General features: G+C 61.3%; 49 protein-coding genes, 6 tRNA genes and 3 rRNA genes (2 of these 58 cut by a window edge). 10 read left to right on the top strand and 48 right to left on the bottom strand.

The window, feature by feature from the left end; translation table 11 throughout:
* The 29 genes from rplD to tyrS all read right to left on the bottom strand — a co-directional run.
* A protein-coding gene (rplD, locus tag KF707C_RS02840; RefSeq protein ID WP_003448725.1) for a 50S ribosomal protein L4 crosses the window boundary here: on the bottom strand, positions 1-308 show its 5' portion. The gene continues 295 nt to the left of window position 1, outside the view; only the first 308 of its 603 coding nucleotides appear in the window; it begins with the start codon at positions 306-308; the stop codon falls past the left edge of the window.
* A 14-nt stretch (positions 309-322) separates the two neighbouring features.
* Entirely contained in the window at positions 323-958 is a 636-nt protein-coding gene (gene rplC, locus KF707C_RS02835; protein ID WP_003448721.1) for a 50S ribosomal protein L3, read from the bottom strand.
* 88 nt (positions 959-1046) lie between these two features.
* Positions 1047-1358, bottom strand: coding sequence for a 30S ribosomal protein S10 (gene rpsJ / locus KF707C_RS02830; protein WP_003243886.1), 312 nt, complete (start codon positions 1356-1358; stop codon positions 1047-1049).
* 156 nt (positions 1359-1514) lie between these two features.
* The gene (gene tuf / locus KF707C_RS02825; protein ID WP_096368001.1) at positions 1515-2708 is read right to left on the bottom strand and encodes an elongation factor Tu; all 1194 of its coding nucleotides are present in this window, start codon (positions 2706-2708) and stop codon (positions 1515-1517) included.
* A gap of 30 nt (positions 2709-2738) precedes the next feature.
* Positions 2739-4868, bottom strand: a complete 2130-nt coding sequence (gene fusA, locus KF707C_RS02820; protein ID WP_003448711.1) for an elongation factor G — start codon at positions 4866-4868, stop codon at positions 2739-2741.
* A gap of 18 nt (positions 4869-4886) precedes the next feature.
* Positions 4887-5357, bottom strand: a complete 471-nt coding sequence (gene rpsG, locus KF707C_RS02815) for a 30S ribosomal protein S7 (RefSeq protein WP_003448710.1) — start codon at positions 5355-5357, stop codon at positions 4887-4889.
* A 109-nt stretch (positions 5358-5466) separates the two neighbouring features.
* A complete protein-coding gene (gene rpsL / locus KF707C_RS02810; protein WP_003448708.1) occupies positions 5467-5838 on the bottom strand; it encodes a 30S ribosomal protein S12 in 372 nt (123 codons plus the stop codon).
* A 162-nt stretch (positions 5839-6000) separates the two neighbouring features.
* Positions 6001-10200: a DNA-directed RNA polymerase subunit beta' gene (gene rpoC / locus KF707C_RS02805; protein WP_003448706.1), complete on the bottom strand. Its 4200-nt coding sequence runs from the start codon at positions 10198-10200 to the stop codon at positions 6001-6003.
* Positions 10201-10266: 66 nt separating this feature from the next.
* Entirely contained in the window at positions 10267-14340 is a 4074-nt protein-coding gene (rpoB, locus tag KF707C_RS02800; protein WP_003448705.1) for a DNA-directed RNA polymerase subunit beta, read from the bottom strand.
* A 222-nt stretch (positions 14341-14562) separates the two neighbouring features.
* On the bottom strand, positions 14563-14931 hold the full coding sequence (gene rplL / locus KF707C_RS02795; RefSeq protein ID WP_003448702.1) for a 50S ribosomal protein L7/L12: 369 nt from the start codon (positions 14929-14931) through the stop codon (positions 14563-14565).
* A gap of 81 nt (positions 14932-15012) precedes the next feature.
* The gene (gene rplJ / locus KF707C_RS02790; protein WP_003448701.1) at positions 15013-15513 is read right to left on the bottom strand and encodes a 50S ribosomal protein L10; all 501 of its coding nucleotides are present in this window, start codon (positions 15511-15513) and stop codon (positions 15013-15015) included.
* A gap of 210 nt (positions 15514-15723) precedes the next feature.
* Positions 15724-16419 (bottom strand): 50S ribosomal protein L1, encoded by a 696-nt coding sequence (gene rplA / locus KF707C_RS02785; RefSeq protein WP_003448699.1) that lies wholly within the window; start codon positions 16417-16419, stop codon positions 15724-15726.
* Positions 16419-16850: a 50S ribosomal protein L11 gene (rplK, locus tag KF707C_RS02780; protein WP_003448698.1), complete on the bottom strand. Its 432-nt coding sequence runs from the start codon at positions 16848-16850 to the stop codon at positions 16419-16421. Before rplK ends, rplA begins: the two co-directional genes overlap by 1 nt.
* Positions 16851-16965: 115 nt before the next feature.
* A complete protein-coding gene (gene nusG, locus KF707C_RS02775; protein ID WP_036991121.1) occupies positions 16966-17499 on the bottom strand; it encodes a transcription termination/antitermination protein NusG in 534 nt (177 codons plus the stop codon).
* Between the two features lie 10 nt (positions 17500-17509).
* Entirely contained in the window at positions 17510-17878 is a 369-nt protein-coding gene (gene secE, locus KF707C_RS02770) for a preprotein translocase subunit SecE (protein ID WP_003448696.1), read from the bottom strand.
* Positions 17879-17925: 47 nt separating this feature from the next.
* A tRNA-Trp gene (locus tag KF707C_RS02765) sits at positions 17926-18001 on the bottom strand.
* 53 nt (positions 18002-18054) lie between these two features.
* Complete coding sequence (gene tuf, locus KF707C_RS02760) at positions 18055-19248, bottom strand: elongation factor Tu (protein WP_096368001.1); 1194 nt, start codon at positions 19246-19248, stop codon at positions 18055-18057.
* Between the two features lie 85 nt (positions 19249-19333).
* Positions 19334-19409: transfer RNA gene (locus tag KF707C_RS02755), tRNA-Thr, on the bottom strand.
* A gap of 26 nt (positions 19410-19435) precedes the next feature.
* Positions 19436-19509 (bottom strand) — tRNA-Gly (locus tag KF707C_RS02750).
* 25 nt (positions 19510-19534) lie between these two features.
* Positions 19535-19619 (bottom strand) — tRNA-Tyr (locus KF707C_RS02745).
* A 139-nt stretch (positions 19620-19758) separates the two neighbouring features.
* Positions 19759-20436: an SPOR domain-containing protein gene (locus KF707C_RS02740; protein ID WP_081608024.1), complete on the bottom strand. Its 678-nt coding sequence runs from the start codon at positions 20434-20436 to the stop codon at positions 19759-19761.
* Between the two features lie 9 nt (positions 20437-20445).
* Positions 20446-21195 (bottom strand): pantothenate kinase, encoded by a 750-nt coding sequence (locus KF707C_RS02735; protein ID WP_036991202.1) that lies wholly within the window; start codon positions 21193-21195, stop codon positions 20446-20448.
* The gene (gene birA, locus KF707C_RS02730; RefSeq protein WP_036991204.1) at positions 21185-22138 is read right to left on the bottom strand and encodes a bifunctional biotin--[acetyl-CoA-carboxylase] ligase/biotin operon repressor BirA; all 954 of its coding nucleotides are present in this window, start codon (positions 22136-22138) and stop codon (positions 21185-21187) included. The genes KF707C_RS02735 and birA overlap by 11 nt, the downstream gene beginning before the upstream one ends.
* A 185-nt stretch (positions 22139-22323) precedes the next feature.
* Positions 22324-22439, bottom strand: a 5S ribosomal RNA gene (rrf, locus tag KF707C_RS02725).
* A gap of 139 nt (positions 22440-22578) precedes the next feature.
* A 23S ribosomal RNA gene (locus tag KF707C_RS02720) occupies positions 22579-25469 on the bottom strand.
* 230 nt (positions 25470-25699) lie between these two features.
* Positions 25700-25775, bottom strand: a tRNA-Ala gene (locus KF707C_RS02715).
* 32 nt (positions 25776-25807) lie between these two features.
* Positions 25808-25884: transfer RNA gene (locus KF707C_RS02710), tRNA-Ile, on the bottom strand.
* Positions 25885-25949: 65 nt separating this feature from the next.
* Positions 25950-27486, bottom strand: a 16S ribosomal RNA gene (locus KF707C_RS02705).
* Together the 16S, 23S and 5S rRNA genes with 2 tRNA genes alongside form the textbook arrangement of a ribosomal RNA operon.
* Before the next feature lie 461 nt (positions 27487-27947).
* A complete protein-coding gene (gene tyrS / locus KF707C_RS02700) occupies positions 27948-29147 on the bottom strand; it encodes a tyrosine--tRNA ligase (protein ID WP_003450675.1) in 1200 nt (399 codons plus the stop codon).
* Between the two features lie 184 nt (positions 29148-29331).
* On the opposite strand from tyrS, the gene KF707C_RS02695 reads away from it, so the two are divergent.
* Together KF707C_RS02695 and KF707C_RS02690 are read left to right on the top strand one after the other, a co-directional pair.
* Positions 29332-30768, top strand: a complete 1437-nt coding sequence (locus KF707C_RS02695) for a peptidoglycan DD-metalloendopeptidase family protein (RefSeq protein ID WP_003450677.1) — start codon at positions 29332-29334, stop codon at positions 30766-30768.
* Positions 30769-30772: 4 nt separating this feature from the next.
* Complete coding sequence (locus tag KF707C_RS02690; RefSeq protein WP_003450679.1) at positions 30773-31864, top strand: anhydro-N-acetylmuramic acid kinase; 1092 nt, start codon at positions 30773-30775, stop codon at positions 31862-31864.
* Positions 31865-31927: 63 nt separating this feature from the next.
* Here the strand turns inward: KF707C_RS02690 and erpA are convergent, their stop codons facing one another.
* On the bottom strand, positions 31928-32278 hold the full coding sequence (gene erpA / locus KF707C_RS02685; RefSeq protein ID WP_003450681.1) for an iron-sulfur cluster insertion protein ErpA: 351 nt from the start codon (positions 32276-32278) through the stop codon (positions 31928-31930).
* Positions 32279-32411: 133 nt separating this feature from the next.
* Positions 32412-33446 carry an N-acetyl-gamma-glutamyl-phosphate reductase gene (argC, locus tag KF707C_RS02680; RefSeq protein WP_003450683.1) on the bottom strand — a complete coding sequence of 345 codons (1035 nt, stop codon included), beginning with the start codon at positions 33444-33446 and terminating at the stop codon, positions 32412-32414.
* A 133-nt stretch (positions 33447-33579) separates the two neighbouring features.
* On the opposite strand from argC, the gene hemJ reads away from it, so the two are divergent.
* From hemJ to KF707C_RS02660, 4 genes are all read left to right on the top strand, one after another.
* Positions 33580-34005 carry a protoporphyrinogen oxidase HemJ gene (gene hemJ, locus KF707C_RS02675; RefSeq protein WP_003450685.1) on the top strand — a complete coding sequence of 142 codons (426 nt, stop codon included), beginning with the start codon at positions 33580-33582 and terminating at the stop codon, positions 34003-34005.
* Positions 34006-34025: 20 nt separating this feature from the next.
* Positions 34026-34988: an NAD(P)H-dependent flavin oxidoreductase gene (locus tag KF707C_RS02670; protein WP_003450686.1), complete on the top strand. Its 963-nt coding sequence runs from the start codon at positions 34026-34028 to the stop codon at positions 34986-34988.
* A gap of 158 nt (positions 34989-35146) precedes the next feature.
* A complete protein-coding gene (locus KF707C_RS02665) occupies positions 35147-36181 on the top strand; it encodes a DUF805 domain-containing protein (protein WP_003450688.1) in 1035 nt (344 codons plus the stop codon).
* 55 nt (positions 36182-36236) lie between these two features.
* On the top strand, positions 36237-37025 hold the full coding sequence (locus tag KF707C_RS02660; RefSeq protein WP_003450689.1) for an SDR family NAD(P)-dependent oxidoreductase: 789 nt from the start codon (positions 36237-36239) through the stop codon (positions 37023-37025).
* Between the two features lie 5 nt (positions 37026-37030).
* Here the strand turns inward: KF707C_RS02660 and KF707C_RS02655 are convergent, their stop codons facing one another.
* Complete coding sequence (locus tag KF707C_RS02655; protein ID WP_003450691.1) at positions 37031-38512, bottom strand: AAA family ATPase; 1482 nt, start codon at positions 38510-38512, stop codon at positions 37031-37033.
* 90 nt (positions 38513-38602) lie between these two features.
* Here KF707C_RS02655 and KF707C_RS02650 point away from each other — a divergent pair, with 90 nt between their 5' ends.
* Positions 38603-38941, top strand: coding sequence for a histidine triad nucleotide-binding protein (locus KF707C_RS02650; RefSeq protein ID WP_003450693.1), 339 nt, complete (start codon positions 38603-38605; stop codon positions 38939-38941).
* 90 nt (positions 38942-39031) lie between these two features.
* Positions 39032-39679 (top strand): 2-polyprenyl-3-methyl-6-methoxy-1,4-benzoquinone monooxygenase, encoded by a 648-nt coding sequence (gene coq7, locus KF707C_RS02645; RefSeq protein ID WP_003450695.1) that lies wholly within the window; start codon positions 39032-39034, stop codon positions 39677-39679.
* A 98-nt stretch (positions 39680-39777) separates the two neighbouring features.
* Here the strand turns inward: coq7 and speD are convergent, their stop codons facing one another.
* On the bottom strand, positions 39778-40572 hold the full coding sequence (gene speD / locus KF707C_RS02640) for an adenosylmethionine decarboxylase (RefSeq protein ID WP_003450697.1): 795 nt from the start codon (positions 40570-40572) through the stop codon (positions 39778-39780).
* A 246-nt stretch (positions 40573-40818) separates the two neighbouring features.
* Positions 40819-41244 carry an OsmC family protein gene (locus KF707C_RS02635; protein WP_036992411.1) on the bottom strand — a complete coding sequence of 142 codons (426 nt, stop codon included), beginning with the start codon at positions 41242-41244 and terminating at the stop codon, positions 40819-40821.
* Positions 41245-41470: 226 nt separating this feature from the next.
* Between KF707C_RS02635 and crp the strand changes: the two genes are divergently transcribed.
* Positions 41471-42115, top strand: a complete 645-nt coding sequence (crp, locus tag KF707C_RS02630) for a cAMP-activated global transcriptional regulator CRP (RefSeq protein WP_003450701.1) — start codon at positions 41471-41473, stop codon at positions 42113-42115.
* A 96-nt stretch (positions 42116-42211) separates the two neighbouring features.
* Here the strand turns inward: crp and trpC are convergent, their stop codons facing one another.
* The 12 genes from trpC to KF707C_RS02570 form a co-directional block, all read right to left on the bottom strand.
* A complete protein-coding gene (gene trpC, locus KF707C_RS02625) occupies positions 42212-43048 on the bottom strand; it encodes an indole-3-glycerol phosphate synthase TrpC (RefSeq protein WP_003450703.1) in 837 nt (278 codons plus the stop codon).
* Positions 43045-44094 (bottom strand): anthranilate phosphoribosyltransferase, encoded by a 1050-nt coding sequence (gene trpD / locus KF707C_RS02620; protein ID WP_003450705.1) that lies wholly within the window; start codon positions 44092-44094, stop codon positions 43045-43047. The genes trpC and trpD overlap by 4 nt, the downstream gene beginning before the upstream one ends.
* A gap of 1 nt (position 44095) precedes the next feature.
* Positions 44096-44689 carry an aminodeoxychorismate/anthranilate synthase component II gene (locus KF707C_RS02615; RefSeq protein WP_003450707.1) on the bottom strand — a complete coding sequence of 198 codons (594 nt, stop codon included), beginning with the start codon at positions 44687-44689 and terminating at the stop codon, positions 44096-44098.
* 10 nt (positions 44690-44699) lie between these two features.
* Entirely contained in the window at positions 44700-46187 is a 1488-nt protein-coding gene (gene trpE / locus KF707C_RS02610) for an anthranilate synthase component I (RefSeq protein WP_036992413.1), read from the bottom strand.
* 91 nt (positions 46188-46278) lie between these two features.
* Positions 46279-47118 carry a phosphoglycolate phosphatase gene (locus tag KF707C_RS02605; protein WP_003450711.1) on the bottom strand — a complete coding sequence of 280 codons (840 nt, stop codon included), beginning with the start codon at positions 47116-47118 and terminating at the stop codon, positions 46279-46281.
* Between the two features lies 1 nt (position 47119).
* Positions 47120-47788: a ribulose-phosphate 3-epimerase gene (gene rpe, locus KF707C_RS02600; RefSeq protein WP_003450713.1), complete on the bottom strand. Its 669-nt coding sequence runs from the start codon at positions 47786-47788 to the stop codon at positions 47120-47122.
* 139 nt (positions 47789-47927) lie between these two features.
* Positions 47928-48755 (bottom strand): ABC transporter permease, encoded by an 828-nt coding sequence (locus KF707C_RS02595; RefSeq protein ID WP_003450717.1) that lies wholly within the window; start codon positions 48753-48755, stop codon positions 47928-47930.
* 93 nt (positions 48756-48848) lie between these two features.
* Entirely contained in the window at positions 48849-50096 is a 1248-nt protein-coding gene (locus tag KF707C_RS02590; protein WP_003450719.1) for an ABC transporter permease, read from the bottom strand.
* A gap of 113 nt (positions 50097-50209) precedes the next feature.
* Entirely contained in the window at positions 50210-51241 is a 1032-nt protein-coding gene (locus tag KF707C_RS02585; RefSeq protein WP_003450721.1) for an ABC transporter substrate-binding protein, read from the bottom strand.
* A 49-nt stretch (positions 51242-51290) separates the two neighbouring features.
* Positions 51291-52400 (bottom strand): ABC transporter ATP-binding protein, encoded by a 1110-nt coding sequence (locus KF707C_RS02580; RefSeq protein ID WP_003450723.1) that lies wholly within the window; start codon positions 52398-52400, stop codon positions 51291-51293.
* 151 nt (positions 52401-52551) lie between these two features.
* On the bottom strand, positions 52552-53181 hold the full coding sequence (locus tag KF707C_RS02575) for a response regulator (RefSeq protein ID WP_003450725.1): 630 nt from the start codon (positions 53179-53181) through the stop codon (positions 52552-52554).
* A complete protein-coding gene (locus tag KF707C_RS02570; protein ID WP_036992389.1) occupies positions 53178-55568 on the bottom strand; it encodes a PAS domain-containing sensor histidine kinase in 2391 nt (796 codons plus the stop codon). Before KF707C_RS02570 ends, KF707C_RS02575 begins: the two co-directional genes overlap by 4 nt.
* Positions 55569-55703: 135 nt before the next feature.
* Here KF707C_RS02570 and KF707C_RS02565 point away from each other — a divergent pair, with 135 nt between their 5' ends.
* Complete coding sequence (locus KF707C_RS02565; protein ID WP_003450729.1) at positions 55704-56708, top strand: alpha/beta hydrolase family protein; 1005 nt, start codon at positions 55704-55706, stop codon at positions 56706-56708.
* On the opposite strand, the gene KF707C_RS02560 is transcribed toward KF707C_RS02565, so the two are convergent.
* Positions 56705-57472, bottom strand: coding sequence for a TerB family tellurite resistance protein (locus KF707C_RS02560; protein ID WP_003450731.1), 768 nt, complete (start codon positions 57470-57472; stop codon positions 56705-56707). The genes KF707C_RS02565 and KF707C_RS02560 overlap by 4 nt on opposite strands.
* Positions 57473-57671 carry the end of an N-acetylmuramate alpha-1-phosphate uridylyltransferase MurU gene (gene murU, locus KF707C_RS02555; RefSeq protein WP_003450733.1) on the bottom strand. The gene runs 473 nt beyond the window's last position, so only the last 199 of its 672 coding nucleotides appear in the window; the start codon falls outside the window, past its right edge; the stop codon is at positions 57473-57475.

Raw genomic sequence — 57671 nt, 5'->3', positions numbered from 1 at the left:
GCAGCGCGGTACATCTTCTTGTTGAGCTTCTGGGAGTGATCCTGGGGCTTGGCTGCGAAGGTGGTACCACCGGAGCGCCAGATGGGGCTGCGGATGGTACCAGCACGAGCACGACCAGTGCCCTTCTGACGCCACGGCTTCTTGCCACCACCGGAAACTTCGGAACGGGTCTTCTGCGCGCGAGTGCCCTGACGGCCACCGGCCATGTAGGCAACAACAGCCTGGTGAACCAGGGTCTCGTTGAACTCACCGCCAAAGGTACGCTCACTGACTTCGATAGCCTGAGCGCCATTTACATTCAATTGCATCTCAGCTTCCCCTCTTAACCGCGAGCCTTGGCAGCCGGACGCACGAGCACGTCACCACCAGTAGCGCCAGGAACAGCACCCTTGACCAGCAGCAGGTTGCGCTCTGCATCGACACGCACTACTTCCAGGGACTGAACGGTTACACGCTCGGCACCGAGGTGGCCGGACATTTTCTTGCCCTTGAAGACACGACCAGGAGTCTGGCACTGGCCGATGGAGCCCGGTACGCGGTGGGAAACGGAGTTGCCGTGGGTGTTATCTTGACCACGGAAGTTCCAGCGCTTGATGGTACCGGCAAAGCCTTTACCCTTGGACTGACCGGTAACATCTACCAGCTGGCCCGCCTGGAACAGCTCAGCAGTCAGTTGATCGCCAGCCTGGAACTCACCCTCTTCGAGGCGAAACTCCCAGACACCGCGACCAGCAGCCACGTTAGCCTTGGCGAAGTGACCGGCTTGCGCCTTGGTCACGCGAGAGGCGCGACGCTCGCCAACAGTTACCTGCACGGCACGATAGCCATCGCTCTCTTCGTTCTTGAACTGGGTCACACGATTCGGCTCGATCTCAATGACCGTAACCGGAATGGAGACACCTTCTTCGGTGAAAATGCGGGTCATGCCGCACTTACGACCGACTACACCAATAGTCATGTTGTAAAACCTCATGAGTGTACGGGGCTTTCACCCGCTATGGCCGCCCATTTCAGAGCGTTACACGACTAAAAAACCCGGGGGTTCGTTAGCCGAGGCTGATCTGCACTTCCACGCCTGCCGCAAGGTCGAGCTTCATCAGCGCATCGACGGTCTTATCCGTCGGCTGGACGATGTCCAGAACACGCTTATGAGTGCGGATCTCGTACTGATCGCGCGCGTCTTTATTGACGTGCGGAGAGATCAGAACGGTGTACCGCTCCTTACGAGTAGGCAGAGGAATAGGACCACGCACCTGAGCACCAGTACGTTTCGCGGTTTCCACGATTTCCTGGGTGGATTGATCGATCAGGCGATGGTCAAAAGCCTTCAACCGAATACGGATTTGTTGGTTTTGCATTTTGACCTCAGACTCTATCTCTGCTTGCCCCCAACGGGCGGACTACGCCCGTTAAAAGGAGGCGTGATTGTACGGATGCCCCAGAAGGGTGTCAACTTTTGATCAACCAAAAGAAAAGGGGCCCAAAGGGCCCCTTTTCTCAACGCAGATTTTCGATCACTCGAAGATCTTGGCGACCACGCCAGCGCCAACGGTACGACCACCTTCGCGGATAGCGAAGCGCAGGCCGTCTTCCATGGCGATCGGAGCGATCAGGGTAACAACCATCTTGATGTTGTCGCCCGGCATTACCATCTCAACGCCTTCCGGCAGCTCGCAGTTACCGGTCACGTCAGTGGTACGGAAGTAGAACTGCGGACGGTAGCCCTTGAAGAACGGAGTGTGACGACCACCCTCTTCCTTGGACAGCACGTACACTTCGCACTCGAACTTGGTGTGCGGCTTGATGGTGCCCGGCTTGGCCAGAACCTGACCACGCTCTACGTCGTCACGCTTGGTGCCGCGCAGCAGGGCGCCAATGTTCTCACCAGCACGACCTTCGTCGAGCAGCTTACGGAACATTTCAACACCGGTGCAGGTGGTCTTGGTGGTCGGACGGATACCGACGATTTCGATTTCCTCGCCCACCTTCACGATGCCGCGCTCTACACGACCGGTCACTACGGTGCCACGACCGGAGATGGAGAACACGTCCTCGATCGGCATCAGGAACGGCTGGTCGATGGCACGCACCGGCTCCGGAATGTAGGAGTCCAGGGTCTCAACCAGCTTACGAACGGCGGAAACGCCGATGCCGTTGTCGTCCTTGCCTTCCAGCGCCATCAGCGCGGAACCGATAACGATCGGAGTGTCGTCGCCCGGGAAGTCGTAGGTGTTCAGCAGATCGCGAACCTCCATCTCGACCAGCTCCAGCAGCTCGGCGTCGTCAACCATGTCGGCCTTGTTCAGGAACACGACGATGTAGGGTACGCCTACCTGACGGGACAGCAGGATGTGCTCGCGAGTCTGCGGCATGGGGCCGTCAGCGGCGGAGCAAACCAGGATAGCGCCATCCATCTGAGCAGCACCGGTGATCATGTTCTTCACGTAGTCAGCGTGACCGGGGCAGTCAACGTGAGCGTAGTGACGAACAGCGGAATCGTACTCAACGTGGGAAGTGTTGATGGTGATACCGCGAGCCTTCTCTTCCGGAGCGTTGTCGATCTGGTCGAACGCACGAGCCGAACCACCCCAGGTCTCGGAGCAGACCTTGGTCAGAGCAGCAGTCAGAGTGGTCTTGCCATGGTCAACGTGACCAATGGTGCCGACGTTGACGTGCGGTTTGTTACGTTCAAATTTTTCCTTAGCCACGACAGTAAACCTCTTACTTAAAGGGCTGAATCAACCTTGTTTTTTAACCAGCGCTTCGACGATGTTCGACGGAGCTTCGGCGTATTTGGAGAATTCCATGGAGTAGCTCGCGCGACCCTGGGACATGGAACGCACGTCGGTCGCGTAACCGAACATCTCACCCAGCGGAACCTCGGCACGAATAACCTTACCGGAAACCGAGTCTTCCATCCCCTGAATCAGACCGCGACGACGGTTCAGGTCACCCATCACGTCGCCCATGTAATCCTCAGGAGTCACTACCTCTACCTTCATGATCGGCTCAAGCACCTTACCACCGCCCTTCTGGGCCAGTTGCTTGGTCGCCATGGAAGCAGCGATCTTGAACGCCATCTCGTTGGAGTCGACGTCGTGGTAGGAACCGTCGAAAACGGTCGCCTTCAGGCCGATGAGCGGATAGCCAGCGACAACGCCGTTCTTCATCTGCTCTTCGATACCCTTCTGGATTGCCGGGATGTATTCCTTCGGAACCACACCACCTACCACTTCGTTGGTGAACACCAGACCTTCGGCGATGTTGCCCTTCTCGTCCACATCGGGAGCAGAGAAGCGGATCCAGCAGTGACCAAACTGACCACGACCACCGGACTGGCGAACGAACTTGCCTTCGATCTCGATGTTGTCCTTGGAGATGGTCTCGCGATAGGACACTTGCGGCTTGCCGATGTTGGCCTCAACGCCGAACTCGCGTTTCATGCGGTCGACGAGGATGTCCAGGTGCAGCTCACCCATACCGGAGATGATGGTCTGGCCGGTTTCTTCGTCAGTCTTCACGCGGAACGACGGGTCTTCCTGAGCCAGCTTGCCGAGGGCGATACCCATCTTCTCCTGGTCGGCCTTGGTCTTCGGCTCAACAGCAACCGAGATCACAGGCTCCGGGAAGTCCATACGCTCGAGGATGATCGGCTTCTCGATGTCGCACAGGGTGTCACCAGTGGTGACGTCCTTCATGCCGATCAGAGCGGCGATGTCGCCGGCGCGAACTTCCTTGATCTCATCACGCTGGTTCGCATGCATCTGCACCATACGACCAACGCGCTCTTTCTTGCCTTTCACGGAGTTGATAACCGAGTTACCGGACTCCAGAACGCCCGAGTAGACACGAACGAAGGTCAGAGTACCTACGAACGGGTCGGTAGCGATCTTGAACGCCAGAGCGGAGAACGGAGCATTATCGTCGGCCGGACGCTCGTCGTGAATTTCGTTGTCATCAGTGCTGTCCGGGTGGACACCCTGAATCGCCGGAATCTCGGTCGGAGCAGGCAGGAAGTCGATAACAGCGTCGAGAACCAGGGGCACGCCCTTGTTCTTGAAAGACGAGCCGCAGACAGCAGGAACGATTTCGCAGGCGATAGTACGCTGCCGCAGGCCAGCCTTGATCTCTTCGATCGACAGCTCACCCTCTTCCAGGTACTTGTTCATCAGCTCTTCGTTGGCCTCGGCAGCAGCCTCGACCATGTTGTTGCGCCACTCGCTGGCCAGGTCAACCAGCTCCGCAGGAATTTCTTCCTCGCGATAGGAGGTGCCCTTGTCATCTTCGTTCCAGTAGACGGCCTTCATCTTCAGCAGGTCGATCTGACCCTGGAAGTCGTCTTCCGCACCGATGGCCAGCTGAACCGGGACCGGGGTGTGACCCAGACGGTTCTTGATCTGACCGACGACACGCAGGAAGTCAGCGCCAGCACGGTCCATCTTGTTCACGTAGACGATACGCGGAACACCGTACTTGTTGGCTTGACGCCATACGGTTTCGGACTGCGGCTCAACGCCAGAAGTGCCGCAGAACACCACGACAGCACCGTCCAGCACGCGCAGGGAGCGCTCAACTTCAATGGTGAAGTCTACGTGGCCGGGGGTGTCGATGACGTTGACTCGGTACTTGTCGTACTGGCCGCGCGAACCTTCCCAGAAGGTGGTGATCGCAGCGGAGGTAATGGTGATACCACGCTCCTGCTCCTGCACCATCCAGTCGGTAGTGGCGGCGCCGTCGTGCACCTCACCCATCTTGTGGCTGAGACCTGTGTAGAACAGGATCCGCTCCGTAGTGGTGGTCTTACCGGCATCTACGTGGGCGCAGATACCGATGTTACGGTAGCGGTTGATTGGGGTTGTACGAGCCACGAAATAATCCTCGCGAGATTAGAAGCGATAATGCGAGAAGGCCTTGTTGGCCTCTGCCATGCGGTGCACGTCTTCACGCTTCTTGACAGCGGCGCCCTTGCCATCGAAGGCATCGAGCAGCTCGCCAGCCAGGCGCAGGGCCATGGATTTCTCGCCACGCTTACGCGCGGACTCAACCAGCCAACGCATGGCCAGGGCATTACGACGGGACGGACGAACTTCGACCGGAACCTGGTAAGTGGCACCGCCTACACGGCGGGACTTTACTTCGACCAGCGGAGCGATGGCGTCGAGAGCTTTCTCGAAGATTTCCAGGGGATCGCTGTTCTTGCGGGATTTGACGGTATCCAGGGCACCGTAAACGATGCGCTCGGCTACGGCCTTCTTGCCGCTTTCCATCACGTGGTTCATGAATTTGGCGAGGATCAGGCTTCCGTATTTCGGATCGTCCAGAATCTCACGCTTGGCTGCTACACGACGTCTTGGCATTGATAAGCCCTCAAACGGTCTTCAGGTTAGCCCGGGACCATAACCATAAGGTTACGCCCGACCTTACTCTTATCGACTCAATGAATATGAAAACTGGTCAGACACCGAATTACTTCGGACGCTTGGTACCGTACTTGGAACGACCCTGCTTACGGTCTTTAACGCCGGTGGTGTCCAGCGAACCGCGAACAGTGTGATAACGCACACCCGGGAGGTCCTTTACACGACCGCCGCGAATAAGCACCACGCTGTGCTCTTGCAGGTTGTGACCCTCACCACCGATGTACGAAGTCACTTCGTAGCCGTTGGTCAGACGAACACGGCAAACCTTACGGAGTGCGGAGTTCGGTTTCTTCGGCGTAGTGGTGTAAACGCGGGTGCAAACGCCACGACGCTGCGGGCAGTTTTGCAGCGCAGGTACGTCGGATTTCTCGACGATACGGCTGCGCGGCTTACGCACCAGCTGGTTGATAGTTGCCATCTAATTGCTCCACTGTTGTCTTTCGACGCTATTGCTTTACAAAGAAAGCAAAATGACAGAGCAAAATGCCCTGCCAAATTTAGGGGTGCATGAGTCTAAAGAGACACGACGCCCCCGTCAAGGCAACGCCCCCGGCGGAAGGGACCGCCGGGGGCATCGCACTTAGTTGCTGCTGGAGTTCAGCGCTTCGGTCAGCGCCGCTTCCACCTCGCTCGCGCTAACGCGGACCGGCTTGCCGGCATCGCGCTGACGCTTGCGTTCGCTGTGGTACGCCAGGCCGGTACCGGCCGGAATCAGGCGACCCACCACCACGTTTTCCTTCAGTCCGCGCAGGTAGTCGCGCTTGCCGGTAACCGCCGCCTCGGTGAGAACGCGAGTGGTTTCCTGGAAGGACGCTGCGGAGATGAAGGACTCGGTCGACAGCGAGGCCTTGGTGATGCCCAGCAGGACACGCTCGTACTTGGCGATGAAGCGGTCTTCGCTCGCCAGACGTTCGTTCTCCTCCAGCACCTGGGTCAGCTCCATCTGGTCGCCCTTGATGAAACTGGAATCACCCGACTCAGCGATTTCGACCTTGCGCAGCATCTGACGCAGGATGGTCTCGATATGCTTGTCGTTGATCTTCACACCCTGCAGTCGGTACACATCCTGAATCTCGTTGACGATGTACTTGGCCAGTGCGCTGACGCCGAGCAGTCGCAGGATATCGTGCGGGTTGCTCGGGCCGTCGGAGATCACCTCACCGCGATTCACCTGCTCGCCTTCGAACACGTTCAGGTGACGCCACTTCGGAATCAGCTCCTCGTAAGGATCGGTACCATCGTTCGGCGTGATGACCAGACGGCGCTTGCCCTTGGTTTCCTTGCCGAAGGAAATGGTGCCGCTGATTTCCGCCAGGATAGACGGCTCCTTCGGACGACGCGCTTCGAACAGGTCGGCAACGCGCGGCAGACCACCGGTGATGTCACGGGTCTTCGAGGTTTCCTGCGGGATACGGGCGATAACATCACCCACGCCCACCTGAGCACCGTCAGCCACACCCACCAGGGCGTTGGCCGGCAGGAAGTACTGGGCCGGCACGTCGGTACCCGGCAGCAGCAGCTCCTTGCCGTTGGCGTCCACCAGTTTCACGGCCGGACGAATGTCCTTGCCGGCAGCCGGACGATCCTTCGGATCCAGAACCTCGATGTTGGTCAGACCGGTAAGCTCGTCGGTCTGACGCTTGATGGTGATGCCCTCCTCCATGCCGACGAAGGTAACGGTACCCTTCATTTCGGTCACGATCGGGTGGGTGTGCGGGTCCCACTTGGCGACGATGGCGCCCGGGTCGACCTTGTCGCCCTCTTTCACGGAGATCACGGCACCGTAAGGCAGCTTGTAGCGCTCGCGCTCGCGACCGAACTCGTCGGCAACGGCAAGCTCACCGGAGCGGGATACCGCCACCAGCGCACCGTCGAGGCGCTCCACGTGCTTCAGGTTGTGCAGGCGGATGGTGCCGCCGTTTTTCACCTGGACATTGTCGGCAGCGGAAGTCCGGCTAGCCGCACCACCGATGTGGAAGGTACGCATGGTCAGCTGGGTACCCGGCTCACCGATGGACTGGGCGGCGATAACGCCAACCGCTTCACCGATGTTCACCTGGTGTCCACGTGCCAGGTCGCGACCGTAGCACTTGGCGCAGATGCCGTAGCGGGTTTCGCAGCTGATAGGCGAACGCACGATCACTTCGTCGACGCTCATGCGCTCGATGAACTCGACCCACTGCTCGTCGACCAGGGTACCGGCCGGAACGATGACTTCGTCGGAACCCGGCTTGAACACGTCGCGGGCAATGACACGGCCCAGTACGCGCTCACCCAAGGGCTCGACCACGTCGCCGCCTTCGATGTGCGGTGTCATCAGCAGGCCGTGCTCGGTACCGCAGTCGACTTCGGTCACTACCAGGTCCTGGGCCACGTCGACGAGACGACGAGTCAGGTAACCGGAGTTCGCGGTCTTCAGTGCGGTATCCGCCAGACCTTTACGAGCACCGTGAGTGGAGATGAAGTACTGGAGTACGTTCAGGCCTTCACGGAAGTTCGCGGTGATGGGGGTCTCGATGATGGAGCCGTCCGGCTTCGCCATCAAGCCACGCATACCGGCCAGCTGACGGATCTGGGCCGCGGAACCCCGCGCACCGGAGTCCGCCATCATGTACATGGAGTTGAAGGACTCCTGGTCGACTTCCTTGCCTTCGCGGTCGATGACCTTCTCTTTCGAGAGGTTGCTCATCATCGCCTTGGAAACTTCGTCGTTGGCCTTGGACCAGAGGTCGATCACCTTGTTGTACTTCTCACCCTGGGTTACCAGGCCGGAGGCGTACTGGGACTCGATCTCCTTCACTTCCTCGGTGGCGGCATCAATGATGCGGGCCTTCTCGTCGGGGATGACGAAGTCGTTCACGCCGATGGAGACGCCGGAAATGGTGGAGTAGGCGAAACCGGTGTACATCAGTTGGTCGGCGAAGATGACGGTGTCCTTCAGACCGACCACGCGATAGCACTGGTTGATCAGCTTGGAGATCGCCTTTTTCTTCATCGGCTGGTTGACCACGTCGAACGACAGGCCGGCCGGAACCACCTGGAACAGCAGCGCGCGGCCGACGGTGGTGTCGACGATGCGGGTGTTCTTGGTGATGGAGCCGTCCTTGTCCTTCACGGTCTCGTTGATGCGCACTTTCACGCGGGCGTGCAGGGACGCTTCGCCGGCGCGGAACACGCGGTCGACTTCCTGCAGGTCAGCGAATACGCGACCCTCGCCCTTGGCGTTCACAGCCTCACGAGTCATGTAGTACAGACCCAGTACCACGTCCTGAGACGGGACGATGATCGGCTCGCCGTTGGCGGGCGACAGGATGTTGTTGGTGGACATCATCAGCGCACGCGCTTCCAGCTGGGCCTCGAGGGTCAGCGGAACGTGGACGGCCATCTGGTCACCGTCGAAGTCGGCGTTGTACGCCGCGCACACCAGCGGGTGCAACTGGATGGCCTTGCCTTCGATCAGCACCGGCTCGAACGCCTGGATACCCAGACGGTGAAGGGTCGGCGCGCGGTTCAGCAAAACGGGGTGTTCGCGGATGACTTCAGCGAGAACGTCCCAGACCTCGGGCAGTTCGCGCTCGACCATCTTTTTGGCCGCCTTGATGGTGGTAGCCATGCCGCGGGCTTCCAGCTTGCCGAAGATGAACGGCTTGAACAGCTCGAGGGCCATCTTCTTGGGCAGACCGCACTGGTGCAGGCGCAGGGTCGGACCCACGGTGATCACGGAACGACCGGAGTAGTCCACGCGCTTACCGAGCAGGTTCTGACGGAAGCGACCTTGCTTACCCTTGATCATGTCGGCCAGGGACTTCAGCGGGCGCTTGTTCGAGCCGGTGATGGCACGACCACGACGACCGTTGTCCAGCAAGGCGTCGACAGCTTCCTGCAGCATGCGCTTTTCGTTGCGCACGATGATGTCCGGCGCAGCCAGGTCGAGCAGGCGCTTCAGGCGGTTGTTACGGTTGATCACCCGACGATACAGGTCGTTAAGGTCGGAAGTCGCGAAGCGACCACCATCCAGCGGAACCAGCGGACGCAGGTCCGGCGGCAGTACCGGCAGGACGGTCAGGACCATCCACTCGGGATGGTTACCGGAATCCTTGAAGGCTTCCATCAGCTTCAGGCGCTTGGACAGCTTCTTGATCTTGGTTTCCGAGTTGGTCTGCGGAATTTCTTCGCGCAGGCGGCCAATTTCGTGATCCAGATCGATGGCGTTCAGCAGCTCACGGACAGCCTCGGCACCCATGCGGGCGTCGAAGTCGTCACCGAACTCCTCCAGGGCCTCGAAGTACTGCTCGTCATTCAGCAGCTGGCCTTTCTCCAGGGTGGTCATACCCGGGTCGATCACGACGTAGCTCTCGAAGTAGAGTACGCGCTCGATGTCACGCAGGGTCATGTCCAGCAGGAGGCCGATGCGGGACGGCAGCGACTTCAGGAACCAGATGTGGGCAACGGGGGAAGCCAGTTCGATGTGACCCATGCGCTCGCGGCGCACCTTGGCCAGGGCGACTTCCACGCCGCACTTCTCGCAGATCACACCACGATGTTTCAGGCGCTTGTACTTACCGCACAGGCACTCGTAGTCCTTAACTGGGCCGAAAATCTTGGCGCAGAACAGGCCATCGCGCTCCGGCTTGAAGGTACGGTAGTTGATGGTCTCCGGCTTTTTCACTTCACCGAAGGACCAGGAACGGATCATCTCAGGCGAGGCCAGACCAATACGGATGGCATCGAACTCTTCGATTTGACCCTGGTTTTTCAACAGATTCAGCAAGTCTTTCAAGGCCTTTCCTCCTCACGGACCCGCTACGACCGGCCTGACCAGCCGTAGCGTATTGGGCGTCGCGTGTTATTCGGTTTCCAGTTCGATGTCGATGCCGAGCGAGCGGATCTCTTTGATCAACACGTTGAAGGACTCGGGCATGCCGGCCTCCATGCGGTGATCCCCGTCCACGATGTTCTTGTACATCTTGGTCCGGCCGTTCACGTCGTCCGACTTCACGGTCAGCATTTCCTGCAGGGTGTAGGCGGCACCATAGGCTTCCAGTGCCCAGACCTCCATCTCCCCGAAACGCTGGCCACCGAACTGCGCCTTACCACCCAGCGGCTGCTGGGTAACCAGGCTGTAGGAACCGGTGGAACGTGCGTGCATCTTGTCATCGACCAGGTGGTTCAGCTTGAGCATGTACATGTAGCCGACGGTGGTCGGACGCTCGAACTGGTTGCCGGTACGGCCGTCGAACAGGCGCATCTGACCGCTTTCCGGCAGGTCCGCGAGCTTCAGCATGGCCTTGATCTCGCTTTCCTTGGCACCGTCGAACACCGGGGTGGCCATGGGTACGCCGCCCTTGAGGTTCTTGGCCAGGTCCAGGATCTCCTGGTCGCTAAGCTCGTTCAGATTCTCCTGACGGCCACCGATCTCGTTGTAGATCTCATGCAGGAACTCACGCAGTTCGGCGATCTTGCGCTGCTCTTCGAGCATGCGATTGATCTTCTCGCCCAGGCCTTTGGCTGCAAGGCCGAGGTGGGTTTCGAGAATCTGGCCGACGTTCATACGCGACGGCACGCCCAGGGGGTTCAGAACGATATCCACAGGGGTGCCATTGGCATCGTGGGGCATGTCTTCGACCGGCATGATCACGGACACCACACCCTTGTTACCGTGGCGGCCTGCCATCTTGTCGCCGGGCTGGATGCGGCGTTTGATGGCCAGGTAGACCTTGACGATCTTCAGCACGCCCGGAGCCAGGTCGTCGCCTTGCTGGAGCTTGCGCTTCTTGTCTTCGAACTTGTCGTCGAGCATCTGGCGACGGTCGGACAGGTAAGCCTGCGCCTTTTCCAACTGCTCGTTCAGCGCGTCTTCGGACATGCGCAGCTTGAACCACTGACCGCGCTCGAGGCCGTCGAGGTACTCGTCGGTGATCTCGGTACCCTTCTTCAGGCCGGCGCCGCCTTCGGCGGTCTGACCCACCAGGGCGGAGCGCAGACGCTCGAACGTCGCGCCTTCGACGATACGGAACTCTTCGTTCAGGTCCTTGCGGATCTCGTCCAGCTGCATCTTCTCGATGGACAGGGCGCGGCTGTCGCGCTCAACGCCATCACGAGTGAAGACCTGAACGTCGATGACGGTGCCCTTGGTGCCGGTCGGCACGCGCAGGGAGGTGTCCTTCACGTCGGAGGCCTTCTCACCGAAGATCGCACGCAACAGCTTCTCTTCCGGAGTCAGCTGGGTCTCGCCTTTCGGGGTGACCTTGCCCACCAGAATATCGCCAGCCTGCACTTCGGCACCGACGTAGACGATGCCCGCCTCGTCCAGCTTGTTCAGCGCTGCCTCACCCACGTTGGGGATGTCCGCGGTGATTTCTTCTGGGCCGAGCTTGGTGTCACGAGCGACGCAAGTCAGTTCCTGAATATGGATGGTGGTGAAGCGATCTTCCTGCACCACACGCTCGGACAGGCAGATGGAGTCCTCGAAGTTGAAGCCGTTCCAGGGCATGAACGCAACGCGCATGTTCTGACCCAAAGCGAGCTCACCCATGTCGGTGGACGGACCATCGGCGAGAATGTCGGCGCGAGCGACCACATCACCTTTCTGCACCAGCGGACGCTGGTTGATGCAGGTGTTCTGGTTGGAACGGGTGTATTTGGTCAGGTTATAGATGTCCACACCAGCTTCGCCGGTCTCGACTTCATCGTCGTTGACGCGCACCACGATACGGCTGGCGTCGACGGAGTCGATCACGCCGCCACGACGGGCCACGACGCAGACACCGGAGTCACGGGCAACGTTGCGCTCCATGCCGGTACCGACCAGGGGCTTGTCGGCACGCAGGGTCGGCACGGCCTGACGCTGCATGTTCGAGCCCATGAGTGCACGGTTGGCGTCGTCGTGCTCGAGGAACGGAATCAGCGAAGCAGCGACGGAAACGACCTGTTTCGGAGAGACGTCCATCAGGGTCACGTCTTCCGGCGCCTTCACGGTGAACTCGTTCAGGTGACGCACAGCCACCAGTTCGTCGACCAGTTGACCCTTCTCGTTCAGGGTCGCGGACGCCTGGGCGATCACGTGATCGGCCTCTTCGATGGCGGAGAGGAACACGATCTCGTCAGTGACCTGCCCTTCCTTGACCACGCGGTACGGACTTTCCAGGAAGCCGTACTGGTTGGTGCGGGCGTAAGTCGCCAGGGAGTTGATCAGGCCGATGTTCGGACCTTCAGGGGTTTCGATCGGGCACACACGGCCGTAATGGGTCGGGTGTACGTCGCGAACCTCGAAACCGGCGCGCTCGCGGGTAAGACCACCTGGACCAAGCGCAGAGACGCGACGCTTGTGGGTGATCTCGGACAGCGGGTTGTTCTGGTCCATGAACTGGGACAGCTGGCTGGAACCGAAGAACTCCTTGATCGCGGCTGCCACCGGCTTGGCGTTGATCAGATCCTGCGGCATCAGGCCTTCGCTTTCGGCCATGGACAGACGTTCCTTGACTGCACGCTCTACGCGCACCAGGCCAACACGGAACTGGTTCTCAGCCATCTCACCGACACAACGCACGCGACGGTTACCCAGGTGGTCGATGTCGTCGACGATGCCCTTGCCGTTACGGATATCGACCAAGGTCTTGAGGACGTCGACGATGTCTTCGCGGCTGAGTACACCGGAGCCTTCGATTTCGCTGCGACCGATACGGCGGTTGAACTTCATGCGGCCAACAGCGGACAGGTCGTAACGCTCGGCACTGAAGAACAGGTTGTTGAACAGGGTCTCAGCGGCTTCCTTGGTCGGAGGCTCGCCGGGACGCATCATGCGATAGATCTCGACCAGTGCTTCCAGTTGGTTGCCGGTGGAGTCGATCTTGAGGGTATCCGAGATGAACGGACCGCAGTCGATGTCGTTGGTATAGAGCGTCTCGAGACGGACAACCTGAGCCTTGGCAATCTTCACCAGCAGGTCGGTGGTCAGTTCGGTATTGCACTCGGCAATGATCTCGCCGGTGGCCGGATGCACGATCGCCTTGGCGGTGGTACGACCCAGGACATAATCCAGCGGAACTTCGAGTTCCTTGATGCCGGCTTTTTCCAGCTGGTTGATGTGGCGGGCAGTGATACGGCGACCCTGCTCCACGATCACCTTGCCAGACTGATCCTTGATGTCGAACACGGCGATCTCGCCGCGCAGGCGCTGCGGAACCAGTTCCAGATGCAGGCCTTCACCCTTAACGTGGAAAACGTTCGTGGCGTAGAAGGCGTCCAGGACCTCTTCGGTGCTGTAGCCGAGGGCGCGCAGGAGTACGGACGCTGGCAGCTTGCGGCGACGGTCAATACGAACAAATACGCAGTCCTTCGGATCGAATTCGAAGTCCAGCCAGGAACCGCGGTAGGGAATGATACGCGCCGAGTACAGCAGTTTGCCCGAGCTGTGGGTCTTGCCGCGGTCGTGATCGAAGAACACGCCCGGAGAACGGTGCAACTGGGAGACGATGACGCGCTCGGTACCGTTGATGATGAAGGTACCGTTCTCGGTCATGAGGGGGATTTCCCCCATGTAGACTTCTTGTTCCTTGATGTCTTTGATTGCCTTGTTCGACGACTCCTTGTCGAAAATGATCAGGCGGACTTTTACCCGCAGCGGTACGGCGAAGGTCACGCCGCGCAGCACACATTCCTTGACATCGAACGCCGGATCGCCGAGGCGATAGCCGACGTATTCCAGGGCGGCGTTGCCGGAATAGCTGATGATCGGGAAAACAGACTTGAAGGCCGCGTGCAGGCCGATGTCACGAAAATGTTCCTTGCTGACTCCCGCCTGCAGGAATTCGCGATACGAATCCAGCTGGATGGCCAGGAGGTAGGGTACATCCATGACGTCCGGCAACTTGCTAAAGTCTTTGCGGATACGTTTTTTCTCAGTGTATGAGTAAGCCATCAGCGTTCCCCAGCTTGGTCACCTGCTTATTTGGCCCCTCCGACGGGAGTAGCCAGAAAATCGTGCAAACCCCTTGGTTTGCGCCGCCTCTCATTGGAGGTCGGATCACGCCCCAGGTGGCGCCTTGAGGACATCCACCTAGAACGGAAAAAGGCCGGTGGCATAAGCCACCAGCCGTCAGCCTGGCGCGCAGCGCTCCGGCTGTAGACGCAAGGTCGTCGCTTACTTGAGCTCGACTTTGGCGCCAGCTTCTTCCAGGGCTTTCTTGGCAGCTTCGGCTTCTTCTTTCGAAGCGCCTTCCTTGACAACGCCCGGGGCGCCATCAACAACTGCCTTGGCTTCTTTCAGACCCAGACCGGTCAGTTCGCGAACGACCTTGATCACGTTCACTTTCTTCTCGCCAGCCTCGGCCAGAACGATGGTGAACTCGGTCTGCTCTTCAACAGCAGCAGCGGCAACAGCCGGGCCAGCGGCAACAGCAGCGGCAGCGGTAACACCGAACTTCTCTTCCATCGCCTTGATCAGTTCAACGATCTGCATGACGGACATTTCGGATACGGCGTTGATGATGTCTTCGTTGGTCAGAGCCATGACTCTAATTCCTGTATTGGTGGACAGCCTTCGCGGCCATCAAAATTAAAAGATTTCGTGAAAGGGACTGTGCAGCCTGACTCAGGCCGCAGCGCCTTCTTTCTGGTCGCGAATAGCCGCCAGAGTACGAGCCAGCTTGCTGGTAGCGCCTTGGATCACGCTCATCAGCTGTGCAACGGCTTCGTCGTAGGTCGGCAGGGTCGCCAGTACGTCGATCTGATTGGCTGCGAGGAACTGGCCCTCGAATGCAGCGGCCTTGATCTCGAACTTGTCCTGACCCTTGGCAAACTCCTTGAAGATCCGGGCGGCAGCGCCCGGGTGTTCGTTGGAGAACGCAATCAGGGTCGGGCCTTTGAACACGTCGTTCAGCACTTCAAACTGAGTGCCGGCAACGGCGCGGCGAGCCAGGGTGTTACGTACGACACGTACGTAAACGCCAGCGTCACGGGCCTCTTTACGGAGTCCGGTCATAGCGGCTACGGTCACGCCACGGGCATCAGCCACGACAGCGGACAGGCCAGCTTTGGCAGCCTCGTTGACTTCAGCGACGATGGCCTTCTTGTCTTCGAGTTTAATTGCCACGGGTCTAACTCCTGGATGTTACCGTTTCGTTCAGCCGGGGCTGAACGTCGTTTTGGTGTCTGATTCGGTAAACGAATCGGGAGCACCATCTGCGTAGGCTCGGAATGACTTCCTGTTTAAGGCTTGCGCCGCCTACGGTCTTGGATAGCCCCCGCCAGGCAGGGACCCCAATACCTGGCGCGCCGAACGAGTCCGACGCACCTTTATCACTTAGCCTTCGAGGGAAGCCTGATCGATCTGCAGACCCGGACCCATGGTGGAACTCAGGGTCACACGCTTCAGGTACACACCCTTGGAGGTGGACGGCTTCAGTCGCTTCAGGTCAGCCAGCAGGGCTTCCACGTTCTGCTTCAGCTTGGCCGGCTCGAAATCGATCTTGCCAACAGAAGCGTGGATGATGCCATTCTTGTCAGTACGGAAACGTACCTGACCGGCTTTGGCATTCTTGACCGCAGTAGCGACGTCCGGAGTCACGGTACCAACCTTCGGGTTCGGCATCAGGCCGCGCGGACCGAGAATCTGACCCAGTTGACCTACAACGCGCATCGCATCCGGAGAAGCAATCACCACGTCATAGTTCAGGTCGCCGCCCTTCATCTCGGCAGCCAGTTCGTCCATACCGACCTTGTCAGCACCAGCAGCCAGCGCTGCCTCTGCACCGGCGCCCTGGGTGAACACGGCAATGCGTACGCTTTTGCCAGTGCCGTTCGGCAGAACGGTGGCACCACGGACGACCTGGTCGGATTTACGCGGATCAACACCGAGGTTGATCGAGACGTCGACGGACTCCTTGAACTTGGAAGTGGCCAGTTCGGCCAGCAGCTTGGCTGCATCCTCGAAAGCGTACTGCTTGCCAGCTTCTACTTTCTCGGCAATTGCCTTTTGACGCTTGGTCAGCTTAGCCATTACACACCCTCCACATTCAGGCCCATGCTACGAGCGGAACCGGCGATGCTACGCACGGCCGCATCCAGGTCAGCTGCAGTCAGATCAGCCTTCTTGGCCTTGGCGATCTCTTCCAGCTGAGCACGGGTAACGGTGCCTACTTTCTGGGTGTTCGGACGCGGCGAACCACTGGCAATACCGGCTGCTTTTTTCAGCAGAACGGAAGCCGGGGTGCTCTTGGTCTCGAAAGTGAAGCTGCGGTCGCTGTAAACAGTGATGATCACAGGTGTCGGCAGACCCGGCTCAAGGCCCTGAGTCTTGGCGTTGAACGCCTTGCAGAATTCCATGATATTCACACCATGCTGACCCAGGGCAGGGCCAACCGGCGGCGACGGGTTGGCCTGACCGGCCTTCACTTGCAGCTTGATATAAGCTTGAATCTTCTTAGCCATTTTCTACTCCAGTTACGGGTTCTAGCGCCCGAAGGCTCCCCGATTGCTTGGGCGTTTATCCCAGTGACAACAAAACCCCGCAACCTAGGGCTGCGGGGTTGGGATCTCTTTTCAGTCAGACCTTCTCGACTTGACTGAACTCCAACTCTACCGGGGTAGAGCGGCCGAAAATAAGCACAGCCACCTGAATCCGGCTCTTTTCGTAGTTAACCTCTTCAACCACACCATTGAAGTCAGCGAAGGGACCATCAACCACACGAACAGTCTCGCCAGGCTCAAACAGCGTCTTCGGCTTGGGCTTGTCACCACTATCCGCGACGCGACGCAGGATAGCCTCGGCCTCTTTCTCGGTAATCGGAGCTGGCTTATCGGCAGTACCGCCAATGAAGCCCATGACACGAGGCGTATCCTTGATCAGGTGCCAAGTTGCCTCGCTCATCTCCATTTGAACCAACACATAGCCAGGAAAAAATTTGCGCTCGCTTTTCCGCTTCTGGCCGTTGCGCATCTCTACCACTTCTTCAGTGGGAACCAGAATCTCGCCGAACTGATCTTCCATGCCGGCCAACTTGACACGCTCGACCAGGGAGCGCATCACATGCTTCTCATAGCCCGAGTAAGCATGCACGACATACCAACGCTTAGCCACGGAGCACCTATCAACCAACGATCATCGAAACAAGCCAACCGAGCAGGGTATCGAGACCCCACAACAGCAGCGCCATCACCAGCACTACAGCCACAACAATCAAAGTGGTCTGAGTGGTTTCCTGACGAGTCGGCCAAACTACCTTGCGTATCTCCGCGCGAGCTTCTTTGGCAAGAGCAAAGAAAGCCTGCCCCTTCGCAGTCTGCAAGGAAACAAAACCAGCAACCGTAGCAAGGGCAAGGAGAGCAAGAACGCGATACAGAATCGGCTCAGAGGAAAAATACTGATTGCCGACCACGCCAACCGCGACGAGAGCCACCACAACAACCCACTTCAGAACGTCGAAGCGTGCTTCTTTGGCTTCAGCCTTGGCATTCATCAGCTAGGATCCTGTGAGAGAAATGCCAGATCCTCTATCTTGGAATCTGGCAGGCCAGGAGGGAATCGAACCCCCAACCTGCGGTTTTGGAGACCGCCGCTCTGCCAATTGAGCTACTGGCCTATAACAAAGTCAGGCCGACCATTATGCCGGCCCGAAACACCAAGATCAAGTCTTTATTCGAAGATCTTAGCCACTACACCGGCGCCAACGGTACGACCACCTTCGCGGATAGCGAAGCGCAGGCCGTCTTCCATGGCGATCGGAGCGATCAGGGTAACAACCATCTTGATGTTGTCGCCCGGCATTACCATCTCAACGCCTTCCGGCAGCTCGCAGTTACCGGTCACGTCAGTGGTACGGAAGTAGAACTGCGGACGGTAGCCCTTGAAGAACGGAGTGTGACGACCACCCTCTTCCTTGGACAGCACGTACACTTCGCACTCGAACTTGGTGTGCGGCTTGATGGTGCCCGGCTTGGCCAGAACCTGACCACGCTCTACGTCGTCACGCTTGGTGCCGCGCAGCAGGGCGCCAATGTTCTCACCAGCACGACCTTCGTCGAGCAGCTTACGGAACATTTCAACACCGGTGCAGGTGGTCTTGGTGGTCGGACGGATACCGACGATTTCGATTTCCTCGCCCACCTTCACGATGCCGCGCTCTACACGACCGGTCACTACGGTGCCACGACCGGAGATGGAGAACACGTCCTCGATCGGCATCAGGAACGGCTGGTCGATGGCACGCACCGGCTCCGGAATGTAGGAGTCCAGGGTCTCAACCAGCTTACGAACGGCGGAAACGCCGATGCCGTTGTCGTCCTTGCCTTCCAGCGCCATCAGCGCGGAACCGATAACGATCGGAGTGTCGTCGCCCGGGAAGTCGTAGGTGTTCAGCAGATCGCGAACCTCCATCTCGACCAGCTCCAGCAGCTCGGCGTCGTCAACCATGTCGGCCTTGTTCAGGAACACGACGATGTAGGGTACGCCTACCTGACGGGACAGCAGGATGTGCTCGCGAGTCTGCGGCATGGGGCCGTCAGCGGCGGAGCAAACCAGGATAGCGCCATCCATCTGAGCAGCACCGGTGATCATGTTCTTCACGTAGTCAGCGTGACCGGGGCAGTCAACGTGAGCGTAGTGACGAACAGCGGAATCGTACTCAACGTGGGAAGTGTTGATGGTGATACCGCGAGCCTTCTCTTCCGGAGCGTTGTCGATCTGGTCGAACGCACGAGCCGAACCACCCCAGGTCTCGGAGCAGACCTTGGTCAGAGCAGCAGTCAGAGTGGTCTTGCCATGGTCAACGTGACCAATGGTGCCGACGTTGACGTGCGGCTTGTTACGTTCGAACTTTTCTTTTGCCATCGAAAACGTCTCCCTTCAAAAGATTGAGCGAGTCACGCCACCATTAAAACAAAGGCAGATATTTTCATATCTGCCTTTGTTGAGATGGAGCTCATGAGCGGATTTGAACCGCTGACCTCACCCTTACCAAGGGTGTGCTCTACCAGCTGAGCTACATGAGCCAAACACATTGCGAAAACAAAAAACCTGGAGCGGGTAGCGGGAATCGAACCCGCATCATCAGCTTGGAAGGCTGAGGTTCTACCACTGAACTATACCCGCGGAGCTTTAGCTCTCGCTTTGAATCTGGTGGAGGGGGAAGGATTCGAACCTTCGAAGTCTATGACGTCAGATTTACAGTCTGATCCCTTTGGCCGCTCGGGAACCCCTCCAAGTGAGGCGGCATTTTAAACTCTGCCACCGAGCTGTCAAGCTTTTTCTCAATAAAATCTTGAGGTTAGGAGCTTCTTACAGCAGCTTCACAGTTTGTTTTCTAGGCCACCCTGCGAAGCGGGCGCCATTCTATTCAAGCTAGCGAGGAGATGCAACACCCTCGCAAGGCATAAGTTGATGTTTCAGCCCCGGATAATCCCCGGACAGCTGCTGCAGCAGAGAGTCAGCCACCAGTCGTCGACTTTCGGGGGCTATACGCACCCAATAATCGCGATGGGCCCGCGACAACTCGCGCATCTGAGGTTCGTAACCAGCGTCTCGCAGACGCTGCATCACACTTTCAGCGGAGTCCAGTCGCGGAAATATCCCCAAGGAGATGCCATTCACAAGGTCCCCCTGAGTCACAATGTAGCTATCTATCTTACGCGCTTGAAGCTCCTTTAGATGGCGAAGTGAGGCGTCACGGGAGGCCAAGGGGGGCATGTAGACCCAATAATCTACGCCAGCCGCTGCATCCAGCGGCTTCACCTCCGCGCTTACATCGAGGCTAATGAGACGCTGCGCCACCTCTTGCGCATGACGCTCCTGCTCAAATCCTCCAAGATAGAGGCACACAGCCGCCTCGGCAGGGGCGCTCGGGACAAGGACTCGCCGAGCAGGCACTTCACCAGACTCACTGAGGAGTCGGATATCTTGCTGGTCCCCCTTGTAGAGCGAGAGCGTCTCAACTTCCTTTGGACGGAGCGGCGCCTGCTGCTGATGCCACACGTAGTAGAAGAGATTGAGAACTAGAAGAAACAGAAACAACCAACGCACGACTCAACCTCAGCGCAACGGGCAAGCAATGGCCAGCCCAACAAATACCAGGTCAGGCAGGACTCGAGCACGCGGAACAGCCTCTTGGACTAACTGCGCATCCCCTCCAGTCAAGAAGACCTCGAACTCGGAGCCTAGATGCTCCGCAGCCAACTCAACCTGAGACTGAACAAATCCACGCAACATCAAGAGGCAGCCTCGCTCTACTGCCTCGGCGGTAGAGCGACCAGGAGCCGTATCATGCAACGCCTGCTCTGCGGCGGAGTCATCGTAACGAATGCGACGCGTATGCGTCCTAAGCTGGTTGCGCATGAGCGGCATGCCAGGGCAGATGAAACCACCAAGGTGCTCTCCCTTACCCGTAACCAGGTCAGAAGTCACTGCAGTACCAAGATCGATCACCAGACAGGGCTTGCGGGCAAGGTGATAGGCCCCAACGACCGCTAGCCAACGATCCATCCCAAGTCGACGATACTCGGTATAACCATTTCGCACCCCACCCAGTTCGTCGGAGGGCATCGCCCGAACACAACACACTCCGAGGGCAGCCTCAAGGCGCGATATCAATGACTGGGTCTCTTCATCAGTACGCACACTCACCAGGCGGCAGTAGCTCAAAGCGCTTGCCATCTTTCCAGCCAGTGCTGCCAGCAGCTGCTCATCGCTACCGACGACCCCTCCCTCTACCGTGGAAGCCAGAACTTCATCAACCACGCGCCATTTGATAAAACTGTTACCACAGTCAAGCTCAAGAATCATCGCGCAACCTCAAGCTGAGCTCTCCCCCACTAAAAACCCTTTCAGTACCGGCAACGCTCAACCGAATTGCGCCGGCCGCATCGACCCCGAGAACGATTCCATCGACATGCTGAGCTCCAGCCACCAGGCTGACCGCGCAGCCTTGCCACAAGTGAGCAGCCTCCCACTCACTCTTCAGAGCGCCGAATCCTTCTCGGTCGTGCCGCTCCAGATATTCCCGCAAACATTTGGCAAGCGTGATGGCCAAGTCATTTCTATCGACCAAAAGGCCGGACTCAAGCTGCATTGAAGTCCAGGGTTGATCAATTTCCTCGAGCGCATTCTGCATGTTCACATTAATTCCAATGCCAATGATCACATGGCACAGGTCCGCTGGATCGCCCACCAGCTCCAGCAGAATTCCCGCAATCTTGCGCCCGCTGGAAAGAAGGTCGTTTGGCCACTTCAACCCAACCTCTATCAGGCCAAAAGAGCGTAGTACCTTGAGCACCGCCAACCCGACGACCAGGCTAAGGCCATCGAGTTGCCGCGCGCCTCCATCGATGCGCATGGCAAGGCTGTAATAAAGATTCTGCGCGAAAGGACTGATCCACTGACGCCCTCGCCTTCCGCGCCCTGCAGTCTGCCGCTCAGAGACAACAGCAAATGGCGGTATCGCCCCCTCGGATAGCAGGCGCATCACCTCAGCATTAGTGGAGTCCAAGGTCTCGTGAACTCTGTGAGGCCAGGGCGAATCCTGATTCAGCAACGGTGACTCCAGCAAGCTCACCGGACGCTCTAGACGATATCCCTTGCCCCGCACCTTATGAATCGGCAAGTGCAGTTCTGACTCCAAATGCTGGAGCTGCTTCCAGACTGCACTTCTACTGACACCAAGAGCAGCACCAAGAGCCTCTCCCGAATGAAAGCGCCCATCCTGCAGAAGTTTCAATAAGGTCAGCATTGGCTGAATCCAACCCACAATGAGGCAGGCATCATATCCATCGATGCTGAGGTTGCATAGAAACCGGACATCGTGCGGACGCAAGGCTACAGCCTGCAGCGACCGTGAAGCGGCCTGTGCAAGTTTTCCGGGCCCCAAAGACAAACCCCCGACACGCGTTAGCGTATCGGGGGTTTGGGATAGGAGCTTGACGATGACCTACTCTCACATGGAGAAGCTCCACACTACCATCGGCGATGCGTCGTTTCACTGCTGAGTTCGGGATGGGATCAGGTGGTTCCAACGCTCTATAGTCGTCAAGCAATTCGGTTGGGGCATCGTCTGGGACGCTACCCCTAATCAGGTATGTGACAGTTGTTGGCTTTGCGGTTCATGCGAACTTTCGGTTCACATCGACTTCACCAGTCGCACCCACAATCACCAGATTGTTTGGGTGTTATATGGTCAAGCCTCACGGGCAATTAGTATTGGTTAGCTCAACGCCTCACAGCGCTTACACACCCAACCTATCAACGTCGTAGTCTTCGACGGCCCTTCAGGGGATTCAAGATCCCAGTGAGATCTCATCTTGAGGCGAGTTTCCCGCTTAGATGCTTTCAGCGGTTATCTCTTCCGAACATAGCTACCCGGCAGTGCCACTGGCGTGACAACCGGAACACCAGAGGTTCGTCCACTCCGGTCCTCTCGTACTAGGAGCAGCCCCTCTCAAATCTCAAACGTCCACGGCAGATAGGGACCGAACTGTCTCACGACGTTCTAAACCCAGCTCGCGTACCACTTTAAATGGCGAACAGCCATACCCTTGGGACCGGCTTCAGCCCCAGGATGTGATGAGCCGACATCGAGGTGCCAAACACCGCCGTCGATATGAACTCTTGGGCGGTATCAGCCTGTTATCCCCGGAGTACCTTTTATCCGTTGAGCGATGGCCCTTCCATACAGAACCACCGGATCACTAAGACCTACTTTCGTACCTGCTCGACGTGTCTGTCTCGCAGTCAAGCGCGCTTTTGCCTTTATACTCTGCGACCGATTTCCGACCGGTCTGAGCGCACCTTCGTACTCCTCCGTTACTCTTTAGGAGGAGACCGCCCCAGTCAAACTGCCCACCATACACTGTCCTCGATCCGGATGACGGACCAGAGTTAGAACCTCAAGCATGCCAGGGTGGTATTTCAAGGATGGCTCCACGCGAACTGGCGTCCACGCTTCAAAGCCTCCCACCTATCCTACACAAGCAGGCTCAAAGTCCAGTGCAAAGCTACAGTAAAGGTTCACGGGGTCTTTCCGTCTAGCCGCGGATACACTGCATCTTCACAGCGATTTCAATTTCACTGAGTCTCGGGTGGAGACAGCGCCGCCATCGTTACGCCATTCGTGCAGGTCGGAACTTACCCGACAAGGAATTTCGCTACCTTAGGACCGTTATAGTTACGGCCGCCGTTTACCGGGGCTTCGATCAAGAGCTTCGCTTGCGCTAACCCCATCAATTAACCTTCCGGCACCGGGCAGGCGTCACACCCTATACGTCCACTTTCGTGTTTGCAGAGTGCTGTGTTTTTAATAAACAGTCGCAGCGGCCTGGTATCTTCGACCGGCATGGGCTTACGGAGCAAGTCCTTCACCCTCACCGGCGCACCTTCTCCCGAAGTTACGGTGCCATTTTGCCTAGTTCCTTCACCCGAGTTCTCTCAAGCGCCTTGGTATTCTCTACCCAACCACCTGTGTCGGTTTGGGGTACGGTTCCTAGTTACCTGAAGCTTAGAAGCTTTTCCTGGAAGCATGGCATCGACCACTTCGCTTTCTAAAAGAAAGCTCGTCATCAGCTCTCGGCCTTGAACACCCGGATTTGCCTAAGTGTTCGGCCTACCACCTTAAACTTGGACAACCAACGCCAAGCTGGCCTAGCCTTCTCCGTCCCTCCATCGCAGTAACTAGAAGTACGGGAATATTAACCCGTTTCCCATCGACTACGCTTTTCAGCCTCGCCTTAGGGGCCGACTCACCCTGCGTCGATTAACGTTGCGCAGGAACCCTTGGTCTTTCGGCGTGGGAGTTTTTCACTCCCATTGTCGTTACTCATGTCAGCATTCGCACTTCTGATACCTCCAGCAAGCTTCTCAACTCACCTTCACAGGCTTACAGAACGCTCCTCTACCGCTCGTCTTGCGACGAACCCGTAGCTTCGGTGTGTAGTTTGAGCCCCGTTACATCTTCCGCGCAGGCCGACTCGACTAGTGAGCTATTACGCTTTCTTTAAAGGATGGCTGCTTCTAAGCCAACCTCCTAGCTGTCTAAGCCTTCCCACATCGTTTCCCACTTAACTACAACTTTGGGACCTTAGCTGACGGTCTGGGTTGTTTCCCTTTTCACGACGGACGTTAGCACCCGCCGTGTGTCTCCCACGCTGACACTTCCAGGTATTCGGAGTTTGCATCGGTTTGGTAAGTCGGGATGACCCCCTAGCCGAAACAGTGCTCTACCCCCTGGAGTGATACGTGAGGCGCTACCTAAATAGCTTTCGAGGAGAACCAGCTATCTCCGAGCTTGATTAGCCTTTCACTCCGATCCACAAGTCATCCGCTACCTTTTCAACGGGAGTCGGTTCGGTCCTCCAGTCAGTGTTACCTAACCTTCAACCTGCTCATGGATAGATCGCCCGGTTTCGGGTCTATACCCAGCGACTAAACGCCCTATTAAGACTCGCTTTCGCTACGCCTCCCCTATTCGGTTAAGCTCGCCACTGAATATAAGTCGCTGACCCATTATACAAAAGGTACGCAGTCACCTAACAAAGTAGGCTCCCACTGCTTGTACGCATACGGTTTCAGGTTCTATTTCACTCCCCTCTCCGGGGTTCTTTTCGCCTTTCCCTCACGGTACTGGTTCACTATCGGTCAGTCAGTAGTATTTAGCCTTGGAGGATGGTCCCCCCATGTTCAGACAAAGTTTCACGTGCTCCGTCCTACTCGATTTCACTTCCAAGAACCTTTCATATACGGGGCTATCACCCACTATGGCCGCACTTTCCAGAGCGTTCTATTAGATTCAAAGAAGCTTAAGGGCTAGTCCCCGTTCGCTCGCCACTACTAAGGGAATCTCGGTTGATTTCTTTTCCTCAGGGTACTTAGATGTTTCAGTTCCCCTGGTTCGCCTCTTGCACCTATGGATTCAGTACAAGATACCTAGGTTATCCTAGGTGGGTTCCCCCATTCAGAGATCTCCGGATCAAAGTCTGTTTGCCGACTCCCCGAAGCTTTTCGCAGGCTACCACGTCTTTCATCGCCTCTGACTGCCAAGGCATCCACCGTATGCGCTTCTTCACTTGACCATATAACCCCAAGCAATCTGCCTGCGATCATGGTGTGAAGACGACATTCGCCGAAAATTCGCGCTTGAACTCGCAAATTTTGCCTTGAGTTGCTGAATGCAGTGAAACATTCAACAAGTCACTTCTATCACATACCCGAATTTTTAAAGAACGATTCTGAAGCAAAGTCCAGAATTCAATATCCAACCACGGATACTCAATTCTGCACTCTTGGCTGCCTGACTGGAGAGTGGTGGAGCCAAGGAGGATCGAACTCCTGACCTCCTGCGTGCAAAGCAGGCGCTCTCCCAGCTGAGCTATGGCCCCAATGTCGGCCGGTCATTCGACCCCGCGACAATTGGTGGGTCTGGGCAGATTCGAACTGCCGACCTCACCCTTATCAGGGGTGCGCTCTAACCAACTGAGCTACAGACCCAATCGCCTTCGCAATTGAATCAAGCAATTCGTGTGGGAACTTATGAAGAAGCTGATGTCTTCGATTAAGGAGGTGATCCAGCCGCAGGTTCCCCTACGGCTACCTTGTTACGACTTCACCCCAGTCATGAATCACTCCGTGGTAACCGTCCCCCTTGCGGTTAGACTAGCTACTTCTGGAGCAACCCACTCCCATGGTGTGACGGGCGGTGTGTACAAGGCCCGGGAACGTATTCACCGTGACATTCTGATTCACGATTACTAGCGATTCCGACTTCACGCAGTCGAGTTGCAGACTGCGATCCGGACTACGATCGGTTTTATGGGATTAGCTCCACCTCGCGGCTTGGCAACCCTTTGTACCGACCATTGTAGCACGTGTGTAGCCCTGGCCGTAAGGGCCATGATGACTTGACGTCATCCCCACCTTCCTCCGGTTTGTCACCGGCAGTCTCCTTAGAGTGCCCACCATAACGTGCTGGTAACTAAGGACAAGGGTTGCGCTCGTTACGGGACTTAACCCAACATCTCACGACACGAGCTGACGACAGCCATGCAGCACCTGTGCCTGAGTTCCCGAAGGCACCAATCCATCTCTGGAAAGTTCTCAGCATGTCAAGGCCAGGTAAGGTTCTTCGCGTTGCTTCGAATTAAACCACATGCTCCACCGCTTGTGCGGGCCCCCGTCAATTCATTTGAGTTTTAACCTTGCGGCCGTACTCCCCAGGCGGTCGACTTATCGCGTTAGCTGCGCCACTAAGATCTCAAGGATCCCAACGGCTAGTCGACATCGTTTACGGCGTGGACTACCAGGGTATCTAATCCTGTTTGCTCCCCACGCTTTCGCACCTCAGTGTCAGTATTAGTCCAGGTGGTCGCCTTCGCCACTGGTGTTCCTTCCTATATCTACGCATTTCACCGCTACACAGGAAATTCCACCACCCTCTACCATACTCTAGCCCAGTAGTTTTGGAGGCAGTTCCCAGGTTGAGCCCGGGGATTTCACCTCCAACTTGCTGAACCACCTACGCGCGCTTTACGCCCAGTAATTCCGATTAACGCTTGCACCCTTCGTATTACCGCGGCTGCTGGCACGAAGTTAGCCGGTGCTTATTCTGTTGGTAACGTCAAAACAGCAAGGTATTAACTTACTGCCCTTCCTCCCAACTTAAAGTGCTTTACAATCCGAAGACCTTCTTCACACACGCGGCATGGCTGGATCAGGCTTTCGCCCATTGTCCAATATTCCCCACTGCTGCCTCCCGTAGGAGTCTGGACCGTGTCTCAGTTCCAGTGTGACTGATCATCCTCTCAGACCAGTTACGGATCGTCGCCTTGGTGAGCCTTTACCTCACCAACTAGCTAATCCGACCTAGGCTCATCTGATAGCGTGAGGTCCGAAGATCCCCCACTTTCTCCCGCAGGACGTATGCGGTATTAGCTCGAGTTTCCCCGAGTTATCCCCCACTACCAGGCAGATTCCTAGGCATTACTCACCCGTCCGCCGCTCGCCGGCATCCCGAAGGACCCGCTGCCGCTCGACTTGCATGTGTTAGGCCTGCCGCCAGCGTTCAATCTGAGCCATGATCAAACTCTTCAGTTCAATACTGCTTGGGTTTTGAGAAAACCCTAAACTTGGCTCAGCAATCGCAAATAAACTCTCGAATTCACGAGTGTTACTTGTGATGCTGATAATCAGTTGACTATCAGTCTTACCTCACAAGAACCCACACGAATTGCTTGATTCAGTTGTTAAAGAGCGTTTCGATCAAGTTTTTCGTCTCAACCGAGGCCGCGCATTCTACAGCAGCCCTTCTTACTGTCAAGCTGTTTTTCGAAAATTTCTTTTCTACTCAACCGCTTGCGCTTTTGATCCGATTCACTCTTCTCGTCAGCGGGAGGCGCATTCTACAGGATTCAACCCCGTCGTCAACACCTCACTTCCGAGCCTTTCGCTTTCAGCTTAACACTTTGATTCTCAAGGAGTTTCGCTTGGCGACTGCGCCGGAAGTGGGGCGCATTATAGGGATGAGAAATCTGCCGTCAACATCTATTTTCAGAGAGTTACTCTGAAACGAGGGAAACGCGGGCAAAGGACTTCTTGCCAGCCTGGAGCACATGGGTTGAACCCAGCTTGAACAGGAAGCCTCGATCGACCGCCTGACCATCAACGCGAACACCACCAGAGCCCAGCAGGTCCCGAGCAACAGCCGCGTTCTTCACCAACCCTGCCTTATTAAGGACAGAAGCGATGGGCATATCCTCCACAGAAGACAACTGGACCTCCGGCAGATCCACCGGCAGCTCACCATCCTTCATCCGATTACCCGCAGAGCGATGGGCCGTAGCTGCCGCCTCCTCACCATGGAAGCGAGCGACGATTTCCTCAGCCAACTTTATCTTGATATCGCGCGGATTGGCCCCCTCCTCGACATCACGCTTGAACTGCCCGATCTCGTCCATCGAACGGAAGCTGAGGAGCTCGAAGTAACGCCACATCAACTGATCTGGAATGGACACGAGCTTGTTGTACATGACACCTGGCGCTTCCTGGATGCCGACATAGTTGCCCAGGGACTTCGACATCTTCTTCACGCCATCCAACCCTTCCAGCAACGGCATGGTCAGGATGCACTGGGACTCCTGACCATAAGCGCGCTGGAGCTCGCGCCCCATAAGAAGATTGAACTTCTGATCAGTGCCGCCCAGCTCGATATCGGCCCGCAGCGCCACGGAGTCATAGCCCTGCACCAGCGGATAGAGGAACTCATGGATAGCGATGGGCTGATTGGTGCTGTAGCGCTTGTTGAAATCATCGCGCTCGAGCATTCGCGCAACCGTGTACTGGGACGCCAGGCGAATGAAGTCCGCGGGGCTTAGCTGATCCATCCAGGTGGAGTTGAACGCCACCTCGGTCCTGGCCGGATCCAGGATCTTGAACACCTGGGCCTTGTAGGTTTCGGCATTCTCCAGTACCTGATCACGAGTCAGCGGCGGCCGGGTAGCGCTCTTGCCGCTGGGGTCGCCGATCATCCCGGTGAAGTCTCCGATGAGGAAGATCACCTGATGACCCAACTCCTGGAACTGGCGCAGCTTATTAATAAGAACGGTATGCCCCAGGTGCAGGTCGGGAGCGGTCGGATCGAAGCCCGCCTTGATACGCAGTGGCTGGCCACGCTTGAGCTTCTCAACCAGCTCGGACTCGACCAGGACCTCTTCCGCACCGCGCTTGATCAGCGCCAGCTGCTCTTCTACCGACTTCATGACAGGACTCGTAGACCATTGGACAGACAAAGGGGAACCAACCATACAAGATCGCGAACTAATTACAAGATTTGCGCCTGCATCCTGCCAATCGGCGGAAGGGGGTCACGCCAAGGTTGCCTGAGGCGGATTTTGATTATATTTTAGGCAGTTAGTTCACCTTCCGAATACAACACCACACGCCATGACGCATTCTGTTCCCAAAGCGCCGCCATATCCGAAGAGCCACCTGCTGGCCGCAAGCGGTGTGGCTGCGCTGCTAAGCCTGGCCCTGCTGGTGTTCCCGTCTCGCGAAGTCGAGGCGAAGAAGACCTACATCAACCTCGAGCTCGAAAGCGGCTCCGAGATGGTCATACAGGAGAAGGACGACCTTCGACCAGGTTCCACAACCGGGGATGAGGCGAGTTCGCCATTCGCCAGGATCGAGACTCCCACCGAAAATCAGAACAGCGCCGGAAAAGACGCGGATAAGAACCAACAGAATACCGACCTAACCACGACCCAGAAGCCCACCGATCCCAGCCTGAAAACTGTGACCGTGAGCAACGGCGACACCTTGTCCACGGTTTTCGCCAAGGTCGGACTATCCGCGAACGTCCTGCACGATGTACTCAACAGCAGCCGGGACGCCAAGCAGCTCAGCCGCCTGAAGGTGGGCCAGAGCTTCGAGTTCAAGCTGACGCCCTCCGGCGAGATCGAGCGACTCAGCACCAAGCTGAGCAGCCTCGAAAGCGTCCACCTGGAAAAGACCCCCAAGGGCTACGCCTTCAAGCGCGATCTGATCAAGCCAGAGCTGCGCTCGGCCTACGCGCGCGGCGTGATTGACAGTTCGTTGTTCCTGTCTGCCAAACGGGCCGGCCTTTCTCACGACCTGACGATGAACCTGGCCAATGTCTTCGGCTATGACATCGACTTCGCCCTCGACATCCGCGAGGGAGATGAATTCGAAGTCATCTATGAGGAGAAAGTCGTCGATGGCAAGAAAGTAGGCAGCGGCGAAATCCTCGCAGCGCGCTTCATCAATCGCGGCAAGACCTTCACCGCTATCCGTTACGTCGACCGCCAAGGTTCCGCAACCTACCTGCGGGGCGATGGGACCGCCATGCGCAAGGCGTTCATCCGCACACCAGTGGACTTTGCCCGCATCAGCTCGCGCTTCTCCAATGGTCGGCGCCACCCGATCCTGAACAAGATCCGGGCCCACAAGGGCGTGGACTACGCAGCGCCGCGCGGCACCCCGATCAAGGCTACCGGCGACGGCAAGATCGTCCTGGCCGGCCGCCGCGGTGGATACGGCAACGCGGTGATCATCCAGCACGGCAGCAAGTACCGCACGCTGTACGGCCACATGCAGGGCTTCGCGAAAGGCATTCGCACGGGCGGTTCGGTCAAGCAAGGCCAGATCATCGGCTACGTCGGCACCACCGGCCTCTCCACCGGTCCGCACCTGCACTACGAGTTCCAGGTCAATGGCGTACACGTCGACCCACTCGGCGTCAAGCTGCCCATGGCCGACCCGCTGCTGGCCGCCGAGAAAAGGCGCTTCCTGCAGATGAGCCAGCCGCTGCTGGCACGCATGGACCGGGAAAAGGCCAGCATGCTTGCCCTGAACAAGCGCTGACGACATGGCGCGCTACCTGGGGGTGATGTCCGGCACCAGTCTGGACGGCCTGGACATCGCCCTGGTCGAGCAAACCGACCGCCTCAGACTTCTGGACACCCACTACATCCCCATGCCCGGCTCGCTACGGCGCGAGCTGTTGGCCCTCTGCAGCTCGGGGCCGGATGAACTGGCACGCGCCGCCCTGGCCGAGAACGGCTGGGTGGAGCTGGCCGCAACTGGAATCAATGCCCTGCTCGTGCGCAACAGTCTGGGACCTGCGGACATCAGGGCCGTTGGCAGCCATGGCCAGACGGTGCGCCATGAACCGGCACGCGGCTTCACCATCCAGATCGGCAATCCCGCACTGCTGGCCGAACTGACCGGCATCACGGTCGTGAGCGACTTCCGCCGTCGCGATGTTGCGGCTGGCGGCCAGGGCGCCCCCCTGGTACCGGCCTTTCACGAGTCGCTCTTCGGCGATGGCCTCAACCATCGCGCCGTACTCAACGTGGGGGGCTTCAGCAACCTCAGCCTGATCGAGCCGGGCAAGCCCGTGCATGGCTTCGACTGCGGCCCCGGCAACGTGCTCATGGACGCCTGGATTCATCTGCAGCGCGGTGACAGCTTCGATCGCGACGGAGCCTGGGCCGCAAGCGGAATTCCCCAGCGCCGCCTGCTGGACACCCTCTTCGCTGATCCCTTCTTCGCCACCCGAGGCCCCAAGAGTACCGGTCGGGAACTCTTCAACCTGAGCTGGCTGCAGTCCCACCTGGCACGGCTACCGCGCTTCAAGCCGGAAGATGTCCAGGCGACGCTGCTCGAGCTAACAGCACGAAGCATCATCGACGCCTTGCGAACCGCCCAGGGGCGTACGGACGACCTGCTGGTCTGCGGCGGCGGAGCCCACAATCTCCAGTTGATGCATCGGCTCGCCGAACTGTTGCCCGGCACGCGCGTGTGCAGCACCCAGGCGCTCGGAATCGACCCGGACTGGGTCGAAGCCATGGCCTTTGCCTGGCTAGCCCACTGCTGCCTGGAGGGAATACCCACCAATCGCCCCAGTGTGACCGGCGCGAAAGGGTTGAGGGTCCTCGGGGCCATCTATCCGGCCTGACGCCCCAAACGAAAACGCCGTGCTCCAAGGCACGGCGTTTCTGTTCAAGGCTTGCGGAATGACTCAAATCGAGAAGGACTGGCCGCAACCACAGGTGGTGGAAGCATTCGGATTCTTGATCACGAAGCGCGAGCCCTCCAGCCCCTCCTGGTAATCCACCTCGGCACCTGCCAGGTACTGGAAGCTCATCGGATCCACCACCAGGCTAACGCCGTCGCGCTCGACGATGGTGTCGTCATCAGCCACATCCTCATCGAAGGTGAAACCGTACTGGAACCCGGAGCAACCGCCGCCGGTGACGAAGACGCGAAGCTTCAGGCGCGGATTGCCCTCTTCATCGATCAGGTTCTTCACCTTGCTGGCCGCACCTTCGGTGAACATCAGGGCTGAGGGGGTGAAGGTTTCGACACTCATGCTGCAAATCTCCCGGCTGGACGCCGCCATACTGCGCTAAGGCGAGGCATTATCCGCTTACCCTAGAAAACTGGTCAACTATTAAGCGATCCCGGAAACGACGCCGAAGCAATTGCCTTCGGCGCCATCAGCATCAGGGCAACAGCGCGGCATGGGACAGCCCCAGGCGCTCCTCAAGACCGAACATGATGTTCAGGTTCTGCACAGCCTGGCCGGACGCACCCTTAACCAGGTTGTCGATCACCGACAGCACCACCACCAGATCACCGCCTTGCGGACGATGGACCGCGATACGGCAGACGTTGGCGCCCCGCACGCTGCGGGTTTCCGGATGGCTGCCCGCCGGCATCACATCCACGAAGGGCTCATTGGCATAACGCTTCTCGAACAGGGCCTGGAGGTCGACGCCCTTGTCCGCCACGTTCGCGTACAGCGTGGCGTGGATGCCACGGATCATCGGCGTCAGGTGCGGCACGAAGGTCAACCCGACGTCGCCGCCCGCTGCACGGCGCAGCCCCTGGCTGATCTCCGGCAAATGGCGATGCCCCTTCACCGAGTAGGCCATCATGCTCTCGCCCGCCTCGCAGAACAGCGACCCTACCTTGGCACCACGACCAGCGCCGCTGACGCCGGACTTGCAGTCGGCGATCAGTCGGGACGTATCGGCCAGACCGGCCTCCAGCAGCGGGATAAAGCCCAGTTGCGCCGCCGTGGGGTAGCAGCCCGGCACTGCGATCAGCCGCGCGCCCTTGATGGACTCGCGATTCACTTCCGGCAGGCCGTAGACGGCTTCCGGCAGCAGCGCAGGGGCGCCGTGGGGCTGGCCGTACCATTTGGCCCATTCCTCGGCATCCTGCAGGCGGAAGTCCGCCGACAGGTCGATCACCCGCGTACCCGCATCGAGCAGCTCGCCTGCCAGGGCATGAGCGACGCCGTGGGGAGTGGCGAAGAACACCACATCGCAACCACCCAGGGTGGCCACATCGGGAACACTGAAGGACAGGTTGTCGTAATGGCCACGGAGGTTCGGATACATGTCGGCCACTTTCACGCCGGCCTCGGATCGCGAGGTGATAACCGCCACTTCAGCCTGCGGATGCTGAGCCAGCAGACGCAGCAGCTCGACACCGGTGTAGCCCGTACCGCCGACTATTCCGACCTTGACCATCACTTGCCCCTCAATGAACCGATTGGAAAGCTGCCGATGATAAGGCGGCATCGGCCAGCGGCCAACCGCCGAGGTGACGTGTGGCCGCTCAAGACTCTACTATCCGGCGAATCTGTCCAATGGAATCCGCCTCATGCTCTACCTCTGGCTCAAGGCCCTGCACATCGTCGCCATCGTCTGCTGGTTCGCCGGCCTGTTCTACCTGCCCCGCCTCTTCGTCTATCACGCCATGGCCGAGGACTCGCCCAGTCGCGAGCGCTTCAAGATCATGGAGCGCAAGCTCTACCGCGGCATCATGGGCCCTTCCATGATTGCCACCCTGGTCTTCGGCCTCTGGATGCTCTACCTCAATCCCGCCTGGTTCAGCCAGGGCTGGCTCCACGCCAAACTCACGCTGGTTGTGCTGCTGATCGGTTACCACCACGCCTGCGGCAGCCTGCTCAAGCGCTTCGCCCGCGACGAAAACCGGCGGGGCCATGTGTTCTTTCGCTGGTTCAATGAAGTCCCGGTGCTGTTCCTGATCGCCATCGTCGTTCTGGTGGTGGTCAAACCCTTCTGACCCGACAAGAGGAATGTCCGATGTCCCTGCCCGCCCTGCTCGACCAGCGCCTCCGCCTGCCCCTGGTGGCGGCGCCGATGTTCCTGGTGTCCACTCCACAACTGGTGCTGGCCTGCAGCAACAGTGGCATCGTCGGCAGTTTCCCCGCCTTGAACCAGCGAGAAAGCAGTGGCTTCCGTGACTGGCTGGACGAGATAGAAGCCGGCCTGACCGCCGAGGCCGCACCGTTCGCGGTGAACCTCATCGTCCACCCGAGCAACCCCCGCCTGCAGGCGGACCTCGCCATCTGCGTCGAGAAGCGCGTCCCCATCGTCATCACCAGCCTGGGGGCCGTGAAGGAAGTGGTGGATGCGGTGCACAGCTATGGCGGCCTGGTGTTCCATGACGTCACCACCCGGCGCCATGCCGAGAAGGCGGCCGAGGCGGGCGTCGACGGACTGATCGCCGTCGCCGCGGGCGCGGGTGGCCACGCCGGGACCTGGAGCCCCTTTGCGCTGGTTGCGGAGATCCGCCAGTTCTTCGACAGGACCCTGTTGCTGGCGGGCTGCCTCAACCACGGGCACGAGGTCTTCGCCGCCCAGATGCTCGGGGTCGACCTGGCCTACCTGGGCACCCGCTTCATCGCCACCCGAGAAAGCGCCGCCGATGATGCCTACAAGCAGATGATCCTCGACGCAAGGGCCGCCGACATCGTCCACACGCCGGCCGTTTCGGGCGTACCGGCCAGTTTCATGCGCCAGAGCCTCGAGGCGGCGGGCTACGACCTCAAGCGTCTCACCGACAAGGCCGACATCAACTACGGCGAGAAACTGAAGCCTATCAGCGACGAGGCCAAGGCCTGGAAAACCGTCTGGTCCGCTGGACAGGGAGTGGGCGGCATCGATGACCTGCCGACCGTGCGGGAACTGGTGGCGCGGCTCGATCGCGAGTACCGCGTCGCACGGGAAAACGCGGGGCAACTGGGGCAACGCTGGCCACGCTGAGGCGGCGGTCCCCGCTTGGCCTCGGAATCCTGGGCGCGAGTAGCCCTCTCACACCTGGCCGAGCGCTTCGCGTTTTGTGCGCCAGCCCGCTTGTGCCGCCGGCCACGGCGCAATTACGCTGTGCCATCACCTGTTCCGTCGCAGACAAGGATGCCCGCATGACCGAAGCCCGCTACAAGATCATCTTCGACGGCGAACCCATGCCCGGTGTGGCCCTGGAGACCGTCAAGGACAACCTGGCGCGCCTTTTCAAGAGCGACGCCAGCCGCATCGAGAGCCTGTTCGGCGGCCGCAGCGTCGCCCTGAAGCGCGACCTGCTGGAAGCGGAGGCCGACAAGTACCTCGCCGCCCTGCTGAAGGCCGGCGCCAAGGTGCGAAAGGAGCAGGACAGCTCCAGCGGTCTCAGCCTGTTGGCCACTGACGACCATCCTGATCCCGCAGCGCCCGCGAGCGCGCAGGACGATTACCAGACCATGGACTGCCCCAAGTGCGGCCACACGCAACCCAAGTCGGCCGAGTGCCAGGCCTGCGGCGTCATCATCGAGAAGTACCTGGCCCGCCAGGCCCAACTGGCCGACGAAGCCGTACAGGCGTCGACCACCATCGGCACTGTCGGCGAGCCCGCGTCTCCCTATGCGCCGCCCCAGGCCCAGGTGGGGGAGTCGTTGCCCGAGTTCGGCGAGCTCAAGGTGTTCAGTCTGCAGGGCCGTATCGGCCGGCTCCGCTACCTGGCCTGGAGCACCGTGATGATGCTGGCGTTCCTGCCCATCGGCATCCTCATCTTCAGCAGTTCGGTGCTATCGGAAACCGTCGCCGCCATCGTCACCGTCCTGGTCAGCCTCGCCGTGATCGCCGTCAGCGTCTGCATGGGCGTCCAGCGGGTCCACGATATGGGCTGGTCAGGCTGGCTCTGGCTGCTCAATTTCGTCCCCGTCATCGGCTGGGTGTTCTCCCTGCTGATGCTGTTCATGCCCGGTACAGCCGGCGCCAATCGCTACGGCCCACCCCCGCCGCCCAACAGCCGCGCGGTAAAGGTCCTGGCCTGCCTGTTCCTCGTGCCGATAATGGGTATCATCGCCGCCATTGCGATTCCGGCCTACCAGGACTACGTCATGCGTGCCCAGTTGGAGAGTCCCGCCAGCTTCGAGGCGCCTGCCGAAATGCCCGCCATCCAGGACCAGTCCGCACAGTAAGCAACCTCCCGGGGCCGGCGCTGTCCAACCCGGCCCCAGCTTGGAGAACCTGCAGATGCCCCGCTATGCCCTGATCACCGGCGCCTCCAGCGGAATCGGCCTGGCACTGGCCGAGGCCCTGGCGCGACGGGGCCGCCACCTCCTGCTGGTGGCCAGGCAGCGGGACGCCCTGGAAAGCATCGCCTGCGAACTCACCCAGCGCTTTGGCGTGGAAGTGCTGTTCCGTTGCTGCGATCTGGCCGAGCCGCTGCAGGTCTCCGGCCTGTTGATGGAGCTCGAACAAGGCGAGCGGGAATTCGACCTCCTGGTGAACAATGCCGGCATCGGTTCCTCCGGCGCCTTCATCGACCAGGACTGGGGGCGCGAACAGGAACTCATCGAACTGAACATCATCGCCCTGACCCGCCTCTGCCACTCGATCGGCGGCCTGATGGCGCGCGACGGCGGCGGGCAGATACTCAACGTGGCCTCGGTGGCGGCATTCCAGCCCGGCCCCTGGATGAGCAGCTACTACGCCAGCAAGGCCTTCGTGCTGCACTTCTCCGAAGCCCTGCGCGAGGAATTGCGCCCGCGAGGCGTGAAGGTCTCGGTACTCTGCCCCGGTCCGACACGCACCGCCTTCTTCCGTGGCGCCCACCTCAAGGTGGACAGCCTGGAAGGCAGCAAGCTGATGATGAGCCCGGAAGAAGTGGCCCTGGCGACGGTGCGCGCCCTGGACAAGAACCGCGCGATCATCATCCCCGGCTGGCGAAACCGGCTGGCCGTCCTGTTGCCGCGACTGGCGCCGCGCTGGCTGGTCCGTCGCCTGCTGGGACGCATCGTCCGTCGCTTCGCTCAGCCCTGACTCGATCAGTCGGCCTTCACGCAGCGCCCTTCCGCCCAGGTCCGCAGCTCCACCAGGCGCTCGGCCATCAGCACCGAGAGAGGCGCCGTCCCCTTCAGCTCGGCCAGCAGCAGCGCCTGGTCCACCGGACACTGCCTGGCCTGTGCCGCGTAGAGCGCCCCCACCACCGCCTGTTCGATTTCGGCACCGGCAAAGCCATCGCTGGCGGCCGCCAGTTGATGCAGGTCGAACTGCGCCGGATCCAGCTCGCGGCGTGCCAGATGGATGCGGAAGATCTCCGCCCTGACCTCAGCCTGCGGCAGGTCGACGAAGAACAGCTCATCGAAGCGCCCCTTGCGCAGCAGCTCCGGCGGCAAGCGGTCGATGGCATTCGCCGTGGCCACCAGGAACACCGGCGCCTTGCGCTCCGCCATCCAGGTCAGCAGGGTACCCAGCACCCGCTGGCTGACCCCGCCGTCATGATCCCCGCTGGCCAGGCCCTTCTCCACCTCGTCCATCCACAACACGCAGGGCGCCATCTGTTCAGCCAGCTTCAGGGCCTCCCGCAGGTTTCGCTCGGTCTCGCCAAAGAACTTGTTGTAGAGACAGGCGAAATCAAGACGCAACAGCGGCAACCCCCAGAGGCCGGCCACCGCCTTGGCCGCCAGGCTCTTGCCGCCGCCCTGGACACCCACCAGCAACACCCCCCGAGGACGGTCACGGCCCTTGTCGTCCAGCAGCGCGGACTGGCGCTCGGCCAGCCAGCGCTTGAGGTTGGCCAGGCCGCCCACCTCGGCGAAGCGCGCCGTCTCGTACTCGAAGCTGAGTACCCCCTCCAGGTCCAGCAACTGGAACTTGGCCTTGTTCAGCTCCGGCAGGTCTTCCTGGGTAATGGCCCCGTCATCGCAGATCACATTGCGCGCCAGCGCCCGCGCCTCACCATGACTCATCCCCCGCAGGTTCTTCAGCACCTGCTGCAGGGTGCGGTTGTCCGTGCGCACCCGCGCGCCCCGGTTGCGCTCGCTCCAGCGCGACGCCTCCTCACGAACGATGCTGAGCAGCTCATCCTCGCCGGGTAGCGCCAGGTCAAAACGGGCGGCAAAGCGCTGCACCTCCGGCGGCAACTTCAGCGCATGGGACACCAGCACCAGGGTCGGCTTGTGATTGCCTTCCGCCATGGCCACCTCCTTCAAGAGGCGCACCACCTTCGGGTTGTCGCCAAGGAAGGGATGCAGGTCGCACATCACGTAGAGATTCGGCTGGGGATCGCCCTTGATCAGGCGCAGCGCCAACTCGGGGTCGCGGCTGTCACCTTCCCCCAGGCCGTCACCGCCGAACCCCAGGCGCTGGAGCCCTTCGCTCACCGCCCAGGTGAACAGGCCCAGCCCCCGTTTCACCGCGAGGCTGGTAAGGGTTTCCAGAACCCGTCGCTCGTCCCAGGACTCGATCAGGATCAGCTTGACCCGTGAATCCAGCACCAGGCCAAGGTCGTGGATATCGTTCTTCACAGAGGCTCCTTGTGGATACCAGCGGACGCTGGCCGGAGAAATGGCGCACCGCTAAACTCGGAATTTCTTATAACAGGCCGGAGAATTCCCGTGGACTGTCTCTTCTGCAAAATCGCCGCCGGGGACATTCCCTCGCGGAAGATCTACGAGGACGACCGCGTCGTCGCCTTCCACGATGTCGCACCCCAGGCCCCCGTGCATTTCCTGGTGATCCCCAGGCAACACATCTCCAGACTCACCGACCTCACCGAGGACGACCGCACGCTGGTGGGCCACATCGCCTACACCGCTCAGCGCCTCGCGGCCGAACTGGGCTGCGACGAGGGCTTCCGGCTGGTGATGAACTGCAACGAACTGGGCGGCCAGACGGTCTTCCACATCCATATGCACGTGCTGGGGCAACGCCAGCTGCACTGGCCTCCGGGCTGACACCCGGCCTGCCGACGGGGCCTGACGCCAGTCAAGCCTCTGTCACCCCCTTGGGGTAGAATGCCCGGCGAAATTTCCCGGAGGTGCCGCATGACCAGCGAACGTTCCTACTCCCCCGCCGACCGCCTGCTGCTGCAGGCCGATGCCGCGCTGCGTACCCTGCTCCCCTTCACCGGCCAGCCATACCGTGCGTCTCCGGCCGAAGGGCTGCCCGAGTCGGATATGGATGCCGATGAGGCACGCCACGTCGCCGGACTCATGCGCATCAACCACACGGGCGAGGTCTGCGCCCAGGCGCTCTACCAGGGCCAGGCGCTGACCGCCAAGCTGCCCGACATCCGCGCCGCCATGGAGCACGCCGCCGAGGAGGAGATCGACCACCTCGCCTGGTGCGAGCAGCGTATCCGCGAGCTGGGCAGCCACCCCAGCGTGCTGAACCCGGTGTTCTATGGCCTGTCCTTTGGCATCGGCGCCGTGGCCGGGCTCATCAGCGACCGCGTCAGCCTGGGTTTCGTCGCGGCTACGGAGGACCAGGTGTGCAAACACCTCGACGAGCACCTGGAGCAACTGCCGACCGACGATGCCCGCTCCCGCGCCATCCTCCAGCAGATGCGCACGGACGAGGAACAGCACGCCACCAGCGCCATCGAGGCCGGCGGCTTGCGCTTCCCCGCACCGGTGAAGTTCGGCATGACCCTGCTCTCCAAGGTCATGACCAAGAGCACCTACCGGATCTGAAGCGGCGGCTTCCCGGCAGCAGGAACGACAAAGGGCGCCTCGGCGCCCTTTGTGCTTTTCACCCGCCGCTCGCAGCCTTCGCCTGGAGCGTCCATGCCTCAGTGCGGCATGTTGCGTGCGTAGAAGATTTCCAGCATCTCGTGACGCAGGCGCTCTTCGACTTCCTTGCGCTGCCCCGACGTCAGGTTGCGGGTCGCGTCGCCGAACAGGTAGTTGTCCAGCTCGAAATCCTTGAGCAGCATCTTGGTGTGGAACAGGTTCTCCTGATACACGTTGACGTCCGTCATCTGGTAGGCGTCGCGGGTGTCATCGGAGAGGTAGTTCTGGATGGAATTGATCTCGTGGTCGATGAAGTGCTTGCGGCCTTCCACATCGCGGGTGAATCCACGCACGCGATAGTCGACGGTGACGATGTCCGAGTCGAACTGGTGGATGAGGTAATTGAGCGCCTTCAGCGGGGAAATCACGCCACAGGTCGACACATCGATATCCACACGGAAGGTGGCGATACCCGACACCGGATGGATCTCCGGGTAGGTGTGAACGGTGATGTGACTCTTGTCGAGGTGCGCCAGGATGGTTTCCGGCAGCGGCCCCGGGGACTCCTCGATCTGACTGTCGGTAGGCGTCACCGGCTGCTCGGAAATGAGGATGGTCACGCTCGCGCCCTGGGGATCGTAATCCTGGCGGGCGATGTTGAGGATATTGGCACCAATGATGTCCACGACGTCGGTGAGGATCTGGGTCAGGCGCTCCGCGTCGTACTCTTCATCGATGTACTGAACGTAAGCCTGCTGATCCTCGGGGGTCTCCGCGTAGCAGATGTCATAGATGTTGAAGCTCAAGGTCTTAGTCAGGTTATTGAACCCGTGGAGCTTGAGTTTGCTTTTCACCGTTGAGAGCTCTCTGTGCATATGCGGCTCTGCCGCGTGGTTGAGCATGCCCGTCAGAAGCGCACGACACTCCTGCGTAGGACGGTTTACACCTCTTCGCGTTGGCGATTGTGGTCGTAGGTTCGGAGCCCGAAGCCCCGGAAATGGAAAGGGGGCGAATTATGCAGACGACGGACGCCGTCTGCCAGAGTTTGCCGCGCAAATATGATGGCCGGATGTCATTGACGGGCATCCGGCCCACCGGGATCAGGCGCCGAGTTCGACGATTTCGTAATCGTGGGTGATTTCCACACCGGCACGGCCCAGCATGATGGAAGCCGAGCAGTACTTCTCGGCGGAGAGTTCCACCGCCCGCTTGACCTGCGCCTCCTTCAGCCCACGGCCCTTCACCACGAAGTGCACATGGATCCGGGTGAAGACCTTCGGGTCTTCACCGGCGCGCTCGGCTTCGAGGAACGCCTCGCAGCTCTCCACCGGCTGGCGCCCCTTCTTGAGGATGCTCACCACGTCGAAGTTGGTGCAGCCACCGAGGCCGAGCAGCAGCATCTCCATGGGACGCACGCCAAGGTTGCGGCCACCGGACTCGGGCGGGCCATCCATCACCACGACGTGCCCGCTGCCGGACTCGCCAAGGAACAGGGCCTCACCCGCCCACTGGATGCGTGCTTTCATCACCTGGAACTCCGCTCGGAAAAAGGTGCGGTAGCTTATCACAGCGACTTTTCCTCACCGCCCCCCGTATAGTTCCGAAGCAGGTGTTAGGCACGTCGCAAAATGACGTTGTTCATTGGGGGGTGTCTGTTAAGCTGGCGCCGGATTACTGGCACACTTGGCCAGACAACTATTAGAAATTTGCCTGCTGTACAAAGGCTTACCTTCTTTTTTTCGGGACTCGGGCATGGTCGCAATCACCCTTACACCAAAAATAAAAAGCCTGGACAAACTACTCGCGCATTGTCATCGCCGCCGCTACACGGCCAAGAGCACCATCATCTATGCGGGCGACCGCTGCGAAACCCTCTTCATCATCATCAAGGGCTCGGTCACCATCCTGATCGAGGATGACGATGGCCGGGAAATGATCATCGCCTACCTCAACCCCGGCGACTTCTTCGGCGAGATGGGCCTGTTCGAGAAGGAAGGCACCGAGAAGGAACGTAGCGCCTGGGTGCGCGCCAAGACCGAATGCGAAGTGGCGGAACTGAGCTACGCGAAGTTCCGTGAACTCACCCAGCAGGACCCGGAGATCCTCTACGCCCTGGGCAGCCAGATGGCCGACCGCCTGCGCAACACCACCCGCAAGGTGGGCGACCTGGCCTTCCTCGATGTCACCGGCCGAGTGGCCCGCACCCTGCTCGACCTGTGCAAGCAGCCCGACGCCATGACCCACCCGGACGGCATGCAGATCAAGATCACCCGCCAGGAGATCGGCCGTATCGTCGGCTGCTCCCGCGAAATGGTTGGCCGGGTGCTGAAGAGCCTGGAAGAACAGGGTCTGGTGAACGTGAAGGGGAAGACCATGGTGGTCTTCGGCACCCGCTGAGCGCCGATCAGCTGCGCCTCGGCCCTGCCCTGTTGAAAGCGGAGACGAAAAAGCCGGCGCAAGCCGGCTTTTTCATGGGCGGTGCTCCGGCCTGGATCAGTCCGGGTCGATCCCCGCCACCACGCGGTTGCGCTCGGGGAAGAACAGACGACCCAGCTCGGTACCCGGCTCCTCTGCGCGCATGAAGGCCTCGCCTACGAGGAAGGCGTAGACGCCGCTGACCTCCATCAGCTCCACATCGGCCCGGTTGAGGATGCCGCTCTCGGTCACCACCAGGCGATCACGCGGGATGCGCGGCAACAGGTCGAGGGTGGTTTCCAGGCTGACCTCGAAACTGTGCAGGCTGCGGTTGTTGATGCCCACCAGCGGCGTGTCCAGGCAGTTCAGGGCGCGGTCCAGCTCCTCGCTGTCGTGCACTTCCACCAGCACGTCGAGGCCGACCTCCCTGGCGGTGGCGGCCAGCTCCTTCATGCGGCCATCCTCCAGGGCGGAAACGATCAGCAGCACGCAGTCGGCGCCGATGGCACGGGCTTCCACCACCTGGTAGGGGTCGATCAGGAAATCCTTGCGGATCACCGGCAGGGAACAGGCGGCGCGGGCTTCCTGCAAGTAGGCATCGCTGCCCTGGAAGAAGTCGATGTCCGTCAGCACGGACAGGCAGGCGGCACCGCCCGCCTCGTAGCTGCGGGCAATCTGCGCGGGAACGAAATGCTCCCGCAGCACGCCCTTGCTCGGCGACGCCTTCTTCACCTCGGCGATCACCGCCGGCTGGTGGCGCTCGGCCCGCTCCATCAGCGCGCGGGCAAAGCCTCGGGGAGCATCGGCGGAACGCGCCAGCGCCTCCACCTCGGCAAGGGAAACACGGGCGCGACGCTCGGCCACTTCCTCGGCCTTGCGCGCCAGGATCTTCTCAAGGATGGTCGGGATGCTCACGCTTCATTCTCCACTCGGAACACGGCGGTAAAGGAGGCCAGCTCGTCCAGCTTCTCGCGGGCCAGGCCAGTGTGCAGGGCGTCCTGGGCCAGGCGCACGCCCTCCTTCAGGCTGGACGCCAGGTCAGCGGCATAGAGCGCCGCGCCGGCATTCAGCACGATCATGTCAGCGGCCTTCTGGCCGCTCTCGGTCTTGCGCTTGCCCAGGGCGTCGCGGATCAGCTCCAGGGATTCCTGGGGACTGCCCACCGTAAGGCCGATGAGGCTCTGGCTCTTGATGCCGAAGTCCTCGGGCTGGATCTGGTACTCGGTGACCTCACCGCCTTTCAGTTCGGCGACATGGGTCGGCGCGGCGAGACTCAGTTCATCCAGCCCGTCCTTCGAATGCACCACCAGGATGTGCTCGCTGCCCAGGCGCTTGAGCACCTCGGCCAGCGGACGGCACAGGGCCTGGCTGAACACACCGACCACCTGGTGCTTCACACCGGCCGGATTCGTCAGCGGGCCGAGCATGTTGAACAGCGTGCGCAGCCCCAGCTCCCGACGCGGGCCGGCGGCGTACTTCATGGCCCGGTGATGCACCTGGGCGAACATGAAGCCGACGCCGATATGCTCGATGCAACGGGCCACCTGCTCGGGCTTCAGGTCCAGGTAGATGCCCGCCGCCTCCAGCACGTCGGCGCTGCCGGTCTTGCCGGACACCGCGCGGTTGCCGTGCTTGGCCACCTTGCCTCCGGCGGCCGCCACCACGAAAGTGGCCGCCGAGGAGACGTTGAAGATATTCGCGCCATCGCCACCGGTGCCGACCACGTCCACCACGCGGGCCAGGTCGGACAGCTCGACGCGGACCGCCAGCTCACGCATGACCGAGACGGCACCGACGATTTCCTCGATGGTCTCGCTCTTCATGCGCATGCCCATGAGGAAGGCGCCGATCTGCGCATCGGTGCACTGGCCGGTCATGATCTGGCGCATCACGTCCTGCATTTCCTCCGTGGTCAGGTCCAGTTGGTTGACCACCCGGTTCAGGGCTTCCTTGATGTCCATGTCAGCGTACTCCACCGGTCTGCTTGAGGAAGTTGGCCAGGAGCTCGTGGCCTTGTTCAGTGAGGATGGATTCGGGGTGGAACTGCACCCCCTCGATGTTCAGCGTCTTGTGCCGCAGCCCCATGATCTCGTCCACCGAGCCGTCGTCATGCTGGGTCCAGGCAGTGACTTCCAGCGCATCCGGCAAGGTTTCCAGCTTCACCACCAGGGAATGGTAGCGGGTGACCGTGAGCGGATTGTTCAACCCCTCGAACACACCCAGGTCCTTGTGGAACACCGGGCTGGTCTTGCCATGCATGGCCTGGCGCGCGCGGACCACGTCACCGCCGAAGGCCTGGCCGATGCTCTGGTGCCCCAGGCAGACGCCGAGGATCGGCAACTTGCCGGCGAAATGGCGGATCACATCCAGGGACACGCCCGCTTCATTGGGGGTGCAGGGACCGGGCGAGACCACGATGCGCTCCGGGTTCAGCGCCTCGATCTCGGCGATGGACAGCTCGTCATTGCGGATCACGTGCACGTCCGCGCCCAGCTCACCCAGGTACTGCACCACGTTGTAGGTAAAGGAATCGTAGTTGTCGATCATCAGCAGCATGGTGCGATCCTCAGGCGTCGGTCTTGGCGGTCTGTTCGGCGAGGGCCACGGCACGGAACATGGCGCGGCGCTTGTTCAGCGTCTCCTCCCATTCCAGGGCCGGGACCGAGTCGGCGACGATGCCGGCGCCGGCCTGGACGTGCAGTTCGCCGTCCTTGATCACCGCGGTGCGGATCGCGATGGCGGTGTCCATGTTGCCGTTCCAGGCCAGGTAGCCCACGGCACCGCCGTAGACACCCCGCTTGACCGGCTCGAGCTGGTCGATGATTTCCATGGCGCGGATCTTCGGCGCGCCGGAGAGGGTGCCCGCCGGCAGGATCGCGCGCAGCGCCGACATGGCGGAGACGCCTTCCTTCAGATGGCCGGTGACGTTGGAAACGATGTGCATCACGTTGGAATAGCGCTCGATCACCATTTTCTCGGTGACCTTCACCGAGCCGGTGCTGGAGACGCGGCCCACATCGTTGCGGCCCAGGTCGATCAGCATGAGGTGCTCGGCCAACTCCTTGGCATCGGACAGCAGGTCCTCTTCCAGGGCCAGATCGGCTTCCTCGGTGGCGCCGCGCGGACGGGTGCCAGCGATCGGGCGCACGGTGACCAGGCCATCCTCCACGCGCACCAGCACTTCCGGCGAGCTGCCCACCACGTGGAAGTCGCCGAAATTGAAGAAGTACATGTAGGGCGTGGGGTTGAAGCAGCGCAGGGCGCGATACAGGTCGATGGGCGCGGCGGTGAAGGGGACCGACATGCGCTGGGAAATCACCACCTGCATGCAGTCGCCGGCGAGGATGTATTCCTTGATGTCGCGAACCGCCTGCTCGTAGTCCTCACGGGTGAAGCTGGAGCGGAAGTCGGTCTGCATCTCCACCGGCAGCGCCGGGTCCACCCCCAGGCGCGGAACCACCGGCAGGCGCAGCTTGCGACGCAGTTCGGCGAGATGGGCCTGGCCCCGTTCGAAGGCGTCGTCCTGGTTCGGATCCACCAGCACGATGGCGTGCAGCTTGCCCGCCAGGTTGTCGAACACGATCACCGCATCGGACACCATCAGCAGGATATCCGGCGTACCCAGGGGATCCGGGTTCGGGCAGTTGGCCAGGCGCTTCTCCACGTAACGCACGCAGTCGTAGCCGAAGTAGCCCACCAGGCCGCCGTTGAAACGGGGCAAGCCGGCGATCGGCGCCACCTGGTAGCGCTCCTTGAAGTCCTCGACGAAGGCCAGCGGATCCTCGCACTCGAGCGACTCGGTCTCCACATCGTCGACACTGACGGTCACTCGCGGGCCATGAGCGCGCAGCACGGTACGGCTCTGCAGGCCGATGATGGAGTAACGCCCCCATTTCTCGCCGCCCTGGACCGACTCCAGCAGGTAGGAGTACGGGGTGTCGGCCAGCTTCAGGTAGAGGGACAGGGGCGTGTCGAAATCCGCCAGGGTCTCGAACGCAAGCGGAATGCGGTTATAGCCTTCGGCGGCCAAACGCAGGAATTCTTCGCGGGTCATGATCAGCCTCATGGGCGGGGAGCCTGCGGGAGGCTCCTTGAGATGAAATCTGTGATGTACAAGCGCGCCGGTGCATCCGGCCAGAATGAATTCAGGCGCGCCAGCGCCAACGGGCGACAGCCTTGATGATCTTCATTCCGGCTCGTTCGAGCCAATGCTTGCAGGGAACCACCACGTTTCTGTCTCGCTGAGGCGAATTTTCGGGGGAGTCCGGTGACATTAACGCAGCCCCGTGAGCGGCGCAACCGCCGGGCAGCAGCTCCCGCAGGTCATCCACCACCAGGGCGGGCTCCTCCTCGGCGATGGGTCGACCGTGGTTGTAACCGTAGCTCAGGGCCACGCATTTCACCCCGGCGGCGCGGGCCGCGAGGACATCGTTGCGAGAGTCGCCGACGAACAACGCCTCATGGCGGCTCACTCCGGTCATGTGCATCACATGCAGCAGGGCGGCCGGGTCGGGCTTCTGCTGGGGCAGGGTGTCGCCGGCGATGATCAGCGGGAAGTAGCGGCCGAGCTTCATCTCGTCCAGCAACGGCGCGACGAAGCGCTCCGGCTTGTTGGTGACCAGCGCCAGCTCCACGTCCTGCTTCTTCAACCACTTGAGGGTATCCACCACGCCGGGATAGACGGTGGTGAGCGCGTGGCTCTCGGCGTAGGCCTCCATGAAGAGCGCCAGCCCCCGTTCGGCGTCGGCGTCATGCACGGCGGCATGTTCGATGTCGCCGGCCAGGGCCCGGCGCACCAGCACCCGGGCCCCGTTGCCGACCCACTCGCGCACCCGCTCCACACCGGCCGCAGGGCGGCCCAGGGCGATCAGCATCCGGTCGACGGCGGCGGCCAGGTCGGGAACCGAGTCCACCAGGGTGCCATCCAGGTCGAACATCACCAGGCGTGGCAGGCGCCCGTCGAACAGCCGGTGCAGCGTCCCCATGTCACACCCGGGCCAGTTCGGCGCGCATGGCATTGATGACTTCGGCGTAATCCGGGGCGTTGAAGATGGCCGAGCCGGCGACGAAGGTGTCGGCACCGGCGGCGGCGATCTCGCGGATGTTCTTCACGTTGACGCCGCCGTCGATCTCCAGGCGGATGTCGCGACCGGACGCGTCGATCAGCGCGCGCGCCTCGCGCAGCTTGTCGAGGGTACCGGGGATGAACTTCTGTCCGCCGAAACCGGGGTTGACGCTCATCAGCAGGATCATGTCCACCTTGTCCATCACGTACTTGAGCACGTCCAGGGGCGTTGCCGGGTTGAACACCAGGCCGGCCTTGGCGCCGCCGTCGCGGATCAGCTGCAGGGAACGGTCGATGTGCAGGGAGGCTTCCGGGTGGAAGGTGATGTAGGTGGCGCCCGCCTCGATGAAGTCGCCGATGATGCGGTCCACCGGCTTGACCATCAGGTGCGCGTCGATGGGCGCGGTGATGCCGTACTTGCGCAACGCCGAGCAGACCATGGGGCCGATGGTCAGGTTGGGCACGTAGTGGTTGTCCATCACGTCGAAGTGAACGATGTCGGCGCCGGCGGCGAGCACCTTGTCCACTTCCTCGCCCAGGCGGGCGAAATCGGCGGACAGGATCGACGGAGCGATGGCAAAGGGTTGCATGGCTGACCTCAGGGGCGGAATCACGGTGGCGCGAATTGTAGCCGGGATGGAAGGTTCGCGGGCATTCGACCGATGACTGAGGCGAGGCGAAAAAAAGCCCGCCCGCACGGGGGAGCGGGCGGGCGGAAGGATGGAGAGTCTATTCCGGCATCGAGGTGCGCAGGCGCTCGCTGCGTCCCCGCAGCCATTCCAGCACCAGCAGCAGGGCGATGGAGAAGCCGATCAGCAGGGTGGCCGCCGCGGCGATGGTGGGGCTGAGGTTCTCGCGGATGCCGCTGAACATCTGGCGCGGCAGGGTGGCCTGTTCGGGGCCGGCGAGGAACAGGGTCACCACCACTTCGTCGAAGGAGGTGGCGAAGGCGAACAGGGCACCCGAGATCACGCCGGGCGCGATCAGTGGCAGGGTCACGCGGAAGAAGGCGGTCAGCGGCGGAGCCCCCAGGCTGGCGGCGGCGCGCACCAGGTTGTGGTTGAAGCCCTGCAGGGTGGCCGACACCGTGATGATGACGAAGGGCACGCCCAGCACCGCATGCACCAGGATCAGCGACAGGTAGCTGTTGCCCATGCCCAGCGGGGCGAAGAACAGGTAGCTCGCCACGCCGATGATCACCACCGGCACCACCATGGGCGAGATCAGGATGCTCATCACCAGCGCCTTGCCGCGGAACTCGCCGCGGGTCAGGCCGATGGACGCCAGGGTGCCGAAGACCATGGCCAGGACCGTGGCGGCGGGCGCGACGATCAGGCTGTTGGTCAGGGCGCGCATCCACTCGGCGGACTGGAAGAAATCGGCGTACCAGCGCAGGGAGAAGCCCTGCAGCGGGTAGACCAGGAAGGTGCCGGAGTTGAACGACAGGGGCACTATCACCAGCACCGGCAGGATCAGGAACAGCAGCACCAGGCCGCAGAGGATACGCAGGGTAAAGAACCACAGGCGCTCCACCGGGGACATGTAGGGACTCAGCATCACGCTCTCTCCTCAGAATCTTTCTTGTTTCCCCGTCCACTCCCCCCGCAAGCGGAAGAGGGGGAGCGGACGGCCTCCAGCGGAGGCGCTTTCTTATCCCAGCCTCAGGCGACCGGCGCCCACCAGCCAGGTGTACACCACGTAGAGCACCAGGGTGGCGAACAGCAGCATCCCGCCCAGGGCCGTGGCCATGCCCCAGTTGATGGTGGTGTTGGTGAAGAAGGCGACGAAGTAGCTGACCATCTGGTCGTTCGGGCTGCCCAGCAGCGCCGGGGTGATGTAGTAGCCGATGGACAGGATGAACACCAGCAGGCACCCGGCACCGACACCGGCCACGGTCTGCGGGAAGTACACCTTCCAGAAGCTGGCGAAGGGGTGGCAGCCGAGGGAGATCGCCGCCCGCATGTAGCTGGGGGAGATACCCTTCATCACGCTGTAGATCGGCAGGATCATGAACGGCAGCATGATGTGGACCATGGCGATGTAGACGCCGGTGCGGTTGAACACCAGTTGCAGCGGCTGGTCGATCAACCCCAGTTTCATCAGGGCGCCGTTGATCAGGCCGCCGGACTGCAGCAGCACGATCCAGGCCGCCACCCGCACCAGGATGGACGTCCAGAAGGGCAGCAGCACCAGGATCATCAGCAGGTTGCTCTGCCGGGTCGGCAGGTTGGCCAGCAGGTAGGCCAGCGGATAGGCCAGCAGCAGGCAGATGGCCGTGATCACCGCGCTCATCCAGAAGGTGCGGGCGAAGATATCCAGGTAGATGGCCTGGTCCGGGGTTGCCGGCGCCAGCTCGCCGAGGTCGTCGATGCGATGGTCGAGGGCGGCCAGCAGGTAATAAGGCGTCAGGTGGCTGGCGTTGCGACGGATCGCCTGCCAGTAGGCCGGGTCTCCCCAGCGCTCGTCGAGGGTTTCCAGGGCGTCCTTGTAGGACGCCGGCTCGGTCTTGAACGGCAGGGCCCGGGCGGTCTTGGCCATCAGGCTGCGGTAGCCGGCCAGTTCCATGTTCAGGCGCTTGGAGAGGTCGCCGATGGTCTGGTTCTTGCGCGCCTCGGCCAGGTCTTCGGCCAGGGCCTTGTACACCGGTTCGGCGGGCAGCGCCTTGCCGTCCCAGGATGCGATGGCGTCGACGGTGCGGGGCATGGAGCCGACCACTTCCGGGTTGTTCACGCTCTTGTAGAGCAGCGCGCCGATGGGCACCAGGAAGGTCAGCAGGAGGAAGATCAGCAGCGGCAGGATCAGCGCCTGGGATTTCAGGCGGTTCATCCGCTCGGCTCGGGCGAGGCGCTGCTTGAGGCTGGGGCCGGCGACCTCGTTCAGGGGCACTGCAGTGGCCATGGCGAACTCCGTTGGAACAGTACTTGGGACTTTCAGGCCCTAGGGCCGGGGTGAGGAACGACTGCCCTCACCCCTGGCCCCTCTCCCGGAGGGAGAGGGGGAAGGCGGCGGTCTTACTTGGCCGCCCAGGCGTTGAAGCGCTGTTCCAGCTGCTCGCCGTAGTCAGCCCAGAAGGTGACGTCCATGGCGACCTGGTCCTTGATGTTCTCCGGCGTGGTCGGCATGTCCTTCAGGATGCCCTTGTCCAGCAGCGACACCGCCTGGGTGTTGGCCGGGCCGTAGGCGATGTTGGAGGAGTAGACCTTCTGCTGCTCGGGCTGGACCGAGAAGGCGATGAACTCCTTGGCCTTGTCGGCATCCTTGGCGCCCTTCGGGATGGCCCAGGAGTCGAAGTCGTAGATGCCGCCGGTCCAGACGACCTTCAGGTTGCTCTCGTTCTGCACGGCGGCGATGCGGCCGTTGTAGGCGGAGCTCATCACCACGTCACCCGAGGCGAGGAACTGCGGCGGCTGGGCGCCGGCTTCCCACCACTGGATGCTGGGCTTGATCTCGTCGAGCTTCTTGAAGGCGCGATCCTGGCCTTCCTTGGTGGCCAGCACGCTGTAGACGTCCTTGGGCGCCACGCCGTCGGCCATCAGGGCGAATTCGAGGGTGTACTTGGCGCCCTTGCGCAGGCCGCGCTTGCCCGGGAACTTGTTCACGTCCCAGAAATCGGCCCAGCTGGTGGGTGCGGTCTTCAGTTTGTCGGCGTTGTAGGCCAGCACGGTGGACCAGACGAAGAAACCCACGCCGCAGGGTTGCAGGGCGCCCGGAATGAAGTCCTCGGCCTTGCCGAACTGGGCGGTGTCCAGTTCCTCGAACAGCCCTTCGTCGCAACCACGGGCCAGTTCGGGGGACTCCACCTCCACGAGGTTCCAGGACACGCTGTTGGTGTCGACCATGGCCTTCACCTTGGCCATCTCGCCGTTGTACTCGCCAGCGATGATCTTGTTGCCGGTGGCCTGCTGGAAGGGCTCGTAGAACGCCTTCACCTGGGCGTTCTTGTTGGCACCGCCAAAGGACACGACGGTCAGGTCGGCGGCCATGGCCTGTGCGGCGCAGGCCAGCCCGAGGGCGATGGCGGTGAGTTTCAGGGATTTCGACATTGTTGTTTTCTCCACAGTGCAGGGTTGCTTATGCCTTGGTGCCACCGCGTCATTCCGCGTGCAGCGGGTCCAATGCGCGGACGTGCTCCACTTGCCAGCCGAGCGGCACCACATCGCCGACCGCCAGCGCGGGATCGAGCTCGGCGATGGGTTGCTTGACGAAGAAATCGGGCTTGCCGCAGACCTCGAAGCGGATGCGCACGTGGTCGCCCAGGTAGATGAACTCGGCGACGCGCCCGGAGAAACGGTTGACGCAGGATTCGCTGTGGCCATTCAGGCGGATCCGCTCGGGGCGGATCGACAGGGTGACCGGCTCGCCCGGCTGGCCGACGTTGATGGCCAGGGCCTCGACCTTCTCGCCACGGGCCAGGCGCACCACGCAGGTATCGCCCTGGCGGCTTTCCAGCTGACCGCTGAGGCGGTTGTTCTCACCGATGAAGTTGGCCACGAAGGTATTCTTCGGCAACTCATAGAGCTCACGAGGCGGCGCGATCTGCTGGATCTCGCCCTGGTGGAACACCGCCACGCGATCGGACATGGTCAGGGCTTCGCCCTGGTCGTGGGTCACGTAGACCACGGTCACGCCGAGGCGCTGATGGATGTGCTTGATCTCCATCTGCATGTGCTCGCGCAGCTGCTTGTCCAGCGCGCCGAGGGGTTCGTCCATCAGCACCAGCTGCGGCTCGAACACCAGGGCGCGGGCCAGGGCGACGCGCTGCTGCTGGCCACCGGAAAGCTGGGCCGGGTAGCGGTTGCGGAAGGCGTCCAGCTGGACCATCGACAGCGCACGCTTCACACGCTCGCTGGCGTCGGTCTTGCTCATGCCGCGCACCGACAGCGGGAAGGCCAGGTTCTCGGCCACCGTCATGTGGGGGAACAGCGCGTAGTTCTGGAACACCATGCCGATGTCGCGCTTGTGAGGCGGCACGTTGTTGATGGAGCGACCGGCCAGGAGGATCTCGCCGCTGGTGGGGGTCTCGAACCCGGCGAGCATCATCAGGCTGGTGGTCTTGCCGGAGCCGGATGGCCCGAGCAGGGTGAGGAATTCGCCTTTGCGAATATCCAGGTTGAGGTCTTTGACGATCAGCGACTCGCCGTCGTAGCTCTTCTGTACGCCGCGAAAGCTGACCAGGATGTCGCTGCCTTGTGTCTCGGCCATAACCGCACCTTTGTTTTTGTGTCTGCCGTGGGAGAAAGACTAGAGAACGGCATGGCGCACGCAAATCGGGCGGTATGAGAGATTGCTATAAGGCGTGGAGAGGATCTTTTGTAGGGATCGCCCTACAATCCAGAGCGCATTTCTCGGGCATTCATAGAAGCTTGTGTTCCACGGCGTACTTCACCAGGTCGGCCACAGAACTGAGTCCGAGCTTCTGCATCAGCCGTGCCTTGTGGGTGCTCACGGTCTTGCTGCTGATGGCCAGGTGCTGGGCGATCTCGTTGACGCCCTCACCCCGCACCAGGCGCTCGAACACCGAGAACTCCCGCTCCGAGAGCAGGGTGTGGGCGGGCCGGGAATCGGTGAGTCCCACCTCGAACACCATGCGGTCGGCCAGGTCCGGGTCGATGTAGCGACCGCCAGACGCCACCTTGCGGATGGCGGCCAGCAGCAGTGAAGGATCGCTGTCCTTGGTGGCGTAGCCCGCGGCGCCGATCTTCAGCGCGCGGGCGGCCATTTGCGCCTCGTCGTGCATGGAGAGCACCAGCACCGCCGGCGGGTTGCCGAGGGCGCGGATGCGCGGAATGGCCTCGAGGCCGTTGACCCCGGGCATGGAGATATCCAGCAGCACCACCTCGCAGGGCGTATGCCGCAGGGTTTCCATCAACTGCTCGCCATTGGCCGCCTCCCCCGCCACGCAGAGGTCCTTGGCCAGGCCGATGAGCTGCTTGATGCCCTCGCGGACGATGGTGTGGTCTTCCGCCACCAGTACTCGGATCACGCTGCTTTCTCCTTATCCAGTGCCACCCGCACGCAGAGGGTGGTCCCCTCCCCTGGCTGGCTGTCGATTTCCAGGCTGCCGCCCAGCATCAGTACCCGCTCGCCCATGCCCACCAGGCCGAAGGAACTGCCACGCCGGGCGCTCGTATCGAAACCCCGCCCGTCATCGCTGATGCGCAGGCAGAGCTGGCCGCCCTCCTCGCTGAGGCGAACCTCCACAGTATGGGCCTCGGCGTGCCGCATGACGTTGGTCAGGGCTTCCTGCAGCACCCGGAACAACCCCACCGCCTTGGCGTCGGAAATGGCCGGCAGGTGCTCCGGCACCTCCACCAGGCAGGGAATCTGGGTCCTGGCCTCGAAGCGCCGGGCCTGCCACTCGATGGCCGATCCGATGCCGGCATCGAGAATGGGCGGGCGTAGCGCGGTGGCCACGTCGCGCACCAGCTGGAACAGCTGGGCGATCAGGCGCTTCATGCTCTCCAGGCGCTCCTTGAGCCCCTCGTCCAGGTCGGCATAGGCCAGCTCGCACATCGAGGTTTCCAGCTTGAGCACGGTCAGCACCTGGCCCAGTTCGTCGTGAACCTCACGGGCGATGCGGGCCTTCTCTTCCTCACGCACGCTTTCCAGGTGGGCGGACAGCTCCCGCAGCTGGGCGCGGGAAGCCGCCAGTTCGAGTTCGATCTGCTTGTTGTCGGTGATGTCCCAGACCACGCCGTCCCAGACCGCGCGGCCATCCTCGAAGATCCGTGCACTGGCCTTGATGTCCGCCCAGCGCAACTGCCCGTCGCGGGTGAGGATGCGCCCCTGCCAGTGCCAGTCGCGGTCCGCGTCGAGGGCCGCGAGCTGGCTCGCCCAATAGCCATCGCGGTCCTCCGGATGCACCAGGCCGCGAATGCCGCGTCCGGTGTCCAGCAATTCGCTGGCGCTGTAGCCCACCAGCCCCTCGCTGCCCTCGCCGATGAAGGCGAAGGCCGAGGGCGCGCCCGCGGCGGGACGCTCCAGCCGGAACACCAGTCCCGGGACGTTGGAGGCGATGCCCTTGAGACGCGCCTCGCTCTCTTCCAGGGCCTCGCGGGCGCGACGACGCTCGGTGGCGTCGGAGAGGAAGACCACCAGGTACTCGGAAGAGCCGAAGCGCAGGAAGCTCAGGGAGACGTCCGCCGGCAGCCAGCTGCCGTCCGGGCGCAGGCAGCGGGTCTCGAAGCCCAGGGGCCCTTCGTCGCTGTTGCGCACCCGGCGCCAGAGGTTCAGCCAGCGGTCCATGTTCAACTCGGGCTGGAAGTCCGCCAGCGGCCGGTCCGCCAGGCTGCCGGGGGCGTAGCCGAGCATCTGTTCGGCGGCCCGGTTGGCGTAGCGCACATGGCTGTCCCAGTTCACCCAGAGGACGCCCAGGGTGCTGTGGTCGATGGAGAACTGGGTGAGGCGTAGCGCCTCCTCCGCGGCTTCGCGCATCTGCAGAGCATGGCGGGCGTCCAGCAGCTGCCGCTCCAGGCCACGACGCTGACGACGCAGCCAGGTGATGATGGCCGCGGCGGACAACAGCAACACGCCCAGCAGCAGGCTGAGGTTCTGCCAGAAGCCTGCGGATTCGCCCAGGCGCGGGTACTTGGGTTGCAGCCAGCGCTCATGGAGCAGGTCGAGGTCCTTGGCCGGGAGGTTGCGCAGGGCGATGTCGACGATGGCCGCAAGCTCGGGCCAGTCCCGGCGGGACGCCACCCGCAGCAACTGCGGGAAGCCGATATCCGCGACCACGGCGAGCCCGGCGAACTCCTGCTCACGGGACAACCGGCTGAGCTGCGCCTCGTCCAGCACCGCATAACGTACCTGCTCGGCCAGCAAGGCTTGCAAGGCCTGGCGCTCGCTGGCCATGGGCCGGAGTTCGAGGTTGGTGTAGGTGGACCTCAGGTAGTCGAACACGCCGCTGGGATGTCGAAGGGCCAAGGGCGAGGTGCCATCCAGTTGCTCCAGGTCGACCGCAGCATTGCCCTCGCGCTCCCCCACCACCAACTGGGAGACGCGCATGTAGGGATCGGAGAACAGCCAGAGGCGCAATCCGGCGGGGGTCTGGCTGAGCCCTGGCGCCAGGTCGATCAGCCCGGCACGCAGCGCCTGTTCCAACTCGCCCTGGCTGTCGTAGGTGCGCCAGATGAGTTCGACGCCGAGTTCGCGAGCCAGCCAGTTCATCAGCTCCACATTGGCGCCCGACAATTGCTGCAGGCGCCGATCCAGCTGCACGTAGGGTGCCTGCAGTACAGCGCCCACCCGCAGCCGGTCATGGTCGGCCAGCCAGAGCCGCTGGGCGTCGTCCAGGGGCAGGGTGCTCGGGGCGGCCAGCAGCGGCGGGCTCAGGCACACAACCAGCAGGAGGGAAACCAGTGCACGGATCATCGAGAACCCATCGCCAGGAAGAGAAAAGCGCACATACCTTACTCCAGGGTCACGAAACCATGCGAAGGCCCGGCCTGACAAATTTTCGGTGAGCCAGTAGGCTCCAGCTTTTCCGCTCGACCAGGTACGCACCGGATGCTCCGATTCCATCGACCCGCCCTTTCGGCCCTCGTCCTCGCCCCGCTGTTCGCCTCCCTGCCCTTGCGGGCGGAAAACGCCGGCACGCCCACGGAGCCGACACCTGCCGTCGAGCGGGCGCCCCTGGTGGAACGCAGCCAGGAAGAAGCCCGCGGACTCGAGCGACGACTGCCGCAGCGGGAGCAGCAGATGCTGAAGGCCGGAGACGAGCATTTCCTGGCCCTGTGGCAGCCCGCCAACATCGCCGAGTCCAAGGGCCTGGTGGTGATCCTGCCAGGCGACGGTGAAACTGCGGACTGGCCTCGCGCCGTCGGTCCCTTGCGTCGTGGATTGCCGGACCTGGGCTGGAGCACCCTGAGCCTCACCCTGCCGGATCCCAGCGGCGACCCGCTGCCACCGCGCGCCCCCAAGTCGGAGGAGAAGACCCAGGCCGAGCCCGCCGTGAGCCCGGAGAAGGCACAGGAAGAGGGTCCGGCCAATACCGAGCAGGCCGGCAGCGCCGAGCCGGATACCGATCCGGCCCCTCCGCCCCTGTCGCGCGATGCCATCCAGAAGTCGCAGACCGACCGCACCTTCGCTCGCATCGACGCCGCGCTGGCCTTTGCCCGTCAGCAGAAGCCCGGCGTCATCGTGCTGCTCGGTCACGGTACCGGGGCCTACTGGGCCGTTCAGTACCTGGGAGCCCTGGAGCCCGGGGATGTGCAGAACCTGTTGCTGGTGGCGGCCGAAACACCCGCCGGCTACGGGCCGCCCCTGGAGGACTCGCTACCGGACCTGAAACTGGCGACCGGCGACTTCTATTACCGCGACCAGCCGGCGGACCGTGATGCCGCGCAAGCGCGCCTGCACGCCAGCAAGCGGCAGCAGCACCCGGCCTACATCCAGATCGCCATTAAGGCGCTGCCTGGAGACCGTGCCAGCGAGCAGGAGCAGTTGCTGAGACGCATCCGGGGCTGGCTGGACCTGCAGCCTCGATCCAAGGCATCGGCCACCGGCGGCTAGCGGAAGCCGTGGCGCTCACGGATCAGGTTGTAGGCGCTTTGCAGTTCGCGGGTCCGCTCGGTGGCGGCACGCACCGCCGTGGGGCTGGCACCTGAGCCCGCCAGTTTGTCCGGGTGGTGCTTGCTCAGCAGCCGGCGATAGGCCCGCTTGATCGTCGCCGGCTCGCAATCGGCCGTCACCCCCAGCAACTTGAGCGCCTCGCTGTAACTGTTGCCACGAGCAGGGGCAAGGCCTTGCGGCGTGTCGTAGCCTGCACCCAGGGCCTGCACCTGCGCCGGCTTGAACCCGAGCCATTGGCCCCACTGCAGGATCAGTTCCCGCTCGACCTCGCCGATGCGTCCGTCCGCCGCTGCCATCTGCCAGCAGCTGCGCAAGAGGCGCTCGGCGCTCAGCCGCTCCTCTCGCAGCCCGGCCAGCGCGGGCTGCAGGTTGTCCCGCCCGACCTTGCCGCGATTGAAGGCCGCGATGGCGCGGCGGGTGCGCGACTCGTCCAGCCCCAGGCGCTTCATTTCCGAGCGCGCCTGCTGAATATGGGCCGCCTGCACCCGGCCGTCGCTCTTGGCCAGACGTCCCAGCAGGACGAACAGCAGGTCCCCGCTCGCGATCTCAGACCGTCCCCGCAGCCGCGCCCAGAGGGCACTCCAGGAGTCCAGCTTCAGCCGTCGGTCCAGCACCTGGCCCAACAGACCGCCGAGCATGGCACCGGGAATGCTCGCCAGCGCGAAGCCAGCGGTGGCGCCGATCAGGGTGGCGGGCCAGAGCATTCAGACCTCCGCCTGCAACAGGCGCTCGACATCCGCCAGGCGCTCGTGGGTGCCCACGTCGACCCAACGGCCACGAAAGTGCTCACCGCTCACCTGGCCAGCGGCCATGGCCTGGCGCAGCAGCGGCGCCAGTTTGAAAGCCCCCGGCTGGCAGTCCTCGAAAAGTCGCGGGTGCAGTACGGCAATACCACTGTAGGTG

This window comes from Pseudomonas furukawaii (genome assembly GCF_002355475.1).
Taxonomy (GTDB): Bacteria; Pseudomonadota; Gammaproteobacteria; order Pseudomonadales; family Pseudomonadaceae; genus Metapseudomonas; species Metapseudomonas furukawaii.
Note: the sequence above shows the minus strand (reverse complement) of the source record. Positions and strands in the feature narration are given on the sequence as shown.

Bases quoted from the DNA above. Each gene is read 5' to 3' on its own strand.
- rplC (WP_003448721.1), bottom strand. From the start codon at position 958: ATGACTATTGGTGTAGTCGGTCGTAAGTGCGGCATGACCCGCATTTTC.
- rpsJ (WP_003243886.1), bottom strand. From the start codon at position 1,358: ATGCAAAACCAACAAATCCGTATTCGGTTGAAGGCTTTTGACCATCGC.
- rpsG (WP_003448710.1), bottom strand. From the start codon at position 5,357: ATGCCAAGACGTCGTGTAGCAGCCAAGCGTGAGATTCTGGACGATCCG.
- rpsL (WP_003448708.1), bottom strand. From the start codon at position 5,838: ATGGCAACTATCAACCAGCTGGTGCGTAAGCCGCGCAGCCGTATCGTC.
- rpoB (WP_003448705.1), bottom strand. From the start codon at position 14,340: ATGGCTTACTCATACACTGAGAAAAAACGTATCCGCAAAGACTTTAGC.
- rplL (WP_003448702.1), bottom strand. From the start codon at position 14,931: ATGGCTCTGACCAACGAAGACATCATCAACGCCGTATCCGAAATGTCC.
- rplA (WP_003448699.1), bottom strand. From the start codon at position 16,419: ATGGCTAAGCTGACCAAGCGTCAAAAGGCAATTGCCGAGAAAGTAGAA.
- rplK (WP_003448698.1), bottom strand. From the start codon at position 16,850: ATGGCTAAGAAGATTCAAGCTTATATCAAGCTGCAAGTGAAGGCCGGT.
- secE (WP_003448696.1), bottom strand. From the start codon at position 17,878: ATGAATGCCAAGGCTGAAGCCAAAGAAGCACGCTTCGACGTTCTGAAG.
- tuf (WP_096368001.1), bottom strand. From the start codon at position 19,248: ATGGCAAAAGAAAAGTTCGAACGTAACAAGCCGCACGTCAACGTCGGC.
- KF707C_RS02735 (WP_036991202.1), bottom strand. From the start codon at position 21,195: ATGATTCTTGAGCTTGACTGTGGTAACAGTTTTATCAAATGGCGCGTG.
- birA (WP_036991204.1), bottom strand. From the start codon at position 22,138: ATGCTGACCTTATTGAAACTTCTGCAGGATGGGCGCTTTCATTCGGGA.
- tyrS (WP_003450675.1), bottom strand. From the start codon at position 29,147: ATGAAGTCGGTAGAAGAGCAGCTGGCGCTGATCAAGCGCGGTGCGGAA.
- KF707C_RS02695 (WP_003450677.1), top strand. From the start codon at position 29,332: ATGACGCATTCTGTTCCCAAAGCGCCGCCATATCCGAAGAGCCACCTG.
- KF707C_RS02690 (WP_003450679.1), top strand. From the start codon at position 30,773: ATGGCGCGCTACCTGGGGGTGATGTCCGGCACCAGTCTGGACGGCCTG.
- erpA (WP_003450681.1), bottom strand. From the start codon at position 32,278: ATGAGTGTCGAAACCTTCACCCCCTCAGCCCTGATGTTCACCGAAGGT.
- argC (WP_003450683.1), bottom strand. From the start codon at position 33,446: ATGGTCAAGGTCGGAATAGTCGGCGGTACGGGCTACACCGGTGTCGAG.
- hemJ (WP_003450685.1), top strand. From the start codon at position 33,580: ATGCTCTACCTCTGGCTCAAGGCCCTGCACATCGTCGCCATCGTCTGC.
- KF707C_RS02670 (WP_003450686.1), top strand. From the start codon at position 34,026: ATGTCCCTGCCCGCCCTGCTCGACCAGCGCCTCCGCCTGCCCCTGGTG.
- KF707C_RS02665 (WP_003450688.1), top strand. From the start codon at position 35,147: ATGACCGAAGCCCGCTACAAGATCATCTTCGACGGCGAACCCATGCCC.
- KF707C_RS02660 (WP_003450689.1), top strand. From the start codon at position 36,237: ATGCCCCGCTATGCCCTGATCACCGGCGCCTCCAGCGGAATCGGCCTG.
- coq7 (WP_003450695.1), top strand. From the start codon at position 39,032: ATGACCAGCGAACGTTCCTACTCCCCCGCCGACCGCCTGCTGCTGCAG.
- KF707C_RS02635 (WP_036992411.1), bottom strand. From the start codon at position 41,244: ATGAAAGCACGCATCCAGTGGGCGGGTGAGGCCCTGTTCCTTGGCGAG.
- crp (WP_003450701.1), top strand. From the start codon at position 41,471: ATGGTCGCAATCACCCTTACACCAAAAATAAAAAGCCTGGACAAACTA.
- trpD (WP_003450705.1), bottom strand. From the start codon at position 44,094: ATGGACATCAAGGAAGCCCTGAACCGGGTGGTCAACCAACTGGACCTG.
- KF707C_RS02615 (WP_003450707.1), bottom strand. From the start codon at position 44,689: ATGCTGCTGATGATCGACAACTACGATTCCTTTACCTACAACGTGGTG.
- trpE (WP_036992413.1), bottom strand. From the start codon at position 46,187: ATGACCCGCGAAGAATTCCTGCGTTTGGCCGCCGAAGGCTATAACCGC.
- KF707C_RS02605 (WP_003450711.1), bottom strand. From the start codon at position 47,118: ATGGGGACGCTGCACCGGCTGTTCGACGGGCGCCTGCCACGCCTGGTG.
- rpe (WP_003450713.1), bottom strand. From the start codon at position 47,788: ATGCAACCCTTTGCCATCGCTCCGTCGATCCTGTCCGCCGATTTCGCC.
- KF707C_RS02595 (WP_003450717.1), bottom strand. From the start codon at position 48,755: ATGCTGAGTCCCTACATGTCCCCGGTGGAGCGCCTGTGGTTCTTTACC.
- KF707C_RS02590 (WP_003450719.1), bottom strand. From the start codon at position 50,096: ATGGCCACTGCAGTGCCCCTGAACGAGGTCGCCGGCCCCAGCCTCAAG.
- KF707C_RS02585 (WP_003450721.1), bottom strand. From the start codon at position 51,241: ATGTCGAAATCCCTGAAACTCACCGCCATCGCCCTCGGGCTGGCCTGC.
- KF707C_RS02580 (WP_003450723.1), bottom strand. From the start codon at position 52,400: ATGGCCGAGACACAAGGCAGCGACATCCTGGTCAGCTTTCGCGGCGTA.
- KF707C_RS02570 (WP_036992389.1), bottom strand. From the start codon at position 55,568: ATGATCCGTGCACTGGTTTCCCTCCTGCTGGTTGTGTGCCTGAGCCCG.
- KF707C_RS02565 (WP_003450729.1), top strand. From the start codon at position 55,704: ATGCTCCGATTCCATCGACCCGCCCTTTCGGCCCTCGTCCTCGCCCCG.
- KF707C_RS02560 (WP_003450731.1), bottom strand. From the start codon at position 57,472: ATGCTCTGGCCCGCCACCCTGATCGGCGCCACCGCTGGCTTCGCGCTG.